We start from the raw sequence: 57,671 nt of genomic DNA, 5'->3' as shown, positions 1-57,671 counted from the left end.
TAATCCGTGACTATAAAATGATTTGTCATTATGAGCAGGGATTATCACATTATTATGAGCAGCTCTTTAAGCAGTATGGCTTGAAGGCCAAGCATGTATTGCAGGTTCTAAAGTCCGATGAAATTATTTTGCACTGGAATATAAGTGGTAAACGCCAGCGACATAATTTATTGGTTGAAGAACTGAGTCAGGACCCGCGGATTAAACGTTTAAGTTTCTAGATAAAATTCTAGCCTTTCAAAATATTCTGAATTCCAACTTGTCTTCAAAAAGCATGAACTCGGAAAAAGACTGACCAAGTTTCAGTTATAATAAATGCAATATGACGATTTAGAGTGTATTAAATGTCCAATGAACTGGAAATTATAGATTTGAAAGTGGGCTCTGGTAAGGAAGCAGTAAAAGGCGCACTGATTACCACCCATTATACTGGCTGGCTGGAAGACGGAACAAAATTTGACTCATCGATTGATCGTGGTAATTACTTTGAATGTGTGATTGGTACGGGCCGAGTCATTAAAGGCTGGGATCAAGGTATTATGGGTATGAAGGTAGGTGGAAAACGTAAATTGCTGGTTCCCGCACATTTAGCCTATGGAGAGCGAAAAATGGGCAAAATTATTCCGGCTAATTCGAACCTGATATTCGAAATTGAATTATTTGATGTGAAAACCCGTGATGAATAACTGCGGTCTTTAAGAGCTTTTAAAAAGCCCGGTAGCGGGCTTTTTATTTGGTTGTGCTTAAACAGATGATTTGCGGATTTTACCGTGTTAAATAAAAATAGTCCTTTTCCTATAGGAAAAATACCATGACCCCCTTAGAAATCTTTGCTGTTCTGATGAGTGTGATAGGAGTAGCTCTTACCATTCAGCGAAATATACTCTGTTGGGGCTTTAATATTGTGGCATGTGCCTTATATGCTTACTTGTTTTTTGAATTTAAGCTGTACGGAGAAACCCTTTTACAGGGAATATTTATAATTATGAATTTTTATGGTTTGTACCATTGGTGGACAGATCATCAGCAGAGTCATGAAATCAAGATCATTTCTATTGCCAGGCAGCTGGTAATATTACAGCTTTTACTCTCAGCAGTTTTAGGGCTGCTACTCGGACTGATTTTAAAATACTGGACAGATGCTGCTGTTCCATTGCTAGATGCGCAGCTGGCTGCTTTTAGTTTGCTTGCTACATACTGGACCAGTCGTAGATATATTGCTACCTGGATGCTCTGGGTATGGATTGATATTATTTATGTTGGAATGTTTATCTATAAAGATTTGCTGCTGACAGCAGGTTTATATGCAGGATTTGTCGGGCTGGCTTTATTTGGCTGGTGGCAATGGAAACAGATTGAACAAAAACAGCTACAAGCCAGCTAAGTACTGTTTGACTGTTAAACTCTTGTCTAGCTGCTAATCTTTTCCAGCTGAAAATCTGGATAAGCTGCATAGGGCTGGCCGGATTTAGTATCTATAATTTCGGTATAATCTGCCCCCAATACCAGAATATTACGGTCTTTTACTTCATTTAGCTGAATTTTAAGTTTATCACCATCTAAAAATTCAAAATATCCGGTGTAGACCTCGGCAGCACTTTGAGTGCTATAGCTGGTGCGCACCAGTTTAAAACTCATATCAGGATGCAGTTCAAGGTCTACGCCCATACTGTCACAGCCTTCACAACGTGAAATACAAGTAGCGCAGGGGATTATTCCTTCATATTTCCCCACCCAGGCTTGCAGTTTGGGATCGCTTGTCTGGCCTTGGTCGGTTTTAACCGCAGAGGTCTTCTGTTCAGGTTCAGTCGTCTGGTTGGAACAGCCAAAAGAAATACTTGCTGCAACAAAAGAGGTCAGAAGTGCTTTTTTCATGACTTACCGGAAAGAAGTATTAAATTGTTATAATGTTACATAACTTCTTTTTAAACTTCACCTGTTAAATCATTTTAACAGCACAATTATGCAGTCTAGCTTAAAGAAGGTTTATATAATGAGTACCAGACTCATTTAATGTCGTAAGTAGAAGTAATATGCTAATTGATTTTATTCAAACTCAGGAACAGCAATTTTTTCGGGTTGCAGAGAAAATCATGAATGAGCCTGAGCGTTATCTGCAATTTGATTCAATTTCTGATTTTTACAAGGCAGTATGGCTAGCAGAGTTTCCTAAAGGTACGGTCTGGTTTGCAAGCGGGCTTGACGATGGAGCCGAAGAATTTTATGCCATAATTGAATATCGGCAATATACTTTAAATATGACCTGTACCGGGCAAAATACGGTATGTTCTGGCATCAGTCGGAAAGATCAGTATTATTAAAGTCAATGACAGATCTGAAGAATCAGGATTTAATCGAACTATTATAATGTTTTAACCCTGTTTAATAATCAAAAGGGTTTAACAGCGCAATTTGAATGGATCACTTTGCGACAGAGTCTACAATAAAAAAGAAAGGATTAAATTATGGCACATCGTTTTACTGTTTATGCCACTATTCCAGGTGTTTCTCTGAGTGATTTTAAACGGCTGAGTGCCGATACTTCACTGCATGAAAAAGTCTGTAGACGTATTCCGGGGGATAAGCTGGAAATTCTGGAATCCAGGATTGATCAGGGGATTTATACACTCAAACGTGCTTATAATCTGGATGTCAATATTCCAGACATTGCCAAAAAATTATTAAAAGATGCTTTTCGTCTGAGACGTACAGATATTACCAATCTTGAAGCACTAACCTCGACAGTGGCACTTGGCGCCAACCTGCCACTGGAGGCAAGTTGTGACCGTAGTGTAACTGGTGATGACCAGCAGATTCGTATAAAACTGGACTGGCAGGTCAAAGTAAAAGTGCCATTAATCGGTGGAATGCTGGAGAAACATGCTGAAGGTGAAATCCGCAAGTTTAGCGATATCGAAATAGAAATTGTAGAAGATGAGCTCAGAAAGAACTTGCAGGCCTAGGGGTGCTTGTCCCTCATTCATTTAACTTAAAAAGAATGAGGGACAACAGACTTATTCAAATTTTGATTTGTAAATTATGGCAGTAAAAAATGCCACCAGACATACCACCCAAATATAGTACATTGCACCAATTTTACTGTAGAGGCTCAGCCACTGTACCAGTGGCAGGGTCAGGCCACCTGCAATTGCATAAGCGACATTATAAGAAAATGAAATTCCCGAAAAACGAATCTGGGCAGGGAACATTCTGACCATGCTGTAAGACACCATACCGACCGTACCTGAGAACAGCCCGAGCAGCATATACAATATAAAAATGGTTGACTGTGACACATGACCCAGACTGGTATAAAAAATTCCTGCAATCGCAGCGACGCAGAATGAACCGATCAGAATAACTTTCCCGGCACCAAAACGGTCAGCCAAAAGTCCCGCCAGAATACAGCCTGCCATCTGCATAACAATAGCAGCACTTTGCATGGTAAAGGCATCTGAGCGTTCAATACCGAAAGCGCCGGTAAGCAAGTTAGGCATTGCTAAAATCAGTACCACTACACAACCAGTTAAAAACCAGGTAAACATCATGCCAATAACAACTGCTGTCTTGTGGCGAGCGAGTACCTGCTTGACCGGTAACTCTTTAGACAGTTCTTTACGTGCCTGCATGGCTTTAAAAATGGGTGTCTCTTTCAAGTAAGATCGCAGATATAAAGCAACCAGTCCAAATACACCACCAATAATAAATGGAATGCGCCATGCCCAGTCATGAATCTGCGTTTCACTAAATTTAAGGGAAATAAATAGTGACATCAGGGCACCAAGTAGAATTCCCAGTGAAAGTCCGGCGGTTAACAGGCCATTAGCAAAGCCAATCTTTTTCTCGGGCACATGTTCTGATACAAAAGTCCAGGCAGCCGGTATTTCTCCACCAATTGCAATACCTTGTACTACCCGCATTAGAAGTAATAATAAAGGGGCAGCATAGCCAATACTTTCAAAAGTAGGCATCAGGCCAATGACTAAAGTTGGCAATGCCATCAGTAAGATAGATAAACTAAAGAGACGTTTGCGTCCTATCAGATCGCCAAAATGAGCCATAACCACGCCCCCCAAGGGCCTGAAAAAATAACCGGCTGCAAAAATTCCATAAGTATTCAGCATAGCCCAAAAAGGACTCAGGCCACTTGGAAAGAATAGCTCTGAAATAATTTTGGCGTAAAAAACATAAATGACAAAATCATAAAATTCGAGTGCGCCCCCCAAGGATGATAATCCAAGGGTACGTTTATCCTGCGCACTTAAACCTGAATGTGCTTCCATGCATTGAATTCCATAAAAATATATTAAATTTAACTGATTGTAATAAAATGTTAATTAGATGATTAATCAATCTTTTTTAAAGCATTGTTAACAATATTTTATATGCCAGCTCCATGGGCCAAGAGTAATTTTAGTTTACTTTTCTATTAAGTCGAACACTGTGAGCATAGCATCTTTATTTTTAACTTTAGCCTGCTAACAAAGATTATTAAAATATTCTTTAAGCCAGCTTCTGGGTAAAATAAATAAAGATAATACTGTGCCTGAACAGGAGGGGCTTAGTTTAAAGCCCGTACCGCATCATTTAAGGCCTCTAAAACGGCTTCTTTATTAATTTCCCCAATACTGACAATTCCAATCGCCATATGCCGCTCTGGAATTGGCATGAACAGGCCTACGGCTCCAGATTGCAGCCGACCTTCAGAATAACCATAACCAAGCTGGCGGGCTAGCTTGATTTCTTCTTTCTCCTCCGGTTGAGGCGGATAGGTTGTAGCAATTGCAATACCAGCTGCAGCTGTACCAATCGGATGCCGTGAACCCAGCTGATAATTGATACGTAAATAAGAAGAACCAGTCGATGCGGTTTTAACTACTACACAGTCTGATCCTTCTGCAATTACTAGCGATGCACTGGCTTGAGTCCGATTAGACAGACTATTCAGAATCTGCTGGCTATTAGATGGAATCGTCATTTCATAGCAGTGATATAAATCCTGAATCTTGCTGCTGAGCTCCAGCCCCAGATTTTCATTGGTTTTAATATAACCTAAATGAGTTAAGGTCCGGGTAATACGGTAGGCAATAGTCCGGTTAATCTCTAATAGTTCAGCCAGCTGTGCTACGGTCAACTGGCCTTGATGTCTGGCAATCAGTTCTAATGCATGAATGCCCCGTTCCAGCGTCTGTAAGGTCTCCAATTCTTTTTCTACTCCGCTTGGTCAACCCGGATTTGGGTCTGTCTTAAATAGTAAACAATTGCAAAAAGACATTTTAGCCAATTGACAACATGTCTGCTCATTATTTATTCTTTTACTATATTAGAACATAATGTACGATAATAGAACAGGAAGTTCAAGATGAACGTAAAAGTACCTATGCATGGGCAATGCCCTTTTCATGCCGAGTTACAACAGAAGGGTAAAAACTTTGATATGTTTGCAGCGCCATATCAGCAAGATCCTGCATTGGCTCTGAAGGAGTTTTGTGCACAGCTCCCGATTTTTTTCTCTGAAGCGATGGGTTACTGGATTGTGACCCGTTATGAAGATGTCAAAGCAATTTTTCGTGATTCTATTACCTTTTCTGCCTGTAATGCACTCGAGAAACTGACACCCTCTTGCCCTGAAGCATTAAAAATTCTCGAAAAATATAATTATGGTATGAATCGTACACTGGTAAATGAAGATGAACCGGTACACATGGAACGGCGTCGTGCGTTAATGGATGCTTTTACACCACAGAATCTTGAAGAGCACCAACATTTCGTTAGAGAACTGGTCAGGAAAAAAGTCGACGGATTTATTTATAAGGGGCGGGCAGATCTGGTACAGGAAATGCTCTGGGAAATACCTTTAATGGTAGCGTTACACTTTTTGGGCGTACCTGAAGATGACATGCAGGAACTACGTAAATTTGCAGTTGCTCATACCGTTAATACCTGGGGAAGACCAACATTAGAACAGCAGTTGGAGGTTGCCGAAGGAGTAGGACAATTCTGGGAGTACTCTGGCCGTGTGCTGGAGAAAATGAAAAATAATCCAGAAGGTAAAGGCTGGATGTATGACATGATTGCTAAAAATCGTGTAATGCCAGAGGTAGTGACAGACAATTATCTGCATTCAATGATGATGGCTATTATGGTTGCCGCCCATGAAACTACCGCACTAGCCTCTGCCAATGCATTAAAACTACTTTTAGCTGACCGGAAAGTGTGGAAAAAAATCTGTGATAACCCGCAGCTGATTCCGGGTGCAGTCGAGGAGTGTTTACGGCATTCAGGTTCTGTAGTGGCCTGGCGCAGACAGGTCACTACCGAGAGTGAAGTCAGTGGAGTCAAGTTTAAGAAAGGCGATAAATTGTTTTTGGTGTCGGCTTCTGCTAACCATGATGAACTGCATTTTGAAAATGCCGATGAGCTGGATATTTATCGTGATAATGCTATTGAGCATCTGACATTCGGTTATGGTGCACACCAGTGTATGGGTAAGAATATCGGCCGTATGGAAATGTGTATTTTCATTGAAGAACTGTCACGCCGTATACCAGACCTGAAACTCTGCGAGCAGGAATTTACCTATCTGGCCAATACCTCGTTCAGAGGACCAGAGGCCTTGTGGACTGAGTGGCAAGCCCAGCCAGAACAAACTGCCAGACAAATTACCAGTTTTCCTATTGGAGCGCCTGATCTTAAAGCGATGACCCGTCCGGTACGTGTTCAGGCAGTTTATCCTGAAGCAGAAGATATTATACGTATTGAACTGGCTGCTATACACGGTGAAGAATTACCACGCTGGAGTGCCGGTTCACATATTGAACTGGTATTGCCTAATGGCCTGAGCCGTAAGTACTCTCTATGCGGTTTAGCGACTGATCAATTTTATACGATTGCTGTAAAGAGAGAGCCGGTAAGCCGGGGTGGTTCACAATGGATTCATCAGTATTTAAAAGCAGGGGAACAGATCTACATTAAGGGACCCAAAAACTTTTTTAAATTAAATTTACAGGCGAGCCAGTATGTGCTGATCGCAGGGGGGATAGGTATTACTCCTATTCTGAGCATGGCTAATAGCTTACGTGAACAGGGGCGCCCTTACTGGCTAATTTATCTTTCACGCCAGCGGGCTAGTATGGCATTACTTAAGGAAGTTGCTGCGCATGGTAGTGCTGCCGAACTCTATATTTCTTCTGAAGGTAAACGGATAGACCTGCAACAGCTCTTGTCAGCGCTGCCTGCCGGTACACAGGTTTGTGCCTGTGGTCCGGAAGCATTACTTGATACCTTGACCAACTATATCGAAGACTTGTCACAGGTTCAGCTCACGGTCGAGCATTTTGGTTCAGGGAAGAACCTCTTTTTATATGAAAATGATACCGACTTTGAAGTTGAACTACTGGATAGCGGTTTAACACTGACAGTAGCCCGGGACCAGACCTTATTGGACTGTTTGCTGGACAAAGGAATTGATGTCAGCTTTGACTGTACCGAGGGTTTGTGTGGAAGCTGCCAGCTTCCGGTTGAAGAAGGTGAAATTGATCATCGCGATAAGGTGTTGACCCGAGCCGAGCGTGACGGAATGAAATCGGTAATCAGTTGCTGTTCACGAGGAAAAGGAAAACTCAAACTCAAGCTTTAAATGGTAATAACAACAAATTCAGGGAAAATGATAAAAGGAAAACTAAAATGGATCAGATTAAATCTGTAGCGCTGACGGATGTCAATGCTATACCTCAACAGGTTCATACACAGGCTGACAAAAAAGTTGCCTATGCCACTATTATTGGAACCACAATCGAGTGGTATGACTATTTTATTTATGCAGCAGTGGCAGGCCTGGTCTTTAACCAGCTATTCTTTGCACCTGCCGGACCAGTGGTTGCCAATTTGCTGGTATTTGCCTCTATTGGAATCAGCTTTTTATTTCGTCCTTTAGGTGCATTTATTGCCGGCCACTATGGGGATAAACTCGGGCGTCGTGCCATGCTGGTAATTACCCTTATATTGATGGGTGGTGCTACGGCATTAATTGGTCTGCTTCCTACCTATGCCTCAATCGGTATTGCAGCTCCTATTATCCTGATCATCTTGCGGATTCTACAAGGAATTTCAGCTGGTGGAGAATGGGGCGGAGCGGTATTGATGGCTGTTGAGCATGCACCAGAAAATAAGCGCGGGCGTTTTGGTTCATTTCCGCAGCTAGGTATTCCATTCGGGCTATTGCTGGCTTCTCTGGTATTAGTGATTATGACAGCTTGGTTCTCACCAGGGGATGCCTTTGTTGAGTGGGGCTGGCGCATTCCATTTCTGCTTAGCTTGTTGCTACTGCTGATTGGCCACTGGATACGTCGTTCTATTGGCGAAAGTCCAGTATTTGAAGAAATCAAGCAACGTAAGTCTGCCAATCCACATCCGATTAAAACCCTGTTTAAGCATCATAAGCTTTCAGTACTGCTTGCGGCACTACTATGTGCTGGAACAACCGCACTGGGTTACATGACGACTGGGGGCTTCATCCAGAATTATACAACGAACCCGGCCGGACCGATTGCACTGGAACGCTCGACTATTTTAACGCTCGTAACGTTATCTGCGATTGTGTGGGCTGCATTTACTTGGATTTCTGCCAGCCTGTCTGACCGATTTGGGCGTAAGAAAATGTATATTCTAGGGGCATTACTACAGCTGGGTGCGGCTTTTGTAGTATTCCCTCTGGTCGATACAGCAACCTACTCTGGTATTGCTATTGCCCTGTTTTTGCTGTCAATGGGTGTTGGCTTTACCCATGGTATCAATGCAATTGTTTATACCGAATTATTCCCTGCCTCGATTCGTTTTTCGGGAATCTCAATTACTTATGCACTTGGTTCTATCATCGGCGGCGCATTCGCACCCCTGATTGCAGCCTGGCTCATCAGTGTTTCAAATTCGACCACATTGGTAACTGTTTACTTAATGATGATGGCGAGTTTTGCCCTTATAGCCATCTGTTTACTCAAGGACCGTACCGGCATGCCACTAGGTGCAGATCATGAGACAGAACAGAATCAGTCGCCATTTATCTGGCATAAATAATAGCAAGCTATCTAGCCTCCTATGGGAGGCTTTTTATATTTTATTGATCTAAATCATAAATTTTTGTACTAGATGTCTACTCTATGCCTGGTCAATTTTACTGTCTGATAAACCGGATTGTTCAGTTCTAAAAATGCCATATTATTTTTGGAAATTAAAATGAGGGGGTCAGTTCAATATAAAATTAACGGGAGAATGAGCAAGGAATCTGAATCTTAGCTATGTTTTATGGGAAATCATGTGACCTGAAAGACTTATTTATTTATATCGGTCATCGAATGATACTTATAATATTTGCTCCTTTATATAAATGAAAAATCAACCAATAAAAACAGATTGTGATTATTTAAATTTAAAAAAATATTATATTAATTTTTTGATAAATATATATTTTTATAGATTTTAGTAGTAGGCCTGATTGACTTTTAAAATGCTTGATTTTTACTCTAAAACTTAGCATACTAAAAATTATATTTTACGGTAAAAGTAATTTAATTATGTTTATCGTAATTTATTGGGCTCTTGAAGATGCTATAAATCTCATAAAAATGCTATAGAAAGAAAAAGCAGAAACTATTAGAAGAAATAGAAGAAAGCACGCAGTTTGAGCAATGCTGCGTTAAAAAACATGACAAGGAGTTCAAATATGCATTTTCCCGAAACGCAGCCAAGAAATTCACTCTATTATCCTTATCAGGTTTATCCCTACTTTCATAGTCCGCAAAAGACTGTTGCCCAAACAGGTACAGTAACTATTGTAGGAGCAGGACCAATTGGTATGGCAACAGCATTACTGCTAGCCAGATAAGGTATACAGGTCGTTCTACTGTCTGCTGAACAGCAGTTATCTGAAGGTAGCCGGGCACTGGTATACACCAGGCGCTCTATGGAAATCTTACAGTCTGCTGGCGCTGCCCAACGTATCATGCAAAAAGCCCTACCGTGGACACATGGCAACTCTATTTATAAAGGACAGGTGGTTTTTCGAATGGCTTCACCATCTGGCTCACATGATCAGTTCGCACCATTAAATAATCTGCAGCAGAACTGGTTGGAAAGTTACTTGCTTGAGACCATACATGAGCAGGATAATATTGAGATTCGCTGGGGTAATAAGGTCATTGCACATGAACAGAATGATGAAACAGTCACTTTAACCATCCATACTCCAGAAGGTGAATATCAGCATGAAAGTAGCTGGGTGGTTGCAGCAGATGGAGGACGCTCTGCATTACGCGAACAGATGAAGCTGCGGATGCAAGGCGCCAGCTATGAAGGCCGCTTTGTTATTGCGGATATTCGTATCAAGCTGGACTATCCGACCGAACGTTTGGCCTTTTTCTCACCGGACTGGAACCCGGGCAATACCATTCTCATGCACCGCGAACCAGATCATATCTGGCGTTTTGACTATCAGCTTGATCCAAGTATCAGTCCGGAAGAAGCACTCAAACCGGAAAATCTGAGCAAGGCTGTCAATGACCAGCTTAAAATGATTGGACAGGAACATTTACAGTGGGAAATGGACTGGAGTACCGTCTATTCGGCACGTGCGTTAACACTCGATAATTATGTACATAACCGCATTATATTTGTTGGTGATGCTGCACATCTGTTACCAATTTTTGGCGTGCGTGGTGCCAATACCGGCTTTCAGGATGCCAAAGATCTGTCATGGAAACTGGCCGGTGTAATTCAAGGCTGGGCATCCCGCGAGCTTTTAGAAAGTTATACCTTCGACCGGGTTGGAGCAGTGCGGGAGATTATTGCTGAGGCCGGGAAATCTACCCGCTTTATGGCACCACCCACCCAAGGCTACCGCTTGCTACGTAACGCAGTACTGTCTTTATCGCTAGAACACGAATTTGTACGTCCACTCTATCATTGGCGTACATCACGGCCACATGCCTATAGCTATTCACCTTTGAACAGTCAAAATGATGACAATGCCAGCATGAAGGAAATGACTGAAAATGGTGCCTTGATTCCTAATGTTAAAACTGTAGATGGTTCATTTTTGTATGACCGGATCGATGGTAAGTTCAACGTTCTGGTTTTCACAGAGCAGGGCGAACTTCCTGCCGGTCTTTATACTGAAATTAAAGCATTACAAGCCTGTGCTATTCCTGTGCAGATTATTGCACTTGCGCTGGATGGCCAGACAGTACATAACGCAGAGATGACTTTAAAGATCACTGCAGAACTTGCAGCAGAACATTTTTTTGCACAAAGTGGTTCAATTTACCTGATACGTCCTGATCATCATATTCATGGCCGCTGGCTGCATTATAGGAACTCTGCCATTACCCAAACTTTTGAGCAGTTTTGTCAGCTAACAAAAGGAGTAGCAGCATGAGTAATATTCGGATTGAAGATCTGGAACAGGTATATGACCATCTGGCAGAAAGTATTGATCATCTGGATGCAGAAAAACGTGAGCTGTTTCTGGTCAAGCTGGCTTTACTCAGTGCAAACCAGATTCAAGACAGCACTATATTTTTAAGACTGATTAACCAGGCGAAAGTATTTGAAGATTAATATCTGACTCTATAAGTATTTTAAAATACGGAAAGAAAAAATGAAAAGTACTTGTATTTCGTATTGAAAATATCTTTAATTTTTAATGATATAACTCGGCTGGTAAAGTTTAAAGCAAGCTAGTACAAGAAAAGAGTTTAAAATAAGAATCCCCTCAATAGAGGGGATTTTTTAAACCGGATATTTATTTAGACAATTGAATCATCCAGATTTGGTGCTAGCCAGCGTTTGGCCTCATCCAGCGTCCAGCCTTTACGTTTTGCATAATCTTCTAACTGATCCAGAGAAATCTTGCCAACATTGAAATACTGAGATTCGGGATGAGTATAATAGAAGCCGCTCACCGATGAAGGGGGCCACATTGCAAAGCTGGAAGTGAGCTGTGTACCAATCTTGTCAGTAGAACCCAGCCAGTCGAATAGAACCGCTTTTTCAGAATGCTCAGGACAGGCCGGGTAACCCGGTGCCGGACGAATACCGATATATTTCTCTTTAATCAGTTCCTCATTGCTTAGCTGTTCACTGGCCTGATAGCCCCAGAACTCTTTACGGATACGTTCATGCAGGTGCTCGGCAAAAGCTTCGGCAAAACGGTCACCCAAAGACTGAACCAGAATAGCACTATAGTCATCACCTTTAGCTTTGTATTCATTGGCAAGTTCTTCAGCACCAAAAATTGAAACTGTAAAACCCCCCAGATAGTCCTGAGTCTGGTTCTCTTCGGTGACAATAAAATCTGCCAGAGATAAATTTGGCTTACCGGTAACTTTGTCTGACTGCTGGCGTAAATGCTCAAAATGATGTGTCGCAGTACCTTGTTCATCGTATACCGTGACAGTATCGGCAGCCGTACGTTTAGCAGGGTATAAACCAAATACGGCCCGGGCATCAAAACGTTTATTCTCAATAATATCTTTGAGCATAATCTGTGCCTGCTGATACAAATCAGTTGCTGCTTCACCGACTACTTCATCTTCCAGAATTTTCGGGAATTTGCCTGCCAGGCTCCATGAAATAAAGAATGGAGTCCAGTCGAAATACTCAACCAGTGTTTCTAGCGGATACTGGGTAATGGTTTGAACACCGATAAAATTTGGCTGTGGTGGTACGTAGTCTGGAGCGATCTTGAAACCGTGCTTAACCGACTCGGCATAAGACAGTTTAGCTGCTTTTGGCTGCTTGTTCGCCAGGCGCTCGCGTACCTTAACATATTCATCACGGTGACCCTGTACAAAAGCAGGCTTCATTTCCGGCGAGAGCAGGGAGGTGGCGACCCCTACCGCACGTGATGCATCGGCAACATAAATGACGGCATCATTTGAATATTGCGGATCAATTTTTACAGCAGTATGGGCTTTTGATGTAGTTGCCCCGCCAATCATTAAAGGAATTTTAAAGCCTTTACGCTGCATCTCTTTAGCTACAAAGACCATTTCATCCAGACTTGGCGTAATCAGGCCGGACAGCCCGATAATATCAACTTTTTCATCAATTGCAGTTTGCAGAATTTTCTCTGCCGGCACCATTACGCCTAAATCTACAATGTCATAACCGTTACAGCCAAGTACTACACCGACAATATTCTTGCCAATATCATGTACGTCACCTTTGACTGTTGCCATCAGGATTTTCCCTTTGGCTTCACCAGCAGTTTTTTCAGCTTCAATATACGGGTTAAGCCAGGCTACAGCCTGTTTCATAACCCGAGCCGATTTTACAACCTGTGGCAAGAACATCTTGCCTGAACCAAACAGGTCGCCTACGACATTCATTCCGGCCATAAGCGGGCCTTCAATAACATCCAGCGGACGGGCAGATTTTAGCCGTGCTTCTTCGGTATCTTCATTAATAAAGGCAGTAATACCTTTAACTAGTGCATACTCAAGACGCTTTTCTACCGGTTCATTGCGCCATTCCAGATTTTCAGCTTCACGTTGGGTTCCGCCCTGACCACGATATTTCTCAGCAATACTCAGTAACTTTTCAGTGGCTTCCTGTCCGCTTTCTCCCTGATTGCGGTTCATCACTACGTCTTCAACCGCGTCTTTTAGCTCAGCCGGAATGTCATCATAAATTGCCAGCTGTCCGGCATTTACAATTCCCATGGTCAAGCCCTGCTTGATGGCGTAATAAAGAAAAACTGCATGGATTGCTTCACGTACCGGCTCATTACCGCGGAACGAGAAAGAAACGTTAGAAATACCGCCCGAGATCATGGCATTTGGCAGGTTCTGCTTGATCCACCCTGTTGCTTCAATAAAGTCCACACCATAGTTGTTGTGTTCTTCAATACCTGTCGCTACCGCAAAGACATTCGGGTCAAAAATAATATCTTCAGAAGGAAAGCCAACTTCATTGACCAGCACATCATAAGATCGTTTACAGATTTCTTTCTTGCGCTCAACCGTATCGGCCTGACCTTTTTCATCAAAAGCCATAACAATGACAGCCGCGCCATACTGACGGCATAAACGTGCTTTCTCTACAAACTCATCATAACCTTCTTTCAGCGAGATTGAGTTTACTACGGCTTTGCCTTGTACACATTTCAGTCCTGCCTCGATAATTTCCCATTTTGATGAGTCAATCATGATCGGTACACGGGAAATATCAGGCTCAGAAGCAATCAGGTTCAGGAATGTCACCATCGCATTTTGCGAATCAAGCATCCCTTCGTCCATATTGATATCGATAATCTGGGCACCGCCTTCGACCTGTTGACGGGCAACATCCAATGCTTCTGCATAATTCTCTTCACGGATCAGACGTGCAAATTTCTTTGAACCGGTTACGTTGGTTCGTTCACCTACGTTTACAAATAGTGATTCATCGTAAATATTAAATGGCTCCAGACCACTCAGTCGGCAGGCTGGTTTAATCTGGGGTATCTGGCGGGGAGCAATATCTTTTACAGCATTATAAATGGCTCGTATATGGTCCGGAGTCGTACCACAGCAGCCACCGGTAATATTGATTAAGCCACTTTCTGCAAACTCTTTCAGAAATGCAGCAGTTTCTTCCGGTGTTTCATCATAACCGCCAAAAGCATTGGGCAAACCGGCATTCGGATGGGCAGAAACAAATACATCAGCAACATCAGCCACTGTTTTAACATGTGGGCGCATGGCATCTGCACCCAAGGCACAGTTAAATCCGATTGAAAGCAGATCGCCGTGGCGCACCGAATTCCAGAAGGCTTCAGCAGTTTGTCCGGTCAGCGTACGTCCAGAAGCATCGGTGATCGTGCCGGAAATCATTAATGGTAATTCATAACCTAATTCTTTAAAGACTTCCTTTACCGCAAAAATAGCTGCCTTACAGTTCAGGGTATCGAACACGGTTTCAATCAGAATAATATCTGCACCGCCTTCAATGAGGGCATGAGTCGCCTCTATATAATTTTCTTTTAGGGCATCAAAAGTAATATTACGAAACGCCGGGTTATTAACATCCGGTGATATAGAACAAGTACGTGAAGTAGGGCCAAGTACACCGGCCACAAAGCGCGGTTTATCAGGGGTTGAATATTTTTCACAAGCTGCTTTGGCCAGCCGTGCAGCTTCACGATTAATTTCTGGTACCAGATCTTCCATATGGTAGTCTGACATGGAAACGCGGGTACCATTAAAACTGTTGGTCTCGATAATATCTGCACCAGCATCCAGGTAAGCTTCATGTATGCCCTGAATAATTTGTGGCTGAGTCAATACCAGCAGGTCGTTATTACCCTTCAGGTCATGGGCCCAGTCTGCAAAACGTTCACCACGATAATCTGCTTCCTCAAGCCTATGACGCTGGATCATGGTTCCCATCGCACCGTCAATAATCAGGATGCGTTTGGCAAGAAGCTCTTTTAGGGTGGCAAGCGTAGACATGAAGAGACCCCCAATGCGGATAACTGTAAAATGGGCGCTATTGTAACAGATTCAACTTATATAGTTATGCCTTTGCATGTTAAGCATTTCCTATAAGGATTGTGGCTATTCCTGATATAGCCGGCTACTTTTACCTGATTGGTCCTATATTTTTTTCATGAAATTGCAATATCTTTGCAGCATAGTTATTAACTGAACATGAAACAGACAATTGGTGACTTATAGCTGTAATAATTCAATGAAAGTAATTTATTAGCCCGTAGCTTGTTCTTTTTTATTATTTTAAATATAAGTTATTGAATTTATAAATATAAAAAATAGTAGGAATAGAATAAGAACAAAGATATGGGTTCTAAGGATGACCTGAATAAGCTCAATTAGATGAAAATTGGCTTTATATGACACCCTTTTGTCATATAATTGTCACAATTTAAATAAAGAATAAGGGGATTTTATTATCCTCTTAAACCATCTAGATGAATTCGAATATTCCTCCCGATTCAGATCCAGTACTTCCTGTGGCATCCAGTAATGTACACGTGCCAACACCGAAGTTTTTTATGCCGGTGTTCCTGACGGTAATTGTTGCCACGCTAATCTACATTGGCTTTCAGGTAAATGCTGATCTGGCTCATGTTCCGCCGCTTGGTTTATATTCTATTATTCTGCTAGCCACTGCTTTATTGATTGCTTTAGGCTTTGAATTTGTTAATGGTTTTCATGATACAGCTAATGCTGTAGCGACGGTCATCTATACCAATGCCTTACCAGCACCTGTGGCTGTGATGTGGGCAGGCTTTTGTAATTTTCTTGGGGTAATGGTAGCAAGTGGCGCAGTCGCGTACGGTATTATTGCGCTGCTTCCGGTTGAGCTGATTATGAATGTCAGTAGCGGTGCCGGTTTTGCGATGGTATTTGCTTTACTGATTGCCGCAATCATCTGGAACCTCGGTACCTGGTTTCTTGGTATACCTGCCTCAAGTTCGCATACCCTGATCGGTTCAATTTTGGGGGTGGGTATCATGAACCATCTTCTAAATGCCGCGACCGGTGCCAGTGGTATCGATATGGATCAGGTCATCAAGGTAGGTAAGGCCTTACTGTTTTCACCACTAATTGGTTTTGCATTTGCTGCGGTATTGTTCCTGCTGGTTAAAAAGATCTTTAAGAAACAAATGGAACTGTTTCAGCCGCCAGAAGGAAACAAACCGCCTCCGCCACTGATCCGTGCCATCCTGATTTTTACCTGTACCGGTGTTAGCTTTGCTCATGGATCAAATGATGGTCAAAAGGGCATGGGCCTAATTATGCTGATTCTGATTGGTTTGGTACCTTTAGCGTACTCTCTGAATAAAAATCTGGATCAAGCACATTTACAGTCATTTGAACAGTTATCTACTCAAACTGCTTCTGCTATTTATGCTAATTATCAGGATATCCCGGATGAGCAGGCACGGACTGTACTGACCCGTTATATCCAGACCAAGGAAATTAGCCCTGAAGTAGTGCCAGCATTGGCAAGCCTGACTGACCATCTGGGTGAGCGTGTCGCAGCCTATGATAATTTAAGAGACATGCCTGAAGCAGTAGTCAGCGAAATTCGTAATGACATGTACCTGAGTACCACTACATTTAAGCGTCTAGATAAGGCAGAGGCCTTACCTGCGTTACCTGAAGCTCAGAATAAACTGGTAGATGAATATCGCGATAATCTGGATTCATTCCTGCAATATATTCCGACTTGGGTCAAAGTGGCGGTAGCCCTGGCACTGGGCCTTGGAACTATGGTGGGCTGGAAGCGAATTGTCGTGACAGTAGGTGAGCGTATTGGTAAGCATCATATGACTTATGGTCAGGGGATGTCTGCCGAGCTGGTAGCTATGTCTACAATTGCTGCAGCAGATGGCCTGGGTATGCCTGTATCGACTACACATGTTTTAAACAGTGCAGTTGCAGGTACCATGGTGGCCAATAAATCTGGCCTGAACTTTAATACTGTCAAAACCATTCTGTCCGCATGGGTATTTACACTGCCAGCAACCATTTGCTTATCTGGCGGTTTATATTGGCTGTTTCTCAAGTTATTTGTTTAATTAAAATAGACATTAAAAAAGCTTTGCCTCGGCAAAGCTTTTTTTGTATCTGCTGTTATTTGTTCAGAAAAAGCTTCAGCTTTTCTTTTTGAATTTTGAAAGAAGTTTTTCTACTGGCAGTTTATCTGAAGCCAAGCCATATAAGGCAGCAAAAGGTAGTGCAGTTCGTGCCAGATAAGCGACACGCCACAGACCGCCATGGTTAGCACCTTCCATCATCAGCTCTAAAGGATGTTCTAGTGCAGTGTCTGGATGTGCAGCTGAATCAGGATTGCGCAGATCGTGGATCCATAGGGCTGCCATGATGGCATTGGTAGTTTCAGGTGCAAATGCCTCTACATCAAATAAGCTGGCGCCAGTAAAGGCAGCCTTTAGTAATGGATTCTTGGTGACAGAATGCGTCGTGGTTGATGGGGCAATATTAATACTGACCTGTTGACCCTGATGGCGTGCGAGTACAGCGCGCCATTGTTGTAGGCGCTTGGCTAGTGCATAATTCGGGCCTTGTTCCAAGACCAGACAGTCAGTAATGCCGTAATGTTTGCCATTATCTGACTTTACAAGTATTTGCTGGTTCTTCTGGAAAAAATGTTTCAAAGAAGCGGTTGAAATACCCTTAGTTAGAAGCTTTTGTAACTGCGAGCGGTGTTTGAACTTGTCAGATGCAGCTTGAGCAACTTCTTCCGGCACCGCATATACATCGGTCGGAGTACACATAAACATTAGGCTGGTATCCGGTTTATGCTGACTGACATATTGCATGATGGCATCCATTGCCATAGAAACCCGTACATGTTTTTCACCATCCAGATAGGCGATAGCTGCCAAATCCAGTTGCTGCTTAAAGGTCACCAGCCACTGGCCAATCTCTGGTAACTGGGTCAACAGATTGGCCCCCAGATGCTCTTTTAGCTCGGAAATACTGGCCTGTTCGGGAAAAGGCTGATCGCTGGGTGCGATAAGCGTAGCATTTCCTGCTTCAATAATATTTAAAATTCTTTCCCATACCTGAGCCCGCGGCAAGTCAATAGCAACAATATTGGCTTTCCATTTAGCCAGCCAGGTTAATGGGCCGGCTTCAGAACCTGCACCAAGCAAAACCAGTGTCCGGTCAGACAGGTCAAACCATTCCGGATGTGCCACAGCCTGCTGCAAAGCTTCAGCATGACTTGCCTCAATGATGCCAGCTGCCAGCCATTTTTCTATCTGGCTGAGCAAACTCTGGCCCTGAAGTTTCTGGCCGTGATAAGGCACATACCATTCAGGAGTGTTATCGTTCTTGCCTTGGAACTTGGCTGTATAAAGCTGTTTTTCTACAGGAAGCTGCATCACATCCTTGAGTAAACAGGATTCACCTGCACGGTAGAACACAAAGCTATGATGTGCCTTATGTAAACCCTGCTTGGCAATAGTAATCGGATGATTAACGTGCCGGATACCCTGATATACCAGCGCTTTAAAATATTTTGGATATGTCTTGCGCCAATTTTTTTCTTTAGATGCCTGCTGTGAGCTGTCGGAATCGACCAGTGATAATGCTTCAGCAATAATTTCTTTACCGGTACGGGTCGTACTTGGCTTGTTAGAGCCTTCCTGTACAGGAAATTGTAAACCTTCAAGTGGGTTAGACATGCAAAATATCTCTTCGGATCATTGATTTAATATACATTTGTATACATTATCTATGCCAGATTGGATTAAGGGGTGGCATTATGTGACAAAATTGCAAGAAAATAAGAAAACTGATCTGGTGAGTAAAGAGATTAAAACCGTCTAACAGTAGAATGCTTTTCTCTTCTCTATAAATAGATCAACCGTGAATTTGCCTGATCTGTTTTGATGAGTAGAAATCGTTTCGATAATAATAAAAGCCACGCTAGTTCAAACATAATACTTGCTTGTTCAATATGGGCTTTACAGCCATTTAAACCTATTCAGCAGTTTACCGAAAAATAATAAAACTTCTTTTATAACTCAATCTTGGATTTTGTTTTTATAGTATTTATTTTTAACTATTTACTATGATGATTGCTTTATGATCTTGTGGCTCAAGCCATGAATTAAAGCTTATAAACCAATATATGGTCTTTACTCTATTCAGTTTTTTCTTTGTAAAATGAGCTAGTAAAGGTAATTATTTACCACGGTCAATAGTACGGAACCCGGTATGAGTCGTAGCCAGGTTAAATTCTTGTGGATGACGGCTACTTTTTCTATAACGGGCACAGTATTGACTGGCACAAAGAAAGGAGCCTCCCTTAATCACAAAGGATTGTGGGATATGCTGCGAAGTTCTTAACGCTGAATAATTTCCCATATGCTCATCATGAGCACCGGTATATATGGAACTGGTCCATTCCCAGACGTTACCAATCATATCGTAAAGTCCAAAGGCATTCGGGCTGAAACAGCCCACAGGGGCTATACCTTTAAAATGGTCTTCTTGGCTATTATGAAAGGGAAAATCACCTTGCCAGTAATTTGCATCAGGCCGGTGCTGATGATTACGCGGTTCATGTTTTAAGGGCACATCTGTCTCGTCATTACCTTTGGCTGCGTATTCCCATTCAACTTCAGAAGGTAAATCATGGCCGAGCCAGAGCGCGTAATGTTCAGCATCGTTTTTGGTAATATACCGTACTGCTTCGTTAGCGCGGGCAGGTGGACCCTCTGGCCCTTCAGGCAAGCGCCAGTTATAACCTGATTTAAGTTTCCACCACTGTTGTGGTGACTGCTCATCTGCTTCAAATACGGCAGCTTCGTTCTGTTTTTCGGCATCGGTAATATAGTGTGTAGCTGCTATAAAACTTGCAAACTGAGCCACAGTCACTTCAGTCTGATCAATCCAGAATCCTTTCACTTTCCTTTTTTGAGCCCCAAAATTGATCTCATCTGGATAAGCCAGTTCTGATCCTAATTTCACCTCGCCTTCAGGAATATATAACATCCCGGCATGTGCCTGTTCTAACCAGCCTGAAGGCAGTCCAGAATATGACTGACAGTATGTTATATTTCCCAGATTTAAATTTTTTTTATTTGTGGGGAGGCTACTTTGTTCGGTGTTATGGCAGCCTGCAAAAAGTAGACTGCACAGCCCTAATCTTAACGCTAATTTCATTTGCGGTATTCCAGTACACCATGCTGCTGTACATACTGCTGATAAAGTTGACTCAGCTTTTGAACCTGATCGGGATACTGCTCGGCAAGATTCTGATTTTCGCCGCGGTCATTTTTCAGATTATAAAGTTCCCACTGGCCTGTACCAAGTTCAGGTTTCGCCTGCAAGGCTATTTTCCATTCACCTGAACGTAGATATTTGTTGCCATGTAATTCATCCCCGAATATGAAATCGGCAGGGCGAACCGAGGCAGCTTTATTTTGTAGGAGTGCTTTCCATGAATAGCCATTTGGTGTGTTAATTTTTCTTCCCTTATATTCACTTTGCGGTACAGGAATGCTGGCGAAATCCAGTACAGTAGGCAGTACATCAAGTACTGAAGTAAACCCATGATATTTTTGTGAATCTGATAATACATTAGGGACTTTTATTATTGCAGGTGCAATAGTTGCGCCTTCACCAGCGGTTTCTTTCCATAGATGAAAAGGAGCAGCACTGACCTCTGCCCAACGTGGACCAATATAATGATAGGACTGTGCTGTACCAACAGCATTCAGAGAAGCATCGAAACTCGGATCGCTTACTCCGCGAATAGTACCTTCTGCACCATTATCAGAAACAAAAAAGATAAGGGTGTTATCATAAAGACGGTTAGCTTTTAAGTACTGGATAATTTTGCCAATATTAGCATCCAGGTTTTCTACCATACCCGCATAAACTTCCATTTTACGGGCTTCTATAGCTCTTTGTTCTGGACTCAGTTCAGTCCATTGGCCATAACCTAATTTATCAGTTGCCAACGGTGTGGCTGACTGAAAGTCAGGAGGAATAATACCGAGCTGTTTCTGGCGTTTAATCCGGTTTTCGCGGATGACCCCATATCCTGCATCATAAACGCCTTTATATTTATTGCTATAAGCTTCAGGCGCCTGTATGGGCCAGTGGGGTGCGGTGTAAGCTGCATAAGCAAAGAAAGGTTTGCCACTATTTTTGCCACTTTCCAGATATTCCAGTAATTTATCAGTAAAATAATTTGTTGAAAAAAAGTCATCAGGTAAATCTGCGATAGAAATAATTTTCCCGTCTTCTGTATAAGTCGCTGTGCGTTTAAATGCAGCAGGTGCGTCTTTAAAATGTAAATCCAAGCCCTGAAGCAAGGTGAAAGAGCGGTCAAATCCTTTGACATGAGCATTACTCTCAGGCGTCAAGCCTAAATGCCATTTTCCACTGATATAAGTACGGTAACCATGATCACGCAAGACTTCTGCAATTGATAAAGATCGCTCGTTCAGATAGCCCTCATAACCTGGTTGACCTTTTAAATGGGCAGGAGTGAGTTCTGCCATTGCACCAATTCCGGCCAGATGATGATCTGTACCTGAAATCAATTGGGAACGGGTAGGAGAGCAGGTTGCGGCTGTATGATAATCGGTAAGAATTTTACCCGCTTGCGCCAATGCATCCAGATTAGGCGTGTGTATTTCACTGCCAAATGCTCCCAGATCTGAATAGCCTAAGTCATCTGCCATAATAAACAATATATTAGGCTGCTGTATTTTATTCTGTTTATTGTCTTCGTTTTTATCATCATTACAGCCAGACAGAGAAAAACTGAGTGCCAAACTGGTAAGGGTAAAAAATAGTTTAATTTTTTTCATAATCTAATCAAATGGCAATAAGCTTGCTGCCAAGCCTAAGACAAAGCCACTCGTTGAAAAATGAATAAATTTTGCTTTGGTAAGTAAGAAAATTGCTTAGAACAATTGTCACTATACTAAGCAATTTTTTTAAGAAGAAATTTAATCAATTACTACATTCAGATTATTAAAAAGAAGGCAGTTGTGATAGTTTGTTCAAAAAGTGTGGAATCAGGCGTGGCTCAAGAATAACAGTCATTATTACCCCGTAAGCAGCACCCCATAAGTGAGCACTATGGTTAATATTACTGTTGCCTCGCTTACCGGACCAGATACTGTACGCTATATATAAAACTGCAAAAATAATAGCGGGGACCGGAATAAAAAATACAAAAATCAGTTTCCAGGGCTCAAACAGGATGTATGCAAACAAAACAGCAGAAACTGCGCCGGATGCGCCTAAGCTGGCCCAACGGCTATCATTTTTATGTTTAAGGTAACTTGGCAGAATTGCAATGATTAATCCACCCAGATAAAACAGAACAAAGCCCAGATCATAAAAGTACTGTCGATAAAAGCTTTCAATAATACTGCCAAAGAAAAACAGGGTAATCATATTGAACAGCAGATGAGCGCCATCTGCATGCACAAAACCATGAGTAATAAAACGGTCATACTGACCTTTCTGCATGGCTGGTGGCCAGAAAATCAGGCGATTCATCAGGGCCTGATTGGAAAATGCCAGCAGTGAAACGATCACTGTGATAATAATCAGGGTAACGGTATGATTAAAAGGTAGACCTAGCATAAAATCTCGTATTCATTTGGATCTGTTTAAAGTCATCATGCCATTAAAACAGATCGTGGATGGGAGTTTCATAATAATTCCGACAATTTTAGTTGATTTTTTCGAAATCCCCCGCATCTTCAGTTAAAATACTTGCAATAGCTTGAGGAATAATTGTTATGTCGACTGAGACCAACAGCACTGCAGTAGCAGAAGAGATCCCGAACCTGTTAATTACTCCAAATGCACAAGAGTATTTGCATGATTTGCTAGAAAAGCAGAATACTCCGGGAATTGGTGTTCGTATTTTTGTAGAAAATCCGGGAACACCACGTGCTGAATGCTGTATGGCGTATAGTGCTCCGGAAGAGATTATTCCTACTGACTACAAACAGGATTATCCAGATTTTCCTGCATTTATCGATGCCCCGTCTATTCCATATCTACGTGATGCGGTTATTGACTACAATAAAGACCGTTTCGGCGGACAGCTGACATTCCGTGCTCCAAACTCTAAAGTACCACGTGTCGGTCCAGATGCGTCAATCGAAGAGCGTATTACCTATGTACTCCAGTCAGAGATTAATCCGGGACTGGCAGGACATGGGGGTAACTGTGCCTTGGTGGAAGTGGTAGAAGATGAAGAACATGGTCTAACAGCTGTACTTAAATTTGGTGGAGGCTGCCAGGGCTGTTCAGCAATTGATGTAACCCTAAAACAGGGTGTAGAAACTACGTTGAAACAGCATATTCCCGAGTTGTCACGCGTAGTCGACCAGACTGACCATAGTCAGGCGGAAGGTGCTTACTTTAAGTAAGTTTTACTTTAGGTCAGATATGTATCTAGAAACCTCCTTCGGGAGGTTTTTTATAACCACAAGAAAATATAAATAATGAGAATTGTTATCAATATCATTCCTAATTTAAAAGTTTTTTGTTACACTGCGCAACATTAAATTTCATTTTTCTCCATAAATCCGTAATTTGGGGGCAGTAATGTCTAACCGTATGATGAAGTCTGTACTTACCGTTTCGATTCTCTCAGCTATGTTATCTGTAGCCAATGCAGCTGAAACAGACAAAGCTCAGCAGCAGGAAAATGAGAGCCAGCCACAGGATGCTGTCAAATTAGAAACTATGGTTCTTACCGCAGAAGAGCAGGTAAAACAGTCTTTGGGCGTTTCTATCATTACAGAAGAAGATTTAGATAAATTACCCGTGACCAATGATATTTCGGAATATGTACGTCGTATGCCAGGTGTAAACTTAACCGGTAACAGTGCTACCGGCCAACGTGGCAATAACCGTCAGATCGATATTCGTGGAATGGGGCCTGAAAATACCTTAATTCTGATCGATGGCAAGCCGGTAAATTCACGTAATTCTGTACGTTATGGCTGGCGAGGTGAACGTGATACGCGAGGTGATTCTAACTGGGTACCAGTCAATGCAATCGAGTCAATTGAAGTGTTGCGAGGTCCTGCTGCTGCCCGTTACGGTTCTGGCGCTATGGGAGGCGTGGTCAATATTAAAACTAAAAAAGTGTACAATGAATTACATGGTTCTATTGAAACTTATACCAACCAGCCAGAAAATAGTAAAGAAGGTGATACTAATCGTGTAAGTGTTAATTTGAGTGGACCGATTATTCAGGATGTTCTGTCTTATCGGATCTATGGAAACTATAATAAAACCGATAATGATGCGCCAGATATCAATCCTGTGGTGGGGTCAAACGGTTATCGTGCCGCAGGCCGTGAAGGGGTAGAAAATAAAGATATTAATGCCCGCTTGGCCTGGAAAATGACTGATCATCAACATTTGCTTTTTGATATAGGTTCGGGCCGGCAGGGTAACCTGTATGCAGGTGATTCACAGAACAGTAATCTTGACCCGACTACTAATGATATCTTGTCTCAATTATTTGGTAAAGAAACTAATACCTTGTATCGCGATAACTATGCTCTGACTCATGAAGGGGAATGGAGTTGGGGTGATAGCAAGCTTATTGCTCAATTTGACCGTACCAAAAACAAGCGACTACCCGAAGGAACAGCAGGAGCAAGTGAAGGCCGTATTAACAGTCTGGAAGACCGGGTGACTTCTACCCTCGATACATTGCGTTTTAATGGAGAAGTCACCGTCCCTTTTGAACTGTATGTCCCGCAAAACCTGACGATAGGTGCTGAATGGGTTGAAGATGATTTTAGCGATCAGGAAAATACCAAGCAGGGTGATGGCTCTTATAGTGAAAATTTAACTACGGGAGACCGTAGCAAGATGAAGTCGCGCATAGCTTCTGGATATCTTGAAAACAATATGAAAATTACTGATGCTACAGATATGGTGGTCGGTATACGTTTCGATGACCATAACCGGTCAGGTTCCAATTGGAGCCCAAGTTTAAACCTCAGCCACAAACTGGGTGATTACTTCACTTTAAAAGGTGGTATTGCCAAAGCCTATAAGGCACCAAACCTTTATCAAAATGCGGAAGGATATTTGCTGGGTACAAGAGGAAATGGCTGTCCGATTGGTCTGAGTCAGTGTGTACTACAAGGAAATGCCAATCTAAAACCTGAAACTTCAATCAATAAAGAGATTGGTTTCGAATTTCAGAAAGATATTGTAAATGCCAGCCTGGCATGGTTCCGTAATGATTATGAAGACAAAATTACTTCTGGAGATGAAGTAACGCAGCAGGTAGTTATTGGGGATACAACCTATAATGTATTGCAATGGACTAATATTCCTAAAGCACTTATTCAAGGTCTTGAAGGAAGTATCAGTCTGGATTGGGGGGATGTAACCTGGACTAACAACTTTACTTACATGACTGACTCGGTAAACAAAAAGACAGGAAATCCTCTCTCGGTGGTGCCAAATTATACAATTAACTCTATTTTCAATTACGACATTACTGATGCATGGGATGTAAATTTTGTTTATACCCAGTATGGCCGTCAAAAACCGCGCCAATATAAAGAAACTTCGCTTGAAGATAAGCAGGGTATAATTACTGAGAGTGTTAAAAGTTATGGTCTGGCCGGTATCAATACAGGCTATAAATTTAATGACAATTTCAGTGGCCGGATTGGTATTAGCAACCTGTTTGATGAGCAAAAACTGCGTGACAATACAGTAAATCAGACTTATAACGAACCTGGCCGTGCATATTATGCAAGCTTGAAGTACGAATTCTAAAATCTCTAAAAAAGCCGCTTTCAAAGCGGCTCTTTCAATTTATCCATTTAAAATATTTTGAGCAGATTCGGAAGTATAAAACCGTTCCAGATATACTCTAGCCCGCTTACGCAGATATTCGGAACTGCACATCGTCTGAATTACTGGCTGTAACAGTTGTTGTAACTCATGCTGGATCAGTGACTCATCAATATTCAGGTCACGGAGTAAAAGATCAAAATTACGTTCCTGATTGCGGACGTACCAGGCATGTACACCATCATGGATCTGCTGTTTCAAATACTCGCTCTGGCGCATAAAGTCCCAGATTTCATGCCCCAGCTTCACAGTATTGGGTAAGTCCTCAACTTCAATATATTGCCGTAAAACACTTAAAGGCTGTTTTTTAATTTTATGCCAGAGATTGGCCTGAAAATGATAGAGCTTGTCATTATCGAAATGCTGGTTCAGCACATGTTCACTCATCTGGCTGAGTTTCAATATATTTTTTTGCAAATAATGATGGATTGTATCATCCAGACTGCTATCAGTAACAGTTTCCAGGACTGATTTTCCCATTTTCATAAAACGGCTTACACCCGGCACCTTTTTTGAGACTATAGAGTTATCCAGATAATCCTGAATGGCATGCTGAATGAGCTGAGTAATCATGGCAGAAAAAGCCGGACTATTTACGACGCTTTTAATGAGGCGTTCACGATGCTTACTTTTGCTGGCTACATATTGGGCAATACGATCAACTGTCAGTACTGGAATAACATCTTCTATTCTAGTCGAATCGTTACACGGATGAATCAGTGCAAAACGAATATGTTCAGCAATCTGTTCAATCAAAAAACTGCTGGCGGGTGTGGCCAAAATCTGCTTTTGTAATAAATGATTAATCTCTTCAAAAGACCAGAGATCCTGTAAACGCTGCTTTCTGAACCATTGATAAAAACTGCTAAATTCCAGCGCAATAGTTTCAGGCAAACTAAATTCATGTTGTAAAAAATCAAGATGAGCTTCGATCAGCTGTTCGGTTTTTGTGGCTATTGTCATAATCGTTTTTCTATGGCCTAAGGTTGAGTGGGCTGAATATTTAACGGTTTTTTCAGATTCCGGGTCTTCGCCAGAAAAGGCAGGTAGTGCTGGATGACTAGCTGTTCTGCCTCCATGATGGGCATATGGCCGACCTGGTCCAGAATTACGGGCGGTTCCGCGTGTTTTAATAGTGTTTTTAACTCTTCGGCAACCTCAACATTAATGATTCTGTCCTGCTTACCCCAAATAATCAAACTCGGTGCATCAATAGTTCGGGCTAAGAGTGCAAAAGACTGCGGTGTATAGGTACGATTTAAAGCCACCAGCTGGTCTACCATTTTTGCTGTTTGTGGTGCCTGAGCAATCATGATCTGTTCTTGCGCCTGCTTGTAACGGCGTGGCAAGAAGGGAGGGTTCTGCATTACAGTTTTGAGCAGATAGTTAAAATCTCCAGGTTTAGAAACCACCAGCTGTTTAAGGTAAGCCGGATTATGCAGATAAGGCGTTTTGGCATTTCGAAATACGCCACCACTACTGACCAAAAATAGGCTCTGGGTTTCAAAAGGATATTGGGCTGCATATAGCATGGCAATTGCACCACCCAATGAATGCCCAGCAAGATGCACCTGGTTTGGAATATTAGCTGCCTCGACAAAACGGCGTAACTGCTCGGTAATGTGCGGAACAGACATATCAAAATCTGCTGGGGTCCGGGTTTCACCTCCTGTAGGCAAATCTGGAATGACCACATGATAATGCGGCGTTAAATAATGAGCCAGCCGGTTCCAGTTGTCACGGCTTCCGGAAAGACCGTGCAGGAGGAGTAGCGTGGGCTTGTCAACCGGTCCGCCTTCACTGTAGGACCAGGTCACTTCACCGACTTTCAGGGTTTTACTGCGTAGCCCGGCCCAGCTCCGTTCTTCCTGTAAGGCCTGCTGAAATTCTTTCTGTAATTCTTCATTTTGGGCAATTGCAGTTGGACTTAATATACTTAAACAGCTTCCGAGCAAAATCATGGCAACTGTAGAGGAAAATTTAAAAGTACGCTGCATGCTTGAGCCTGTCATTTATCGGACTTCCCTGAAAAGTTACTCATTATATAAAAAAATCGCTATTGTTATCGACTCTGGCACAGATAGCATACCTGACTGACAACTAATCAGATAAAATGCAGTCAATTCCGTCAGCAGGAAAATAGCGGGTCTGATCATACAGTGTCTTTTATTTTGACAAAGTATTGATACGTAACTATATGAATCAATCATTATAAAAACGTTTCATTCATGAAGTTCGTTAAAAAAGTACGTGATACTCTATTTTTTGTCAGTGACATTCAAAAATTGCAGGATTAAAATATTTTTTAACATTTAAAACAGATGGGAAATAGAATGCTAACTGCCCAAGAAGCTTTAGAACGCCTCAAACAGGGAAATCAACGTTTTGTGAAGGGAGAGACGACTCACCCCAAGCTTCTGTCACATCAGGAACGTGCAGAGATGGCAGAAGACCAGAATCCGTTCGCCATTATTCTGGGCTGTTCTGACTCACGTGTTCCGGCAGAAATGGTATTCGATCAGGGCCTCGGTGACCTGTTTGTTATTCGTGTAGCTGGTAATATTGTTGCACCTTCGCAGGTAGGAAGTGTCGAATTTGCTGCAGAGCGTTATGACTGTGCTGTAGTTGTGGTACTAGGCCACAGTCATTGTGGTGCAATTCAGGCCACTATTAATGCTCTGAATAATCCGGATCAGGAACCTTCCATGAACCTGATGTCAATTGTGAACCGTGTACGGCCTTCAGTTGAAATCCTGATGCAGACCGAACTTAAAAATGATGTTAAGAAACTGTCCAAGCATGCAGTACGTTCTAACGTGTTCGCATCAGTTAACCAGTTGCGTCATGGTTCAGCCGTACTGGAAAGCCTGATTGCTAAAGGTAAGATGATTGTTGTAGGGGCAGAATATTCACTCGAGACAGGTGAAGTAGAGTTTTTGGATTTCTAACACAGAAAAATATTTAATCAGGCCTGGTATGTAATGACATACCAGGCCTTTAATTTATAGTGCGCCCTTAATATAAGGGTAAGCATTGTTGAGTAGTCTCATTTGGGCCTTGCTATTGGGGTGTACCAGATCTGCCTGCATCAAGGTTTTATTGCCAGCAATTCCTTCCATAAAAAATGGCATCAATTTTACCTGATACTGCTGGCTGACTCTTTTATAAGTATTTTCAAAACTCTGACTATAAGCCGCGCCATAGTTTGGGGGTATCTTCATGCCAAATAGCAGCACTTTGGCTTTTGAAGCTTTTGCCTGCTGTACAAGTTGTCCAAGATTTTTCTCAATCATCTGTGGTGGCTGTCCACGCAGACCATCGTTCCCGCCCAGCTCAATCACGACCACATGGGGTTTATAGGTTTGTAAAAGCTTTGGAAAACGGGCCAGAGCACCACTAGTGGTTTCACCGCTGACGCTTGCATTGACCACTTTGTGCTGTTTCGGGTACTGTTGGTCAAGGCGCTTTTGCAATAACTGAACCCATCCCTGTTCCGGTTTCATACCATAACCGGCACTGATACTATCGCCTAAAACCATAATAGTTTTAGCTGACGCCATTAGCGGAACTGCAGCCAAGCCTGCAATAGCCAGACGTTTAAGAATTAAAGACCACAATTTTCGATTTTGCATATCAGGAATTTTATGAATCAGGCCAATTTGCGATCTTCCATCATGCCACAACCGATTATTTCTGCCCAGCAGATCACACAAAGCATCCAACTGCCGCATCAAAATTTAACAATTCTAAAAGAGGTTAATTTACAGATTATGCCGGGAGAGCAGGTGGCTATTACAGGTCGCTCTGGTTCGGGTAAATCGACATTGCTGGGTATTCTGGCAACACTGGATCAGGCCAGTTCTGGTGAACTGATTATCTGCGAAGAAGAAGTTCATCGGTTAAATGAAGAGCAGCGTGCTCAGGTGCGCCTGAAATACATTGGCTTTATTTTTCAGTCTTTTCAGTTATTGCCAGCCTTAACTGCTGTCGAGAATGTGATGTTACCACTCAGGTTACAGCCAGACTTCCATTACCAGACAGCTGAACAAAGGGCTTTAAAACTTCTGAAAAGGGTAGGGCTTGAGCGACAGGCCGGTCAGACTCCAAAAGTACTTTCGGGCGGCGAGCAGCAACGTGTTGCCATTGCACGGGCACTCATCAGTGAGCCTGCGATCATTTTTGCCGATGAGCCAACAGGCAACCTCGACGGACAGACAGCTGAAGAAATTGAGCAGTTACTGTTTGAACTGAACCATGAACTGGGCACTACACTGGTACTGGTTACTCACGACCCTGAACTTGCCCGACAGTGCCAGCGTCACTTCGAACTGGTGAATGGCCATCTGATTGAAAAGACTTCAGGAGATACCCATGTTAAGTCCGGTGCTTAAACCGCTATTAACACAGAGCTTTCGTAGCAGTGGTATCTATCTGTTGATCATTGCACTGGTTCTGGCCATCAGTGCCACAACCGCAGTTAAATTCAGTAATCAGCAGGTACAGCAGGCGGTTGCCTTACAGGCAGCGGAAATGCTTGCCGCTGATCTGGTGCTAAGTGATACCGCGCCGCTCGAGCAAAAATGGTTCCAGCAGGCCCGGCAGCTGGGTTTGGCACAGTCAAAGGTTACTGTATTTAGCTCAATGGTCCATACGGATGACCAGTTTGTTATGGTTAATGTTAAGGCCATAGATCAGGCCTTTCCTTTGAGAGGAGAACTGCAGAGTACCTCTGCTGCTCAAATTCCCAATCCGGGAGAAGTCTGGCTTAGCCCACGTGCCTTGGAACTATTAAAGGTAAAAGTAGGTGACCAGATCCAGATTGCAGATGGCAGTTTTAACGTTGCAGCAAAAATTGTTAAAGACAGCAATCAGGAATTAGGATTTTCGGGATTTTCACCCACTGTCATTATTCACCAGCAAGATATCGCACGTACAGAAGCTATTCAGGTGGGTAGCCGGGTACAGTACCGTTTATTGATGGCCGGATCACCGCAACAGGTACAAGCTTTTGAAAAAGGTTTTGAACAGCTCACCGGACAAAAGCAGAAAAATAAAATTGATACAGAACAGGCAGGGGAAACTACCAGCCTGCAGTTGCGTAATGCGGGTGAAGCCAATACACGTCTGATGAAACCGCTTGAGAATCTGGATACCTTTTTGCAACTGGCAAATATTCTTACCATTTTACTCTGCGGTATTGCTATCGCGCTCACTAGCCAACGCTATGTCATGCAAAACCAGGACCATCTGGCGCTGCTGCGCTGTCTGGGTGCTTCCAAACATAGTATTTTATGGGCTTATCTTATACTGCTGGTGATTATCATGCTGATTGCCATCAGTTTTGGCGCAATACTGGGAATTGGACTTGGTTATGGCTTGCTTCAGTTGATGCTGCAGCTCATCCCTAATTTGAACATCCAGTTTTCGGCACTGGCCATGCTACAGGGCCCGTTGCCTGTAGCCATGTTTACCAGTGCCATTGTGTTGTTGGGTTTTATCGGACCAAGCTTATGGCAACTCTTGAATACGCCCCCTATTCGGGTGATTCGTCAGCAGGAAAAATCGGTTATCTCTATTCTGGTCATGCTTTCCACCGGGCTATTAAGTCTGGTGATCTTTAGTGTGGTACTCACAGAAAATCTGCGACTGACGGCATGGGTAATGCTGGCGATTATCCTGTTATGTACAGTACTTTACGGCTTAGTCTGGCTTATTTTGAAAATATTAAAAGCAGCAAAAGGCCGGATTTCAGCTTATGTACGTACACCCTATCAGACTGCTTTGCAAATAACAGCGCTGGCCTTGGGTTTAAGCCTGATCACGGTGCTGGCCGTATTGCGTACCGATATGCTGGAGCGCTGGCAGCAGCAACTCCCTGTAGATACACCGAACCAGTTCGTTTATGGCTTGCCTCCTTTTGACCTTGAACCATTTCAGCAACAGGTTCGACAAAATGGTTGGGCTGGAACAGCACTTTATCCAAATATCCGGGGACGTTTGACTGAGAAAAATGGTCAGCCTTTCTCAAGTGAACTTATTCAGAAAAGTAACTCCTTGCAACGTGAACTTAATCTTACCCAGACAAAGCAATATCCGGCAGATAACCGGATTATTGAGGGAGCTGCTTCATTTAGCCGGATTGGACAGGTTTCAGTTGAAGCAAAAACAGCAGAAGAGTTAGGAATCAGGGTCGGGGACGAGCTGGGTTTTAGTTTGCCAGAAGGCCTGTTAAAAGCCCGGGTCATTAATCTGAGAACCGTTGAGTGGGAAAGTTTCAGTCCTAATTTCTTCTTTATTTTTTCACCAGACACAATAGATGAAAATGCAGGCAGTTATCTGGGCAGTTTTTATGTACCTGAAGAAGACAGGCCTAAACTGGTTAATCTGATTCAACAATTTCCGAATACGGTTTTTATTGATGTCAGTATGATTCTGGAACAGGTTAAACAGCTGGTAAATGTTCTGGTACAGATTATTACTGTACTGGCAGTACTGGTGAGTATCTCCGGTTTTCTGGTACTGCTGGCATGTCTAAACCTACTGATGGACGAACGTAAGCAGGAAGTTGCGCTATTACGTTCTTTTGGCAGTTCAAAACATAAATTAAAACAGATGCTGAGTCTGGAAATTGGATTAATCGGTTTTATTTCCGGAGCGGTCGCTTGTCTGTTTGCAGAGGTGATCAGTGCAATTGCCAGTTACCGTATGGAGTTGCCGATACAGTTACATGCTGAAATCTGGCTATTTCTACCACTTGTCATGACAGTCGTATGTGCCATCATTGGCCGATATCGCTTGAGCTATCTCTGTGATATTCCACCATTAGAGAGTCTGCGCTCGATTAATCAGTAAAAGTTTTTAGATAAATGCCAGCCTGGTTTAAAAGCCAAGCTGGTTTTTCATCTGGCTTAAAATTTCCTGCCAGAGGGGCTGAATCTGCTGTATCTGCTCCAGATTATACTGATACAAGGCCAGACAGCATGCTGCACCTATCAATAGGCCAGCCATTCCCCCTATAACGCTGACACGTAAACGCTGGCTGAGATACCAGAGCAGTGCTAACAGTATACCCATCAACATGCCGCCGATATGGGCTGCGTTATTAATGCCACTAATCATAAAACCCATGCCCAGATTAAGCCCCATAACCAGTAATAAGGATTTTCGGTCCAGAATAAACTGCTGTCGGGGCAGTACTGGTAATAAAGATAGTATAGCCAAGGCTGCCCCCAGACCCATGACTGCGCCCGATGCGCCTGCACCTACACGTGGCAATAGCTCGGGTTCAAACTGATTCAGCAGGCTATATGTATTTTGAACATCAATATAGCCGCTGAGCAGACTTCCCATAAGACCGGCCAGTACATATAAACCTATAAAATAGGACCGTCCAAACAGCTGTTCAGCCACACTGCCAAAGATATAGAGGGCCCACATGTTTAACATAAGATGGATCAGACCAAAATGAAAAAACATGCTGGTGAATAGCCGTTGAGGTTCCTCTAAATAGGTTAAAGGTGCATAATCAGCACCCCAGCGGATTGCATCAATGATCTCAGGCTGGGTAATATCAACACCAGCGAAAATCTGCCAGGCGAACAACCCGACATTGATTGCAATCAGAAGCGCTGTACACCACCAAAGCTGCGTATTGGATTGAACCGGAAAAGGTGAATAGTTCGACATGCTTTTTTAAAAACAGATACGATATGGTCGAAGACAGCTTAACACGAAAAAAAATGAATACAGGAGTAACTCTCTGACATGAAAGCTATTATTGTTCGCACTTTGTTAATTCTTGTCAGTCTGTTTCTTTTAGTACAACTCTGGATTTTTAGCAGTCTGGTGTGGTGGCGTACCCATCCGGTTGAAACCACCATGTTTATGCGACTAGATTACTGGGCAGATCGAAGTCAGCCTATCCAGCATGAGTGGCGTGACTATGACCAGATCAGCGATTACTTTAAACATGCAATTGTCGCTGCAGAAGATGGCAAATTTCTTCAGCATCATGGATTTGACTGGGATGGCATCCAACACGCTATTGAACGTAACGGAGAAAAGGGGCAAGTGGTGGCCGGTGGTTCGACTATCTCCCAGCAGCTTGCTAAAAATCTGTTTTTATACAATAAACGCTCTTTTTTACGTAAAGGTCAGGAGGCTATCGCGACCTGGATGATGGAGCGTATGTGGACCAAACAGCGTATTTTAGAAGTTTATATGAATTCGGTTGAGTTCGGGGAAAATATCTATGGGGTAGAAGCTGCGACCCAGCATTACTTTGGTAAAAGCTCGCATAGTCTAAGCCGTGAACAGGCCGCTTTTCTGGCTGCACTTTTACCAAATCCGAAATACTATGATGAAAACCGGAATGACCGGAAATTACAGTACCGCAAGCGTATGATCAGTAAATATATGCGTTATAGCCATATTCCTTAATAATTTTTTAAAGATAAGCCCATTTTTTGGGCTTTTTTTTATGAAATTGTCAAAATTTTAACGCATACTTGAATGAAATATATCAGTTCTCATTCGTATAGGTTGCAGCATGAATAGTATAGTTCCAGCCAGTCCTTCAGAATATACATATAATGACCGCTACATTAACCGTGAACTGTCCATTCTGGACTTTCACCTGCGGGTACTGGAACAGGCTGTTGACCCGATACATCCCTTGCTGGAGCGTATGAATTTTCTGCTGATTTTTTCCCGTAATATGGATGAGTTTTTTGAAATCCGTGTTGCTGGAGTTATGGAGCAGCTGTACTTGGGAAATGAAAGCCGCAGTCCTGACGGTTTAACTCCCAAACAGGTCCTGGAAAGCATTTCCAAAACTGCACATGAGGCCATTGCCCGCCAATACCGGATATTAAATCAGGAAATTTTACCCAAGCTGCGTGAAGAAGATATCTGTTTTCTGCGCCGTGGTGATTTAACACCTGCCCAATCCGCCTGGGTCAAAAAGTATTTTCAGGAGCAGGTTGCTCCAGTACTTACACCTATCAGTTTAGATCCAGCGCATCCATTCCCAAGACTGGTAAATAAAAGCTTAAATTTTATTGTCACCTTGGAAGGTAAAGATGCGTTTGGCCGGCAGATTGATCTGGCTGTTGTTCCTGCCCCCCGTTCATTACCGCGTGTAGTTCGCTTACCCGATGAACTGACTGGTGGTAAAGAGCATCATGTCATGCTGTCTGCGATTATTCACGAACACGTTTCAGACCTGTTCCCCGGTATGACAGCTACCGGCTGTTACCAGTTCCGTGTGACCCGAAATGCCGATCTGGCACTCAATGAGGATGTGGAAGATCTGGCTAAAGCTCTTAAAGGCGAATTAAGCTCGCGACGGTTTGGCCGTGCAGTACGTCTGGAGGTAACTGAAAACTGTCCACAACATATTTATGAGTACCTGCTAAATGAGTTTGATCTGGATGAGGAGCAGTTATATAAAGTGGATGGTCCGGTCAATCTGGCCCGGCTGCTGTCAAACTTTAAACGTCCTCATCTACGCTATAACTCGCATACCCCGATAATTCCTAAAGTCCTAAAAAAATCAGAAAATATTTTCTCTGCCATGCAGAAACAGGACATTTTACTGCACCATCCATTTGAATCTTTTGCACCGGTAATTAATCTGCTGCGTGAAGCAGCGCGAGATCCGCAGGTATTGGCCATCAAGCAGACTCTATACCGTTCTGGACCGGATTCTGAAATTGTACAGGTTCTGGCAGAAGCTGCACGTAATGGCAAAGAAGTAACCGCAGTGATCGAGCTGCGTGCCCGTTTTGATGAAGAGTCCAATATTGAGGTAGCCAATGTCCTGCAGGAGGCAGGTGCGGTAGTGGTATACGGCATTGTAGGCTATAAAACTCATGCCAAAATGATTCTGGTTATCCGCCGTGAAAACAACAAACTGGTGCGTTATGTACATCTGGGTACAGGTAACTACCATGCAGCCAATGCACGGATTTATACTGACTATGGCCTGATGACCACTGACAAAGAGCTTTGTGAAGATGTACACCGTATTTTCCAAGAATTAACTGGAATGGGTAAAATGGCCAAGCTGAAAAAGCTGCTGCATGCCCCATTTACACTTCATCAGCAGTTGATTCACTATATTGAAGAAGAAATTGCTAATGCCAAAGCCGGGAAAAAAGCCCGTATTATCGTAAAGGTCAATGCCTTAACTGAAATGCAGCTGATTAACAAACTGTATGAGGCTTCACAGGCTGGGGTCAAGATCGATCTGATTATTCGCTCTATCTGCTGCCTGCGTCCGGGACTGCCAGGCCTTTCGGAGAATATTCAGGTCCGTTCTATTGTAGGTCGTTTTCTGGAGCATACACGGGTTTATTATTTCTCAAACAATGGCAATCCGCGTATTTACTGTTCCAGTGCCGACTGGATGGACCGCAATTTATTTAATCGGGTAGAAGCCTGTTTCCCTATCGAAGATCCAGCATTGAAAAAACGTATCTATGAACAGGGGCTGGCAACCTATCTTAAAGATAACCAGCAGGCATGGATATTACAGGGCAACGGGCAGTGGCATCGTGCCCAGCTGGCTGAAGGTGAGGTACCTTACAATGCCCAGCAGACGCTACTGGAGATTTTTCAATCATGATAAAAAAGGAGCCTTAAGGCTCCTTTTTACACTAAATAAAATGATCAGACATGAGCCTAAGCTTGTAACTCACTGCTGATTTTCTGAAAAATCTGTAACAGGACGTCGAACTCGCTCTGTAATGGCGTACTTTTACGGGTAACCAGTGCAAGCGTACGGTTTGGCGCCGCCTCAATCGATTTCACCATCAACTCTTCATTGCACTTAATCATATTATTATGAATGGCAATTTCAGGAAGCAGAGTAAAGCCCAAGTTAGAAGATACCATTTCTACCAATGTAGGTAATGAGCTGGCTTTCAGGCGACTATCATTTTTACGCTCACCAATCGGGCAGGCGCTCAAAGCATGGTCACGTAAGCAGTGGCCTTCTTCAAGCAGCATCAGTCGCGACAGATCCAGATCTTGCAGACTGTTTGCATTGGCTGCTTTCTGGTCAGCCTTATGATAAACCAGATACAAATCTTCTTTTGCGATTTCAGCCACTTTCAAATTACGGGTATCAAACGGTAGAGCCAGAGCAACCATATCCAGATTACCATGTTCAAGCTTTTCTACAATTTTCTCGCTTTGAGCTTCATGCAGATGTAGCTGAATCTTGGGTAACTGTTTATGCACTTCTTCAAGTAGCTGTGACAATAGAAAAGGTGCCATGGTTGGGATAATGCCCAGATGCAGGTCACCAGTCAACGGCTCGCTCATTTCACGGCTTAAACGCATTAAATCCTGAGCATCGGCCAGCAATACACGCGCTCGTGCGACCACCTGTTCACCCAGGGGAGTTAAACGTACATTCTGGCGGTCACGTTCTACCAGAACCCCACCAAGCAAACGTTCCAGCTCCATAATTCCGCCCGATAAAGTGGACTGGGTTACGAATGAACGGCGCGCTGCTTCAGTGAAATGCAACGTTTCAGACAGTGTTACAAGATATGACAGCTGTCTTAAAGAGGGTAATGCAGCCATAGTGTCCTAATGTGTATGATTAAAATGATGAGCAAATAAACTGCTAAGTTTAGGAATAAAATGCGGCGGAATATCATGCCCCATTCCATGAATCAATTCAAACTTAGCGCCTGGGATTGCTTTCGCAACAGCTTTGCCGTGGCTCGGTGGAAGTAAACGATCACGTGATCCATGGATCACTAATGTGGGCTGATGGATCTGTTTATCCAGCTTTAGCAATGAACCTGTACATAATATTGCTAAAAACTGTTGAAGTACACCCGCTGGATAATAACTCCGTTGATATAGTTTACGTGCACTCTGTATGGCTTCAACCTGATTAATATAGCCGGGAGATCCTATAATCTCAAATAACTTCAAACTATGACTAATAATTCCTTCTTCATCATTGCTTTCAGGCTTGCCAATCAGGCTAAACAGCTGTTTTGGAAAAGGAGGGGGAAGCAAAGGCTGATTATTGCTGGTAAACATCAAGCCTAACTTTTCGACCTTATCCGGATAGCGTGCTGCAAGAATCTGCGCAATCATACCACCCATTGAAGCACCGATAACATAGGTTTTTTCCAGCCCCATTCTTTCAAGCAGTAAAGCTACATCATCAGCCATGTCATAGAGGGTATAAGGTGCTCCCTGATTCTGTAGACCAAGCGCAAAACGTCCCATCAGCTTAAAAGTATTTAAACGTGGTCCTTTATGACGTATCTTTGATGAAAGTCCAATATCACGATTGTCAAAACGAATTACCCGATAACCCTGGTCAATTAATGATTTACAAAAGAAATCCGGCCAATATAAAAGCTGCGCACCTAGTCCCATAATTAACAAAATAGTTGGATGTTCAGGTTTACCGCCAATCTCTACATGAAGTTCGATTCCGTTGCCTAAATCGACCCGAGTTTCATGCATAAAAGAAGAATAAGGTGAAGCTTTAAGTTGAAAATTACTATTCATAAAACCACTTATCTCCCGAAACAGCGGTATTGACTGAAAATCACTCTGCTTATTTATGCGCTAAACTTGAGGCGGAATCAAGTCAGGGACCTGTTTTGCCAGGTTCAGGCGCTGCTTGCCTGCTGTTGGACCAAGTAAAACAAAACCGCGTAATGTTCCTGAAGCATCTACAGCTTTGGCAATCAGACCATCTTCAAGCTCTTCATTTTCCCAGGAGACTTCAATATCTAAAGGGGCAGGAAGAACAGTAAGAGGGGCAGCCGGAGTTTTTACTGCAACGGGCATAGCCGGATAATGGACGTGAGTATGCTCACCATTTAAGGTTTTAGCCAGAGCCCGTGCCTGTTGCATAATCGGCATGACATAAGGGAGCAGGGTTCCATTTACCTCGGCACAGTCACCTACGGCATAAATATCAGGCTGACTGGTTTCCAGCAGGCCATTTGTAACTATACCGCGACTGGTCTGAATCTGGGCTGCTTTCGCCAGTTCAAGGTTTGGCTGCAAGCCAATTGCAGAAAGCACGATATCAGCCTCCAATACTTTTCCATTTGCAAGACTCACAACATAGTCATCATTTTCAATTTTATTAACCTGCTCTACAGTAGTATTAAACACAAACTTGATACCGGCCTGTTCCAGTTTATGCTGGAATGAACTGGCCACATGCTGAGGTAATAAACGGCCAAGCGGTTGTGAGGACAGATCAATCACAGTAACGCCGTGTCCGGTATGCTGCAAGTCATTGGCAAATTCACAGCCAATTAGACCCGCACCTAAAATCACAACACGCTTATCTTTACGCGATGACAGATTTTCACGGAATGTACGGTAGTCGATTAATGAATTTACGACATGAATATCTTCACTGGCGTTCCCGGCAATATTCAGGCGAACCGGATTAGCCCCAACGGCCAGAATCAGCTTGGAATATTTCTGCTTTCGGGACTGCTGATCTTTTTCAATGAGCAGTTCATGCTGCTCAGGATGAATTTCTTTTACCCAAGTAAAGGTCTCAATCTGCATATTGAGCTGGGCCGCCATTTTCTGTGCATCACCCAATGGAATCTGTTCAGGTGATTTATTACCTGCCAAGGCGTTTGAAAGAGTCGGTTTAGCATAATTTACTGCATCATCGGCACAAATCATCACAAGTTCCTGTTCAGTATTTAATTTACGGAACTCCCGTGCAAGGGTATAGCCTGCCATCCCTGAGCCGATAATGACGATAGGGTCCATATTTTTCTCCATGTTCAATAAATTATGCTCGATGTAAAAAAGACCATGTCGGGCATGGTCTTAGTATTATTTAAACTTCGATCATCTCGAAATCTGCTTTAGATACCCCACAATCCGGGCAGGTCCAGTCATCCGGAATATCTTCCCATTTTGTTCCCGGTGCGATGCCATCTTGTGGCCAACCTTGAGCTTCGTCATAAATCCAACCACAAACGATGCATTGGTACTTCTTCATCTGTATCTCCAAAACTGCTGGGCCAAAAGACCTGGCAGGAAAAACAAGCAGCTATTGTTAAATCTTTAAAATTATAAACATTCAGGAATGTTCATCTTGCCATAAATTTTTACGCTGTTCAGCAGTCAAAGTAAAGCAAATACCGGAGTTTAACCAGTTTGAAAACTGAGGTAATGGCAGAGTAGGTCAAAAGGAGGGGCAAACAGGCAATATTTTGTACTATTTATTCCTAAATGACTGAATCTGTAAGGATATAAAAATATTAATTGTTTTAAAATTATCAAATATCAAATATCAAATATCAAATATCAAATATCAAATATAGGATCAGTCATTATTTTTAATAAAATATCTGATAACAGACATGAGACTAAAAAAGGAGAAGCCTAGATAATAAGACCATAGTCTACTAGCTGGGCAGCGATGATTCATTTATTTTAAAGATAGGTAAAATTTTATTTAGAAATACCTTTAATTAAAATTAATTAAATTCAGACACTTATATTTTTTATTTTTTTGATTACTGAATACTCTGCATTAGATAACTGGCTATAACCTGAATAAAAGCATAAAATTCATGCATTCTTTTTCGTTTTTTCAGATCCTCTCCCATGACCAGTTTGCATACAACATTGTGGACTCATATCCGCACGGTACAAGATTTCCCTAAGCCCGGTATATGTTTTTACGACCTGACACCTTTATTCATGCAGAATATTGCCGCTTTAACAGATGCTTTAATTGCTAGCATTCCGGCTGAAGCGCTAAATGAAGTCGACAGTTTCCTGGCGGTAGAAGCACGTGGTTTTGTTTTGGCCAGTCTTTTAGCCCAGCGTTTAAATAAAGGTTTATTACTGGTGCGTAAAGCTGGCAAATTGCCGCCTCCAGTAGTGGGTGTTGGTTATAGTCTTGAGTATGGCGTAGACCGTCTGGAAATGGCTGATGGTATTGCACCACAGAAAGTTATTATTGTTGATGACGTGCTGGCTACAGGCGGTACTTTAAAAGCTGTAAAACAGCTTGCTGAAAAATGTCAGCATCATATTCTTGGAGCAAGTATTTTACTTGACCTGCCAGATTTACATAGTGATTTAGGGGTTAATATCTGGTCTGTTCTGGATGAACGTACCCAGCCTGAAGCACAAGTCGCCTAAAATTTATTCTTATAAAGCCGGATAATTCAGATAGGTTGCAAAAAATGGTTCTCCAGATGATGCAACAGCTGATTTAAATTATCCGGATTAGACAGGCGGTGACAACCGCCTTCTACTGCTTCAACTAGCATAAACTGTTCCAGATATTCTTGTGCTTCCAGCATATTCAGCTCTTCATCACCCAGTTCAAGATATGCAATTTTGGGTGCATCAGAATCCAGATCTGTCTCATTAATAGATGGATAATCTGTCCGGAATTGTGGTTTCAAACTGGGATTGGCAACCAGTGCCGGTAGCTTGAATAAGGCCGACATCTTTAATGCCCAGTACGCACCCAGGCTATGTCCTACCAGCACATCAGGCTGAATTTTCTGGATTATTTCCTGATAAAAGTGAGCAACTGTCTGATAATTCAGATTACGATAGTCCACTGTAATACAGCATTTATTTTCTGACTGAAGTGCATGGAACTTGGTAGATTCCCGTGAGGAATCCAGCCCATGCATAAATAATATCTTTAATGTGCACTTATTCATTTAATTTACTTCAAATCGCTATCCAGAAATATCCAAGATATCCGTTATCTTTTCTTGTCCCTTCCGGTAGGTAGTTTAATTTTGCGCCTGTCGCTTGGCTGTTAGCTATTGGTCTAGATTAGATCAAAGTCTAAGTAAAATGCATTGATGAAATTATTTTGCTTTAGCGTGATGCAAGGCATACGAAAAATGTAACCAATCTGCTATGCTATGTGACTTCTTTTTATACTTGAATCGAGGCAGAGATGACGCAACATAACGCTCAATCGACTTCTGAACACACTATTTCCGAAAACGATTTAATTGCACAGCGTCATGCCAAACTAAAACAGATCAAAGAGCAGGCCGAAGAGACTGGTAAGAGTCCTTGGCCAAATACATTTAAACGTGAACATTATGCGCAGGATCTACAGAATCTTTTTGCTGGCAAAACCAAAGAAGAAATTGAAGCTGGTGAAAAAGTTTATGTGTCTGTAGCAGGGCGCGTGATGCTGAATCGTGGCTCCTTCATTGTCATTCAGGATATGACTGGCCGTATTCAGCTTTATGTTGCACGTAAAGAATTAGATGAACAGACTCTTGCAAGCATTAAGGGCTTGGACCTTGGTGATATTATTGCTGTACAAGGTTACATTGGGCGTTCAGGTAAAGGAGATCTTTATGTTCATATCGAACATTTTGAATTACTCACCAAATCGCTCCGTCCATTGCCTGATAAGTTTCATGGTTTAAACGATACTGAAGTTAAGTATCGTAAACGTTATCTGGATTTAATTGTTAACGAAGAAACCCGTAAAACATTTGAAATTCGTGCCAAAGTTGTTGCAGGCATCCGTAGTTACCTGAACAGTGAACGTTTCATGGAAGTTGAGACGCCGATGATGCATGTCATTCCTGGTGGTGCTTCAGCACGTCCGTTTGAAACTCACCATAATGCGCTGGATATGCCACTCTTTCTGCGTATTGCGCCTGAGCTTTACCTAAAACGTTTGGTTGTGGGCGGCTTTGAACGAGTATTTGAGATTAACCGTAACTTTCGTAATGAAGGGGTATCGACCCGACATAATCCGGAATTTACTATGATCGAGTTTTATCAGGCTTATGCAGATTATAAAGACCTGATGCAACTGACCGAGAATATGCTAGAAAAACTGGCGCTCGATATTCTGGGAACAACCGATGTGCCTTATCAGGGAGAAGTTTTTAACTTCAAAGGGCCATACAAGAAAATCTCGATGTTTGATGCCATTCTTGAGCATAATCCGGAATTTACACCAGAAAATGTTAATGACCGGGAATTCTTGGCAAAATTTGTTCGGGAAGAACTTAAAGAACAGGTGAAAGCTGGTTTTGGTTTAGGTAAGCTGCAAACAATCGTTTTTGAAGAAACAGTAGAAACCAAACTGCGCCAGCCGACTTTTATTACTGAGTACCCGGCAGAAACCTCTCCATTGGCACGCCGTAATAATGATAACCCCCATATTACAGACCGTTTCGAATTTTTTATCGGTGGTCGTGAACTTGCCAATGGCTTTTCAGAGCTGAATGACCCGATTGATCAGGCAGAGCGTTTTCAGGCTCAGGTTGAAGAGAAAGATGCAGGTGATGATGAAGCAATGCACTATGATGCAGAGTTCATTGAAGCTTTAGAATATGGCCTGCCACCAACCGCCGGAGAGGGAATTGGTATTGACCGTCTGGTAATGATTTTTGCAGATGCGCCAAGTATTCGTGATGTAATTTTATTCCCACACATGCGTCGTAAAGATGTCTGATTACTAAAATAAAGAGAAGCCTGCTGAATGCAGGCTTTTTTATATTCCAAGATTTAGTTATAGATATGTAAATAGCCGAATTTACAATGTTGAAAAACCTAAACGAAATCTTTAAGGTTGGTAACAATAATTACACCTGAGCATGACACTACAATGTTTTTAAAAAAAGTTTTGGGCCTTTCCCTTTTATCGGTCCTGTCTTCTCCTGTCTGGGCACAAGGTCTGGTCCTCAATAACCAAGATTTGCGTACTGATCTGAACTGGTTAAACCAACAAGGTGTAATTCAGATCAGTACTTCAACTTGGCCGCTGAGTGGAGATGAAATTCAACGCGCTCTTGCACAAGCTAATATCAAAAATACTACTCAGCAAAAAGTAATTGATTCTGTACTCAATACTCTAAAAGCTGACAATAATATGCTAAAAGCCGGGCTATTTGCTGAAACTGACCAGAAGGTTCTACCACAAGCTTTCGGCGACAAACAGAAAGCCCAGTATCAGGCCGCGCTTGAATTCAATGCAGGAGGAGAAAACTGGGATGCGAAAGTCCGGGTGAATGCAGAGAAAGATCCGCAAATTGACAATGGACAGGATATTAATGTCGAAGGTTCCTATATTGCTGGTAAACTCTGGAATCAGTGGGTAATTGCCGGTCAGATCCCAAGCTGGTGGGGACCAGGACATGATGGCAGTCTGATTCGTGGTGATGCTAGTCGTCCTGTTATTGGTGTTACTGCTCAGCGTGCAGTACAAGATTCTTTTGAAACACCATTACTTTCATGGATTGGGCCTTGGCAGTATCAGGCGTTCGCAGGTCAACTTGATGATTACTCTGCAGTACCAGATGCGAAACTGATTGGACTGCGTCTGACAGCTCAGCCTTTACCTTATCTCGAATTGGGGGCATCCCGAATGATCCAGTGGGGAGGAGAGGGCCGTCCAGAAAGTTTAAGTTCGCTTTGGGATGCTTTCGTTGGTAATAAAGATAATGGGGGAACAGGTGAGCCTGATCCTTCTAACCAGCTTGCAGGATTTGATGCACGTCTGAATCTTATACCACTTTTAAATACACCGGTAGGTATTTACGGTCAGTATGTGGGTGAGGATGAAGCTGGAGGCTTGCCATCAAAGAAAATGTATTTAGCTGGTGTAGACTACTCATCTGTCTATAAAAACCTGCCATTTCAACTTTATGCCGAGTGGGCAGATACTCGAACCAACGGCGAGGTTCGAGGTGTTTCTTATACTCATAGTACTTATACTGACGGTTACTATCAGCATGGCTATCCTTTAGGACACGCATTGGGAGGCGATGCTCAAATGGTCTCTATTGGTGGAGATATTCGCTTTGATATTATGAACCGTTTAAGTGGACGCGCCCTGGTTGCAAAAGTTAATCAATCTGAACGAAGTGCGAAAAATAATTTAGCTTTTGCACAGGATGATGAAATTAAGGCAGTCGATTTAACCTGGACCCATTATATGCAGCCTGATATTCCTTTAAAACTGAATGGCTGGCTAAGTGATTCAGATGCGAATGGTAATGATGCCGGTGTATCAGTCGGAATCGAGTTTCCGTTGGATCGTGCTTGGGCAGCATTTCGCTAGTTGTGTCTAAAAGAAAAGCCTGCTAAATGCAGGCTTTTTTATTGTTCGCTATTCTAAATAACTGATGAACCCAGTTAGTTCATTGTATAGGTTTTATTTAATGCACAATTTATAACTTCTTATATGAAAACCAAGAATATACATATCACAAAAGAAGCAATAGCCCAGACTGGCAAATCACTATAATGAATATAGTTCGTCAGATGCGTAATAAGCATCGATCCAAGTTTTAATCAAGATAGACATCCGGAGTTGTTATGGCAATCGTTCCTCCAACTGAGGAAAGACTTACACATCTAAAACAGCTTGAAGCTGAAAGCATTCACATTATTCGTGAAGTTGCTGCCGAATTTGAAAATCCGGTGATGTTGTATTCTATTGGTAAAGATTCTGCGGTAATGCTTCATCTGGCTATGAAAGCATTTTATCCAGCTAAGCTTCCTTTTCCGTTACTGCATGTAGATACCGGCTGGAAATTCCGTGCCATGATCAAGTTCCGTGATGAGATGGCGAAGAAACTGGGTCTGGATCTGATTGTTCATCAGAATAAAGAAGGCCACGATGCCGGAATCAATCCGTTTGATCAAGGCAGCTCAAAATATACTGATATCATGAAGACCCAAGGTTTAAAGCAAGCTTTGGACAAATACCAGTTTGATGCAGCTTTTGGCGGTGCACGTCGTGATGAAGAAAAATCACGTGCTAAAGAACGCGTCTATTCATTCCGTGATTCTAAACACCGCTGGGACCCAAAAAACCAGCGACCAGAACTCTGGAATATTTATAACGGTAAAGTAAATAAAGGTGAAAGTATTCGTGTCTTTCCTTTATCAAACTGGACCGAGCTTGATATCTGGCAATATATTTTCCTTGAAAATATAGAACTTGTACCTTTGTATTTCTCTGCTGTACGTCCAGTGGTAGAACGTGATGGTACACTGATTATGGTAGATGATGAGCGTATGCGTCTGAAAGAAGGCGAAGTTCCACAAATGAAATCTGTACGTTTCCGTACATTAGGCTGTTATCCGCTTACAGGGGCTGTGGAATCTACAGCAGCAACCTTGCCGGATATCATTCAGGAAATGCTTTTAACCACCAGCTCCGAACGTCAGGGTCGCATGATTGACCATGATGAAGCAGGGTCGATGGAAAAGAAAAAGCAAGAAGGTTATTTCTAAAAATTTGTGGAGCGTGATGTATGTCTCATCAGTCTGAACTGATTAGCCAGGATATTCTGGCTTACCTTAAACAGCACGAGCAAAAAGACCTTCTACGTTTTTTGACGTGTGGTAATGTTGACGATGGTAAAAGTACCTTAATTGGCCGCTTATTATTTGATTCAAAGCTGATCTATGAAGATCAGTTACAGGCAGTAACCCGCGACAGTAAAAAAGTCGGCACTACAGGGGATGCACCGGATCTGGCTCTTCTGGTTGACGGTTTACAAGCAGAACGCGAGCAGGGCATTACGATTGATGTCGCTTACCGTTATTTCTCAACAGAAAAGCGCAAATTCATTATTGCCGATACACCGGGACATGAGCAGTATACTCGGAATATGGCAACCGGAGCCTCAACCTGTGACCTTGCCATTATTCTGATTGATGCACGTTATGGGGTACAGACCCAAACCCGCCGTCACAGCTATATCGCCAGCCTGTTAGGTATTAAAAATATTATTGTTGCCATTAACAAAATGGACTTGGTAGACTTTTCTGAAGCCCGTTTTAACGAGATCCAGGCTGAGTACAATGATTTTGTTAATCAGCTGGGCGACCGTAAACCGGCTAATATTATCTTTACGCCGATTTCAGCATTAAATGGTGACAATGTAGTCAATCCATCAGCCAATACCCCATGGTATAAGGGCCAGACCCTGATGGCGACGCTGGAAAATGTAGAGATCAACCGTAATTCTGCTAAGCAGGAATTCCGTTTTCCAGTGCAGTACGTAAACCGTCCAAATCTGGATTTTCGTGGATTTGCTGGTACGATTGCATTAGGCACGGTAAATGTGGGTGATGAAATCATTGCCTTACCATCAGGTAAACGATCAACAGTCAAAGAAATCGTGACCTATGATGGTAATCTTGAGCAGGCAGTTGCAGGGCAGGCAGTCACTTTAACCTTGAATGATGAGATTGATATTTCTCGCGGTAACCTGATTGTTAAAGCAGGTGACCAGCCAGAAATCTCACGTTCTGTACGTGCTACCGTCGTATGGATGACTGATCAGCCTCTTGTAAAAGGCAAGCTTTATAATATTAAGCTAGGCACACAAACTGTTCCAGCCAAAGTCACCGAGATTAATTACCGCGTCAATGTGAATACGCTTGAGCAAACTCAGGTAGAACAGCTTGAACTTAATGCAATTGCCAATGTAACAGTGGAATTTGATGCACCTGTAGTCTTTGACCGTTACCAGGACAGCCGCTATACCGGTGCATTTATTTTTATTGACCGTCTGAGCAATGTGACAGTTGGCGCAGGTATGGTTGAATCTGCCGTTGAGTGGAATGCCAATGGCAAGCCAGTTACTGCAGAAGACCGTGCTGCACGTTTAGGTCAAAAACCTGCGGTTGTGAGTGTAAATACACAAGTACTTGAACATGCTCAAGGGCTGGAAAGTCTACTCATGCAGCAGGGCATAGTTGCACTTGCTAAGGTTGGCTTAACGGCAGAGCAGGCAATCCTGTTACGTGAAACAGGTATTGTAGTGATTACAGATATTACAGAAGGTGCTGATGTTAAGCTCAATTTAGATACGGTTGAAGATCTGGCTGATAAAATTGTCGAATTAGTTCGTCTATAAGACTCAACTATTTTAAAAAAACCCGTCTTAATGGCGGGTTTTTTTATTAAAAGCATACTTATAAAAATATTAAATTTCCGTGTTGAAAACTTTTATTTTAATCGATGGATTTCTAATTTGATTACTTTTACTTATACATCAGAAAAACCAAACCGGCGAACCAGTCTGGTTTTTAATTTAAAAAAAAGATTACTGAACATTTACCTGTACAGGTGGCGCATAAATTGTATATTGACTGGTTGTGTCAATATTATAGGTATAGCTCGGCATAACGTAAGCTGTACCTTTCTCAGAGAAACTTAGTTGCCCTTGCGCATTCTGGCTGTATTTTCCGGAAGTAGGTAATAGCAGCATCTGACTAAAAGTAATATTGCTAACTTGGCCTTTCTGCGTAATCTTTTCACCCTGAATACTGACAGGCTTACCAATACTGGCATTAACCTGAGCAGGGACTTTGAGTTTTACCACAAAGTCTGATGCATCATGAGCGTAGTCAGTGGTTAAACCATGGGTTCCTGCAATATACATCCGGTTGAAATCGGCCTTATTTGTACGGAAAGTCCATGGCCAGAATGTTACACCCCGGTCTTTGGCCATATTCATTAAATTGGTAGACAACCCATTATAGGATGGATTAAAGGTAGAGGAATACTGCTGCGTTGCATCTAGGATACGACGTGTATTGACTATATCGCTTTCTGCGGTAGGAGTGTTAGTTAGAAAACCGGTAGATACACCTGGTAAAATATTTTTCATCTTTAAAAGTTGAGGCCCATTAAAACTGATCACCACGACTTGATCATAAACATCATGTTTATCTAACAAAGCTTTTAATGCAGGTACAATTTCTGGTTTAGAACTCTTGATTTCAATAAAATGCATTACATTCTTATGAGGTTTTACAGCGTCCAGAAATTCCTCTAAAGTAGGTACAGTACGGTTATAGCCTAGTGTACGAAGCTGACGTACTTCAGCTAATGTCATATCTTCAATATTACGGTCTACCCCAGTTGTCCGTTTCGCTGACCCATCATGCATAATGACAATATGACCGTCAGTAGTCAGATAGATATCGTTTTCAACTGCATCTGCTCCTACTTCAACGGCCTTTAATGCACCTTCTAGAGTATTTTCATCATCAAGTGCCGGTATACCACGGTGACCGGTAATAAGCGGTTTGCGAAGCAGAGTATTTGGTTTCATACTTTTCATGATGTTCTGAAATACATCAGGAGAGGTAGCAATAATTCCATTAACCCCACTTGTAAGAATCCTGGCAGCCTTTACCGGATCAGTAGTGGTGCTATAAGCCCACGGTGTAAGCAATAACCGTTGTAAATGGCTAACAGTGATATCATTCACAAGCTGCTCAGGTAAAATTATAATTTTTGCCAAAGCCGTATTGGTGTTATGAGTAATAGTGACAATATCTTTTACGCTATTGGTCAGGTTTAGCTGTTTTGAATAATCCAGTGCAGTCCGTACTGTGGGCAGGCTGATACGGGCTTTACGTAGTAGCTCAACGTTGTCTGAACTTAACGTAATGTCTGCAATATCAACTGAATCTGAAAATACCTTTAAATGTTCAATTGTTGACTCGTTTTTAATGCTGAACAGGGGCATGGTGTTACGTTTAGGATCACTTAAATAATCTTTTAGAGAAGTGATTTTTTTATTGGATGTATCAAGAATATTTAACTGATCGTCCAGCTGATAATAAACTTGGCTTACAGCATTTGAAATCACTCCTTGAGTTGAGGCGGGCTGAATCAAAGTGGGTGCCATAGAAACCGGCAGGCTCTGCTCGGCTATAGGCGTAACTTTATTTGATTCAGGCAAGGCATCCAACTGTTGGGTAACCTTGATACTATCTACCCGCATCAAGAGACCCGCAGTCGAGAGTCCTATTCCGCCCTGATTCAGGTTGTAAGGTAAAGTGGTATCGTGGATCAGATTATTATCCAGATAATGGCGTACCCGGTTGCCGGATACGACTACCGTGGCTTTATAGGTTCTATCACCTTCGATATTTTCTTTATAGGCCCCTTTTTGTAACACATTCCAGGCATTGGTAGGCTGTCGTAATGCCAGTTCTACACCACTTGCTCCAGTTGCCTCGGCACGGATTGCAAACTGGTAATAAGGTGTAAATGCCGGTTCACTTAAAGCATCAGCTGCACGATACATAATACTGCCCCAGCGGGTAGCATTATTTTTTTCAGGATAGCTAAACTCAATATCGATCCGATAGTCGCGTAATTTATGAAATTCTTCAGGCAAGATAACCGAAGTCATCTGGGTATCATTAGCCCGGCCATCAATAAATAGACTGCTATTTTCTATATAAACTTTTCCTGCATTTGCTTTAGGGGCAATCCAGCCTGCCGGAAGAGCGGTCAGCTGGTCAAAAGTTTCATCAATGTAAATTTTGGGTTGTGGTACTTCTTCACTTGGGTTAGTGGGGGTTGGAGCTGGAGGAGTCACTACTGGCGTATCATTCGAGCCGTTATTTCCACTTGAGTCGTGATCATCATTACAGGCGACAAGGCCCAGAACCAGCAAGATAGTAAAGCTCAACTTGGCAAATTTCATGAGTAACCTCAGTTTTAGTTATAGTTCGGGCCAGAAGGCTAGAGCACTAAAATGACAAGTAGATGGATTCAGCAGTTATTTAAAAAATTCTTACATATTAAAGTTTTATTAATTTCATATGGATGAGACACAAGTATGCTGATAGCTAATGTTTTATGCGGGGAATGTAAATAAGTGGAGTGAAAACCGGTAATCTGCCGGTTGCTGTTTAAATGTATACATAAATCCGGCTAAGCTTCATTGTGGCAAATTTATATGTTCAAATAGCAGCTAGAAACTTGAACAGTAACAGATAGGGAAAGATCATGTCACAGCAAACCACCATGCAACAGGTCATTATTACTGAACCGGGCGGCCCAGAAAAGCTGGCCTATGAAAGTGTTGCTATTCCAGTACCAAAAGCTGATGAAGTTTTAGTCAAGGTTCATGCTTTCGGAATTAACCGGCCAGATATCCTGCAACGTCAGGGACTTTATCCGATGCCTGCAGGGGTCACTCCGGTTCCTGGTCTGGAAGTGGCTGGTGTGGTCGAAGCAGTAGGTAAAGACGTAACTCAGTTTAAAGTAGGTGATCCGGTCTGTGGACTCACCAATGGTGGTGGCTATGCCGAATATTGTGTAGTACCTGAAACCCAGACTCTAATAGTTCCAGAAGGAGTCAGCCTAGTTCAGGCTGCTGCTATTCCAGAAACATTTTTTACGGTTTGGGCTAACCTGTTTCAGATGGGTAAAGCCAAAGCCGGGGAAACTGTACTGATTCATGGTGGCACCAGTGGTATTGGTACTACAGCCTTAATGTTATGTAAGGCACTAGGCATTAAAACTTTCGCCACAGTCGGCAGTGATGAAAAAGTTGCAGCAATTGCGCATCTGACAGATGCGATTAATTATAAAACCCAAGACTTTGAAAGCTACATTACTGAGAAGACTGACAAGAGCGGTATAGATGTGATACTGGATATTGTTGGGGCACCCTATCTTGAACGTAACTTGAACCTGCTGCGTAAAGATGGTCGTTTGGTTTATCTGGCCTTTTTAGGTGGACGTAAAGCCAAAGAAATAAACCTTGGCCATATTATGATGAAACGTCTGACTATTACTGGTTCGACCATGCGTGCACGCAATACTGCAGAAAAACACACCATTGCTGAAGGTCTAAAACAGCATGTCTGGCCTTTATTGGCAAAAGGTGAGTGTTTGCCAATGATTTATCAGACCTTTAAGTTCGATCAGATACAAGATGCTCATGCAGCAATGGATACGGGCGAACATGTAGGCAAAGTTGTAGTAGAAATACTCTAATCTGTATTTCTGTTATTAAAAAGCCGCCCGTTAGGCGGTTTTTTCTCACCATGAAATTTAAAATAGAGAGAAACATGAATTTAAATACGGTCCCATATCTAAAATCACATTTTCAGAAGTCATTTTATGTCAAAATAAGCGTTTAGTATATTGTCCAAGGACTTTCCATGACTGAACACTCTTCCGAACAGCTTAGCGATATTGAAAAACTGGATATTCTAAATGCCATGAAAAATGATGCCTTAGATATACAGGCAAAAGAAATCATTCGTTCCGGTGGCAAGGCTGGACGTCAGGAAAGTCATCGGAATGCTCTGATTGCACTGAATCAGGCTTTTGAAAATAATTTTGTTGAAGCGGTAACCCTTGCACTAAACCTAAATGAGGCCCAGGCCAAAAAAATTCGCTATAAGAAAGACCGTATTCGTATTCTTAAAGCACACGGAATCGATTATATGGCAATTGATGGGGCACAAACTGCTCAGGTATTGGCACAAGTAGCTCAGGCAATTACCCGTGAAGAAGCAGTGGTGACTCATGACCTGCATAATATCTTTCCATTCTGGAAAGAAGGCTGGCCAATGGTACAGTTTGACAATGCCTATAAAATCTTATCAGAAGATATCCAGATTCATTATGAGGCAGTACTCGATACTTTGCTGAATCTGCAATAAATCATTTCATGTAAAAAGAGCCAGCTGGCTCTTTTTTAATGTCCTTATGAATATGATTTTATAATTATTTATAATTTATAAAAACTGCATAATTAAATCGGCCAGTTAACTGAAAATCATATACTTCCAGTTAATTGCTTTAAGGCGGTTAAGCCAATTTGCCAACTGCTTAAGTTTATAGCTATATGATGTCAACTAAGCTCAAGAAAAATGAGCTAGCAAGCCGTAAAGCTTAAATAATTTCTCTTTATCTAATCATTTGTGCCACACGTTAGATGGCAGAAAAAATTAGAGAAATACAGGTAGGTAAATCGCCTATTATTTTTATTCCTATAAAATTCTCTTATTCCTGCTCTGTAGAAGGCGTAGCGTTGGGTTCCAGCATACGGGTCACTAGAAGCTGATCTATTTTGAAATGGTCAACATCCACGACTTCGAACTTGTAGTTGGTATAAATTACTACATCGGCAGGGCGTGGAATCTTGCGGAGCTGGTACATCATAAAACCAGCTAAGGTTTCATAATTGTCTTCATCCGGCATTTCATCAATTTCGAGGGCATGTTTCAAATCTTCGATGGGGGTACTGCCATCAATTAACCAGGAATTATTATCCCGTTTAATGATTTGCTGTTCTTCTTCAAGTGGCGTCACCCAATCCCCCATAACAGTAATCATAATATCACTTAAAGTAATTACCCCGACCACCAAAGCATATTCATTAATAACAACTGCAAACTTTTCTTTGGTTGAACGAAAACGGTCAAGCAGTTCAGAAAGCGTTAGCGAATCTGGTATGGTCAATACAGTACGTATGGTATTTTCATTGAGTTGAAGCAGGGACTGGTTATTTAAAATTCGTACCAATATATCTTTGGCGTCTACATAGCCAATTACTTCATCGATATGTTCATTACAAACCAGAAATTTTGAATAGGGATACTCTCCCAATTTCTGACGAATGCTGGCCTCGGACTCTTTTAAAGTAAAGTACACTACATTTTCGCGGGTGGTCATACTTGAGGGTACGTTACGTTCTTCTAGCTCAAAAACATTTTCAATAAAATGATGTTCCTGTTTTTGCAGGACACCCGCCTGTGCACCTGCATCCATTACGGCAGAAATATCATCAAAAGTAATATTATCTTCCCTGGTGGTATTTACCTTAAATAGCCGAAACAAAGTATTGGCAATTGCATTAATGAACCAAGCCAAAGGTTTACAGACCTTGATAAAAATCTGTATAGGATTAATCACCGAAACAGCAATTTTCTCAGGCGCAATCATGGCCAGACGTTTTGGCATAAGATCTGCGAACAGAATAAAAAGTGAAGTTACCAGCGTAAAGGAAAGAGCAAAACCTATCGTTTCTGTCCAGGGCCCTTCATAAAAACGGTCAATCAGATTTACAAAATAAGGGCGGAAAGCAGCCTCACCTAAAATACCACCTAAAATTGCTACCGCATTTAGACCAATTTGAGAAGCTGCGAAGAAGTCTGCCGACTGCTCTTGTAACATTAAAACTTTAGTTGCCCGCTCGTCTCCGGATTCTGCCAGAATCTTGAGCTTGACCCGACGAGCGCCAGCCAGTGCAATTTCAGTTAATGAGAGAAAACCTGCACCAATGATCAGGAGAATAATGATGACAATATTTTGAAAAAGGCTCACAAGACACCTGTGTGATTCATCGTTATTATGAAATTGTTTTAACACAAAAAAGGCTTAAGGAATAAGAATTCTCCTTAAGCCTTAGAGTATAAACCGAAAAATAGAAAATAAAGAAATTTACTCTCTAGTAATGAGGTGATAATTGTGAATTATTCATCAGAAATTCTCGGTTTTCATCTTCAATCATCTGACGGGCTACATATAAAATTAACTGACGTAACCAGCGATGGGCAGGGTGATGATGCAAAAGCGGGCACCATGCCATCTTCAGCTCAAACTCAGGAATATAAAATGGCGGATCTTTAATAATCAGATTTTGGCTTTTCGCCTGTAGACGTGCGATACGTGTTGGTAATGTCGCAATCAGATCAACATTTGCAGCCAAGAGCGCCGGCATCTGGTAATGCCGGGTAAAAACTGAAATCTTGCGTTTCTGGCCAATACGTTCTAAAGCTTGATCAATCCAGCCCAGTCCGGCCTGTTTCTCAGGATTCACCCCAAAACCAACGCCCATACCTGTTTTAGACACCCAGATATGCTGGGCATCCAGATAACTTTTCAGGTTCAGATTGTTCATGGCGGGATGCTTGTTATTCAGCAGACAAGAATAACTGTCACGCCACACCAGTACCTGATGAAAACTCTGTGGAATCTCATTAAAACGGTTAATGGCCAGGTCAACTTTACCTTGCTCCATATCACGGTAAGACACATCGCTTGGTGTTAAGAAGTCCAGTACAACATTGGGTGCTTCTGAACGCAAGGCCTTAACCAGACGTGGCACCAAGGTTGCTTCAGCATAATCTGAAGTCATAATACGAAATACGCGATTAGACGTATAAGGACGAAATTCGGTACGTGGCTCCAGAATCATGGAAAGATCAGCCAGCGCATCACGAATACGCGGCTGTAACTCTAGAGCACGTTCAGTCGGGGTCATACCCTCAGATGAACGGATCAGCAGTGGATCATTGAACAGGTTACGTAAACGACGTAAAATATTACTCATGGCGGGCTGGGTTACCCCGAGTTGTTCTGCTGCACGAGTTACATTTTTTTCGCGAAGAAGGACATCAAGATAAATTAGTAGATTCAGGTCTACCCGCTCAAGATTCATAAAATAAATACCGAAAATAAAAATGTTAAATCATATTGAATTATGCCACAGTTAAATATATTTGTGCTAAAAGCACTGAAAAATTCAGATAAATAATCTGAATAAGTTTAAAAGGTATTAATCAGTAAAAATCCAATTTTATTGATTAGAATAATTATTTAACTTTAAATGGAGTAAAAATTTAAAAGTTTAATCTATATACAAATGTATTTTTATAAAAAACCTTAAATGATAATTTTTTCTCTTAATTTGTAAGCCCTGCTTGGAACTACAAAAGCACTCCACTTAAGTCTAATAAACAAAAAATGGCTAAGTATTAAACATTAAAATTCAAATTTTATTTAAAATAATTTAATAAAAACAATGATATAATATATTGAAACATAATTATAATACGACTTTGATCTAGGTATTTTCTAAAAAAATATTGAAAATCAATGGAGAATATTGGATTAATTTTTTTATCACCACTAAGCTGTGTTCATCGTAACGAAGTGTTCTAAATCTAAACAAATTATACCGAGTATGATTTAGTGCCTCGATTGATGAACTCCTAAAATGAATACAGGAAAATATCATGACTACATATCAAACAGCGATAGATGCAGTACGTGAATTAAAAGCTAAATTTGGCGACACTTGGCGTGATATCAGCCCAGAAGATGCTGCTCGTATGCAACTACAAAACCGTTTCAAAACCGGTTTAGATATTGCTAAATATACAGCTGCTATTATGCGTCGTGATATGGCTGCTTATGATGCTGACTCTAGCAAATATACTCAATCTTTGGGTTGCTGGCACGGTTTCATCGCACAACAAAAAATGATTGCGAACAAAAAATACTTCGGTACAACTGAACGTCGCTATATCTACCTTTCTGGTTGGATGGTTGCTGCACTTCGTTCAGAGTTCGGTCCACTTCCTGACCAGTCTATGCATGAAAAAACTTCTGTTCCTGCATTGATCGAAGAAATCTATACGTTCTTGCGTCAAGCCGATGCGAAAGAACTGAATGATCTGTTCCGTGCTTTAAATAAAGCTAAAGAAGCGGGTGATTCTGCAAAAGTTGCTGAAATTACTAGCCAGATTGATAACTTCGAAACTCATGTTGTACCAATTATTGCTGACATCGATGCTGGTTTTGGTAATGAAGAAGCAACTTACCTGCTTGCCAAGAAAATGATCGAAGCGGGTGCTTGCGCACTTCAAATCGAAAACCAGGTTTCTGACGCGAAACAATGTGGTCACCAGGCTGGTAAAGTAACAGTTCCACATGAAGACTTTATTGCGAAAATTCACGCGCTTCGTTATGCATTCCTGGAAATGGGTCTTGAAGACGGTATCATCGTTGCACGTACTGACTCTGAAGGCGCTGACCTGACTCAAAAAATCCCAGTGGTTAAAGAGCCAGGCGACATCGCTTCTCAATACATCAGCTACCTGGATACAACTGAAATTGATATCTCTGAAGCTCAAGAAGATGAAATCCTGATTAAACGTGATGGTAAATTACACCGTCCTAAACGTTTGGCATCTGGTCTGTACCAGTTCCGTGAAGGTACTCAAATCGACCGCGTTGTACTTGACTGTGTAACCAGCCTGCAAAACGGTGCTGACTTGCTGTGGATCGAGACTGCAACACCAAACGTTGAAGAAATTGCACACATGGTTAACCGTGTGAAAGAAGTTGTTCCAAATGCGAAGCTTGTTTATAACAACTCTCCATCGTTCAACTGGACTTTAAACTTCCGTCAACAAGCTTACGACCGTTGGGTTGCTGAAGGTAAGGACGTTTCTGCATATGATCGCGCTAAATTGATGAGCGCTGAGTATGACGATTCTGAACTGGCTGCCGAAGCTGATGCGAAAATCCGTACCTTCCAGGCAGATGCTTCTCGTGAAGCAGGTGTATTCCATCACTTGATCACATTGCCGACTTATCATACAGCTGCGCTCTCTACTCATGAGCTGGCTCAAGGTTACTTCGGTTCTGAAGGCATGTTGGCTTAT

46 protein-coding genes (2 of these 46 cut by a window edge) are annotated in these 57,671 nt (G+C 42.2%); 26 read left to right on the top strand and 20 right to left on the bottom strand.

The features are described from left to right. The 3 genes from N518_RS0103390 to pnuC all read left to right on the top strand — a co-directional run. Nucleotides 1-221: the 3' end of an MgtC/SapB family protein gene (locus N518_RS0103390; RefSeq protein WP_005019007.1), read on the top strand. The gene continues 403 nt to the left of window position 1, outside the view; 221 of the gene's 624 nt are visible here — the last part of the coding sequence; its start codon lies off the left edge, out of view; its stop codon occupies nucleotides 219-221. Between the two features lie 123 nt (nucleotides 222-344). Next, nucleotides 345-686 carry an FKBP-type peptidyl-prolyl cis-trans isomerase gene (locus N518_RS0103385; protein ID WP_005019015.1) on the top strand — a complete coding sequence of 114 codons (342 nt, stop codon included), beginning with the start codon at nucleotides 345-347 and terminating at the stop codon, nucleotides 684-686. Nucleotides 687-811: 125 nt separating this feature from the next. Then, nucleotides 812-1,384, top strand: coding sequence for a nicotinamide riboside transporter PnuC (gene pnuC, locus N518_RS0103380; RefSeq protein ID WP_026443981.1), 573 nt, complete (start codon nucleotides 812-814; stop codon nucleotides 1,382-1,384). 26 nt (nucleotides 1,385-1,410) lie between these two features. Here the strand turns inward: pnuC and N518_RS0103375 are convergent, their stop codons facing one another. Further along, nucleotides 1,411-1,875 (bottom strand): copper resistance protein NlpE N-terminal domain-containing protein, encoded by a 465-nt coding sequence (locus tag N518_RS0103375; protein ID WP_026443980.1) that lies wholly within the window; start codon nucleotides 1,873-1,875, stop codon nucleotides 1,411-1,413. Nucleotides 1,876-2,033: 158 nt separating this feature from the next. Between N518_RS0103375 and N518_RS0103370 the strand changes: the two genes are divergently transcribed. Continuing rightward, nucleotides 2,034-2,321, top strand: coding sequence for a hypothetical protein (locus tag N518_RS0103370; RefSeq protein ID WP_005027344.1), 288 nt, complete (start codon nucleotides 2,034-2,036; stop codon nucleotides 2,319-2,321). Between the two features lie 144 nt (nucleotides 2,322-2,465). After that, nucleotides 2,466-2,963 (top strand): DUF2505 family protein, encoded by a 498-nt coding sequence (locus N518_RS0103365; protein WP_026443979.1) that lies wholly within the window; start codon nucleotides 2,466-2,468, stop codon nucleotides 2,961-2,963. Between the two features lie 51 nt (nucleotides 2,964-3,014). Here N518_RS0103365 and N518_RS0103360 read toward each other — a convergent pair whose 3' ends face one another. Together N518_RS0103360 and N518_RS0103355 are read right to left on the bottom strand one after the other, a co-directional pair. Next, on the bottom strand, nucleotides 3,015-4,283 hold the full coding sequence (locus tag N518_RS0103360) for an MFS transporter (RefSeq protein WP_026443978.1): 1,269 nt from the start codon (nucleotides 4,281-4,283) through the stop codon (nucleotides 3,015-3,017). A gap of 278 nt (nucleotides 4,284-4,561) precedes the next feature. After that, the gene (locus tag N518_RS0103355) at nucleotides 4,562-5,203 is read right to left on the bottom strand and encodes a helix-turn-helix domain-containing protein (RefSeq protein ID WP_026443977.1); all 642 of its coding nucleotides are present in this window, start codon (nucleotides 5,201-5,203) and stop codon (nucleotides 4,562-4,564) included. A 159-nt stretch (nucleotides 5,204-5,362) separates the two neighbouring features. On the opposite strand from N518_RS0103355, the gene N518_RS0103350 reads away from it, so the two are divergent. From N518_RS0103350 to N518_RS0103335, 5 genes are all read left to right on the top strand, one after another. Then, the gene (locus N518_RS0103350; RefSeq protein ID WP_026443976.1) at nucleotides 5,363-7,639 is read left to right on the top strand and encodes a cytochrome P450/oxidoreductase; all 2,277 of its coding nucleotides are present in this window, start codon (nucleotides 5,363-5,365) and stop codon (nucleotides 7,637-7,639) included. Between the two features lie 47 nt (nucleotides 7,640-7,686). Then, entirely contained in the window at nucleotides 7,687-9,075 is a 1,389-nt protein-coding gene (locus N518_RS0103345; protein ID WP_026443975.1) for an MFS transporter, read from the top strand. A 646-nt stretch (nucleotides 9,076-9,721) separates the two neighbouring features. Next, the gene (locus tag N518_RS17355; protein ID WP_228133327.1) at nucleotides 9,722-9,883 is read left to right on the top strand and encodes a hypothetical protein; all 162 of its coding nucleotides are present in this window, start codon (nucleotides 9,722-9,724) and stop codon (nucleotides 9,881-9,883) included. 3 nt (nucleotides 9,884-9,886) lie between these two features. Further along, complete coding sequence (locus N518_RS16080) at nucleotides 9,887-11,431, top strand: FAD-dependent monooxygenase (RefSeq protein ID WP_228133328.1); 1,545 nt, start codon at nucleotides 9,887-9,889, stop codon at nucleotides 11,429-11,431. Further along, on the top strand, nucleotides 11,428-11,613 hold the full coding sequence (locus N518_RS0103335; protein WP_005019038.1) for a hypothetical protein: 186 nt from the start codon (nucleotides 11,428-11,430) through the stop codon (nucleotides 11,611-11,613). Before N518_RS16080 ends, N518_RS0103335 begins: the two co-directional genes overlap by 4 nt. 188 nt (nucleotides 11,614-11,801) lie before the next feature. Here the strand turns inward: N518_RS0103335 and metH are convergent, their stop codons facing one another. Next, a complete protein-coding gene (gene metH, locus N518_RS0103330; RefSeq protein ID WP_026443974.1) occupies nucleotides 11,802-15,488 on the bottom strand; it encodes a methionine synthase in 3,687 nt (1,228 codons plus the stop codon). Nucleotides 15,489-15,964: 476 nt separating this feature from the next. On the opposite strand from metH, the gene N518_RS0103325 reads away from it, so the two are divergent. Then, nucleotides 15,965-17,581 (top strand): inorganic phosphate transporter, encoded by a 1,617-nt coding sequence (locus N518_RS0103325; RefSeq protein ID WP_005019044.1) that lies wholly within the window; start codon nucleotides 15,965-15,967, stop codon nucleotides 17,579-17,581. A gap of 75 nt (nucleotides 17,582-17,656) precedes the next feature. On the opposite strand, the gene N518_RS0103320 is transcribed toward N518_RS0103325, so the two are convergent. From N518_RS0103320 to N518_RS0103305, 4 genes are all read right to left on the bottom strand, one after another. Beyond that, nucleotides 17,657-19,213: a hypothetical protein gene (locus N518_RS0103320; protein WP_026443973.1), complete on the bottom strand. Its 1,557-nt coding sequence runs from the start codon at nucleotides 19,211-19,213 to the stop codon at nucleotides 17,657-17,659. Between the two features lie 502 nt (nucleotides 19,214-19,715). Beyond that, nucleotides 19,716-20,699, bottom strand: a complete 984-nt coding sequence (locus tag N518_RS0103315) for an SUMF1/EgtB/PvdO family nonheme iron enzyme (RefSeq protein WP_026443972.1) — start codon at nucleotides 20,697-20,699, stop codon at nucleotides 19,716-19,718. Beyond that, a complete protein-coding gene (locus N518_RS0103310) occupies nucleotides 20,696-22,357 on the bottom strand; it encodes an arylsulfatase (protein WP_005027322.1) in 1,662 nt (553 codons plus the stop codon). Before N518_RS0103310 ends, N518_RS0103315 begins: the two co-directional genes overlap by 4 nt. Before the next feature lie 166 nt (nucleotides 22,358-22,523). Then, nucleotides 22,524-23,144, bottom strand: a complete 621-nt coding sequence (locus N518_RS0103305; RefSeq protein WP_005019051.1) for a rhomboid family intramembrane serine protease — start codon at nucleotides 23,142-23,144, stop codon at nucleotides 22,524-22,526. A gap of 158 nt (nucleotides 23,145-23,302) precedes the next feature. Here N518_RS0103305 and nfuA point away from each other — a divergent pair, with 158 nt between their 5' ends. Together nfuA and N518_RS0103295 are read left to right on the top strand one after the other, a co-directional pair. Beyond that, nucleotides 23,303-23,941: a Fe-S biogenesis protein NfuA gene (nfuA, locus tag N518_RS0103300; RefSeq protein ID WP_005019052.1), complete on the top strand. Its 639-nt coding sequence runs from the start codon at nucleotides 23,303-23,305 to the stop codon at nucleotides 23,939-23,941. Between the two features lie 178 nt (nucleotides 23,942-24,119). Beyond that, on the top strand, nucleotides 24,120-26,327 hold the full coding sequence (locus N518_RS0103295) for a TonB-dependent siderophore receptor (RefSeq protein ID WP_026443971.1): 2,208 nt from the start codon (nucleotides 24,120-24,122) through the stop codon (nucleotides 26,325-26,327). 39 nt (nucleotides 26,328-26,366) lie between these two features. On the opposite strand, the gene N518_RS0103290 is transcribed toward N518_RS0103295, so the two are convergent. Further along, the gene (locus tag N518_RS0103290) at nucleotides 26,367-27,368 is read right to left on the bottom strand and encodes a hypothetical protein (RefSeq protein ID WP_026443970.1); all 1,002 of its coding nucleotides are present in this window, start codon (nucleotides 27,366-27,368) and stop codon (nucleotides 26,367-26,369) included. A 17-nt stretch (nucleotides 27,369-27,385) separates the two neighbouring features. Then, nucleotides 27,386-28,417, bottom strand: coding sequence for an alpha/beta fold hydrolase (locus N518_RS0103285; RefSeq protein ID WP_026443969.1), 1,032 nt, complete (start codon nucleotides 28,415-28,417; stop codon nucleotides 27,386-27,388). Between the two features lie 321 nt (nucleotides 28,418-28,738). On the opposite strand from N518_RS0103285, the gene N518_RS0103280 reads away from it, so the two are divergent. Next, nucleotides 28,739-29,353, top strand: coding sequence for a carbonic anhydrase (locus tag N518_RS0103280; protein WP_005019060.1), 615 nt, complete (start codon nucleotides 28,739-28,741; stop codon nucleotides 29,351-29,353). A gap of 54 nt (nucleotides 29,354-29,407) precedes the next feature. Here N518_RS0103280 and N518_RS0103275 read toward each other — a convergent pair whose 3' ends face one another. Next, on the bottom strand, nucleotides 29,408-29,965 hold the full coding sequence (locus tag N518_RS0103275; protein WP_372410819.1) for an arylesterase: 558 nt from the start codon (nucleotides 29,963-29,965) through the stop codon (nucleotides 29,408-29,410). Between the two features lie 84 nt (nucleotides 29,966-30,049). On the opposite strand from N518_RS0103275, the gene N518_RS0103270 reads away from it, so the two are divergent. Further along, nucleotides 30,050-30,796, top strand: coding sequence for an ABC transporter ATP-binding protein (locus N518_RS0103270; protein WP_005027311.1), 747 nt, complete (start codon nucleotides 30,050-30,052; stop codon nucleotides 30,794-30,796). Continuing rightward, nucleotides 30,777-33,257, top strand: coding sequence for an ABC transporter permease (locus tag N518_RS0103265; protein ID WP_026443968.1), 2,481 nt, complete (start codon nucleotides 30,777-30,779; stop codon nucleotides 33,255-33,257). The genes N518_RS0103270 and N518_RS0103265 overlap by 20 nt, the downstream gene beginning before the upstream one ends. A 27-nt stretch (nucleotides 33,258-33,284) precedes the next feature. Here N518_RS0103265 and N518_RS0103260 read toward each other — a convergent pair whose 3' ends face one another. Next, complete coding sequence (locus tag N518_RS0103260) at nucleotides 33,285-34,091, bottom strand: rhomboid family intramembrane serine protease (protein WP_005027306.1); 807 nt, start codon at nucleotides 34,089-34,091, stop codon at nucleotides 33,285-33,287. Between the two features lie 78 nt (nucleotides 34,092-34,169). Between N518_RS0103260 and mtgA the strand changes: the two genes are divergently transcribed. Together mtgA and ppk1 are read left to right on the top strand one after the other, a co-directional pair. Continuing rightward, entirely contained in the window at nucleotides 34,170-34,844 is a 675-nt protein-coding gene (mtgA, locus tag N518_RS0103255; protein ID WP_005019068.1) for a monofunctional biosynthetic peptidoglycan transglycosylase, read from the top strand. Nucleotides 34,845-34,953: 109 nt separating this feature from the next. Beyond that, nucleotides 34,954-37,032 carry a polyphosphate kinase 1 gene (gene ppk1, locus N518_RS0103250; protein WP_005019069.1) on the top strand — a complete coding sequence of 693 codons (2,079 nt, stop codon included), beginning with the start codon at nucleotides 34,954-34,956 and terminating at the stop codon, nucleotides 37,030-37,032. A gap of 56 nt (nucleotides 37,033-37,088) precedes the next feature. On the opposite strand, the gene oxyR is transcribed toward ppk1, so the two are convergent. The 4 genes from oxyR to rubA all read right to left on the bottom strand — a co-directional run bounded on the left by oxyR (nucleotide 37,089) and on the right by rubA (nucleotide 40,422). After that, on the bottom strand, nucleotides 37,089-37,997 hold the full coding sequence (gene oxyR / locus N518_RS0103245) for a LysR family transcriptional regulator OxyR (RefSeq protein WP_005019070.1): 909 nt from the start codon (nucleotides 37,995-37,997) through the stop codon (nucleotides 37,089-37,091). A 6-nt stretch (nucleotides 37,998-38,003) separates the two neighbouring features. Further along, nucleotides 38,004-38,948 (bottom strand): esterase EstB, encoded by a 945-nt coding sequence (gene estB / locus N518_RS0103240; protein ID WP_005019072.1) that lies wholly within the window; start codon nucleotides 38,946-38,948, stop codon nucleotides 38,004-38,006. Nucleotides 38,949-39,008: 60 nt separating this feature from the next. After that, nucleotides 39,009-40,187: an NAD(P)/FAD-dependent oxidoreductase gene (locus tag N518_RS0103235; RefSeq protein WP_005027302.1), complete on the bottom strand. Its 1,179-nt coding sequence runs from the start codon at nucleotides 40,185-40,187 to the stop codon at nucleotides 39,009-39,011. Between the two features lie 70 nt (nucleotides 40,188-40,257). After that, complete coding sequence (gene rubA / locus N518_RS0103230) at nucleotides 40,258-40,422, bottom strand: rubredoxin RubA (protein ID WP_005019074.1); 165 nt, start codon at nucleotides 40,420-40,422, stop codon at nucleotides 40,258-40,260. 611 nt (nucleotides 40,423-41,033) lie between these two features. Between rubA and N518_RS0103220 the strand changes: the two genes are divergently transcribed. After that, the gene (locus N518_RS0103220) at nucleotides 41,034-41,576 is read left to right on the top strand and encodes an adenine phosphoribosyltransferase (protein ID WP_005027299.1); all 543 of its coding nucleotides are present in this window, start codon (nucleotides 41,034-41,036) and stop codon (nucleotides 41,574-41,576) included. 26 nt (nucleotides 41,577-41,602) lie between these two features. On the opposite strand, the gene N518_RS0103215 is transcribed toward N518_RS0103220, so the two are convergent. After that, on the bottom strand, nucleotides 41,603-42,112 hold the full coding sequence (locus N518_RS0103215) for a YqiA/YcfP family alpha/beta fold hydrolase (protein ID WP_005404380.1): 510 nt from the start codon (nucleotides 42,110-42,112) through the stop codon (nucleotides 41,603-41,605). A gap of 245 nt (nucleotides 42,113-42,357) precedes the next feature. Between N518_RS0103215 and lysS the strand changes: the two genes are divergently transcribed. From lysS to cysN, 4 genes are all read left to right on the top strand, one after another. Continuing rightward, nucleotides 42,358-43,887 carry a lysine--tRNA ligase gene (gene lysS, locus N518_RS0103210; protein ID WP_005027297.1) on the top strand — a complete coding sequence of 510 codons (1,530 nt, stop codon included), beginning with the start codon at nucleotides 42,358-42,360 and terminating at the stop codon, nucleotides 43,885-43,887. Between the two features lie 153 nt (nucleotides 43,888-44,040). Beyond that, complete coding sequence (locus N518_RS0103205) at nucleotides 44,041-45,495, top strand: capsule assembly Wzi family protein (RefSeq protein ID WP_026443967.1); 1,455 nt, start codon at nucleotides 44,041-44,043, stop codon at nucleotides 45,493-45,495. Between the two features lie 257 nt (nucleotides 45,496-45,752). Then, entirely contained in the window at nucleotides 45,753-46,676 is a 924-nt protein-coding gene (gene cysD, locus N518_RS0103200) for a sulfate adenylyltransferase subunit CysD (protein ID WP_026443966.1), read from the top strand. Nucleotides 46,677-46,696: 20 nt separating this feature from the next. Then, entirely contained in the window at nucleotides 46,697-48,310 is a 1,614-nt protein-coding gene (gene cysN, locus N518_RS0103195) for a sulfate adenylyltransferase subunit CysN (protein WP_005405014.1), read from the top strand. Between the two features lie 189 nt (nucleotides 48,311-48,499). Here the strand turns inward: cysN and N518_RS0103190 are convergent, their stop codons facing one another. Beyond that, nucleotides 48,500-50,902 (bottom strand): glycerophosphodiester phosphodiesterase family protein, encoded by a 2,403-nt coding sequence (locus N518_RS0103190; protein WP_026443965.1) that lies wholly within the window; start codon nucleotides 50,900-50,902, stop codon nucleotides 48,500-48,502. A gap of 305 nt (nucleotides 50,903-51,207) precedes the next feature. Between N518_RS0103190 and N518_RS0103185 the strand changes: the two genes are divergently transcribed. Then, entirely contained in the window at nucleotides 51,208-52,203 is a 996-nt protein-coding gene (locus N518_RS0103185; RefSeq protein ID WP_005405016.1) for an NAD(P)H-quinone oxidoreductase, read from the top strand. A gap of 167 nt (nucleotides 52,204-52,370) precedes the next feature. Continuing rightward, nucleotides 52,371-52,877: a hypothetical protein gene (locus tag N518_RS0103180; RefSeq protein ID WP_005027286.1), complete on the top strand. Its 507-nt coding sequence runs from the start codon at nucleotides 52,371-52,373 to the stop codon at nucleotides 52,875-52,877. 343 nt (nucleotides 52,878-53,220) lie between these two features. Here the strand turns inward: N518_RS0103180 and N518_RS0103175 are convergent, their stop codons facing one another. After that, nucleotides 53,221-54,543 (bottom strand): hemolysin family protein, encoded by a 1,323-nt coding sequence (locus tag N518_RS0103175; protein ID WP_005027283.1) that lies wholly within the window; start codon nucleotides 54,541-54,543, stop codon nucleotides 53,221-53,223. Between the two features lie 124 nt (nucleotides 54,544-54,667). Then, complete coding sequence (locus N518_RS0103170; RefSeq protein WP_005019090.1) at nucleotides 54,668-55,660, bottom strand: LysR family transcriptional regulator; 993 nt, start codon at nucleotides 55,658-55,660, stop codon at nucleotides 54,668-54,670. A 577-nt stretch (nucleotides 55,661-56,237) separates the two neighbouring features. Between N518_RS0103170 and N518_RS0103165 the strand changes: the two genes are divergently transcribed. Next, nucleotides 56,238-57,671, top strand: partial view of an isocitrate lyase gene (locus tag N518_RS0103165; protein ID WP_005027281.1) — the 5' portion only. 171 nt of this gene lie beyond the right edge of the window; the window shows 1,434 of its 1,605 coding nt (coding positions 1-1,434); it begins with the start codon at nucleotides 56,238-56,240; its stop codon lies off the right edge, out of view.

The sequence above is a fragment of the Acinetobacter sp. UNC436CL71CviS28 genome (genome assembly GCF_000620525.1).
Lineage (GTDB): Bacteria > Pseudomonadota > Gammaproteobacteria > Pseudomonadales > Moraxellaceae > Acinetobacter > Acinetobacter radioresistens.
This window is presented reverse-complemented; position numbering and strand designations above follow the sequence as displayed.

What these genes read in the sequence shown, in the direction of transcription:
- N518_RS0103385 (WP_005019015.1), top strand. Translation starts at nt 345, where the DNA reads ATGTCCAATGAACTGGAAATTATAGATTTGAAAGTGGGCTCTGGTAAG.
- pnuC (WP_026443981.1), top strand. Translation starts at nt 812, where the DNA reads ATGACCCCCTTAGAAATCTTTGCTGTTCTGATGAGTGTGATAGGAGTA.
- N518_RS0103375 (WP_026443980.1), bottom strand. Translation starts at nt 1,875, where the DNA reads ATGAAAAAAGCACTTCTGACCTCTTTTGTTGCAGCAAGTATTTCTTTT.
- N518_RS0103370 (WP_005027344.1), top strand. Translation starts at nt 2,034, where the DNA reads ATGCTAATTGATTTTATTCAAACTCAGGAACAGCAATTTTTTCGGGTT.
- N518_RS0103365 (WP_026443979.1), top strand. Translation starts at nt 2,466, where the DNA reads ATGGCACATCGTTTTACTGTTTATGCCACTATTCCAGGTGTTTCTCTG.
- N518_RS0103360 (WP_026443978.1), bottom strand. Translation starts at nt 4,283, where the DNA reads ATGGAAGCACATTCAGGTTTAAGTGCGCAGGATAAACGTACCCTTGGA.
- N518_RS0103350 (WP_026443976.1), top strand. Translation starts at nt 5,363, where the DNA reads ATGAACGTAAAAGTACCTATGCATGGGCAATGCCCTTTTCATGCCGAG.
- N518_RS0103345 (WP_026443975.1), top strand. Translation starts at nt 7,687, where the DNA reads ATGGATCAGATTAAATCTGTAGCGCTGACGGATGTCAATGCTATACCT.
- N518_RS17355 (WP_228133327.1), top strand. Translation starts at nt 9,722, where the DNA reads ATGCATTTTCCCGAAACGCAGCCAAGAAATTCACTCTATTATCCTTAT.
- N518_RS0103335 (WP_005019038.1), top strand. Translation starts at nt 11,428, where the DNA reads ATGAGTAATATTCGGATTGAAGATCTGGAACAGGTATATGACCATCTG.
- metH (WP_026443974.1), bottom strand. Translation starts at nt 15,488, where the DNA reads ATGTCTACGCTTGCCACCCTAAAAGAGCTTCTTGCCAAACGCATCCTG.
- N518_RS0103325 (WP_005019044.1), top strand. Translation starts at nt 15,965, where the DNA reads ATGAATTCGAATATTCCTCCCGATTCAGATCCAGTACTTCCTGTGGCA.
- N518_RS0103320 (WP_026443973.1), bottom strand. Translation starts at nt 19,213, where the DNA reads ATGTCTAACCCACTTGAAGGTTTACAATTTCCTGTACAGGAAGGCTCT.
- N518_RS0103315 (WP_026443972.1), bottom strand. Translation starts at nt 20,699, where the DNA reads ATGAAATTAGCGTTAAGATTAGGGCTGTGCAGTCTACTTTTTGCAGGC.
- N518_RS0103310 (WP_005027322.1), bottom strand. Translation starts at nt 22,357, where the DNA reads ATGAAAAAAATTAAACTATTTTTTACCCTTACCAGTTTGGCACTCAGT.
- N518_RS0103305 (WP_005019051.1), bottom strand. Translation starts at nt 23,144, where the DNA reads ATGCTAGGTCTACCTTTTAATCATACCGTTACCCTGATTATTATCACA.
- nfuA (WP_005019052.1), top strand. Translation starts at nt 23,303, where the DNA reads ATGTCGACTGAGACCAACAGCACTGCAGTAGCAGAAGAGATCCCGAAC.
- N518_RS0103295 (WP_026443971.1), top strand. Translation starts at nt 24,120, where the DNA reads ATGTCTAACCGTATGATGAAGTCTGTACTTACCGTTTCGATTCTCTCA.
- N518_RS0103290 (WP_026443970.1), bottom strand. Translation starts at nt 27,368, where the DNA reads ATGACAATAGCCACAAAAACCGAACAGCTGATCGAAGCTCATCTTGAT.
- N518_RS0103285 (WP_026443969.1), bottom strand. Translation starts at nt 28,417, where the DNA reads ATGACAGGCTCAAGCATGCAGCGTACTTTTAAATTTTCCTCTACAGTT.
- N518_RS0103280 (WP_005019060.1), top strand. Translation starts at nt 28,739, where the DNA reads ATGCTAACTGCCCAAGAAGCTTTAGAACGCCTCAAACAGGGAAATCAA.
- N518_RS0103275 (WP_372410819.1), bottom strand. Translation starts at nt 29,965, where the DNA reads ATGGCGTCAGCTAAAACTATTATGGTTTTAGGCGATAGTATCAGTGCC.
- N518_RS0103270 (WP_005027311.1), top strand. Translation starts at nt 30,050, where the DNA reads ATGAATCAGGCCAATTTGCGATCTTCCATCATGCCACAACCGATTATT.
- N518_RS0103265 (WP_026443968.1), top strand. Translation starts at nt 30,777, where the DNA reads ATGTTAAGTCCGGTGCTTAAACCGCTATTAACACAGAGCTTTCGTAGC.
- N518_RS0103260 (WP_005027306.1), bottom strand. Translation starts at nt 34,091, where the DNA reads ATGTCGAACTATTCACCTTTTCCGGTTCAATCCAATACGCAGCTTTGG.
- mtgA (WP_005019068.1), top strand. Translation starts at nt 34,170, where the DNA reads ATGAAAGCTATTATTGTTCGCACTTTGTTAATTCTTGTCAGTCTGTTT.
- ppk1 (WP_005019069.1), top strand. Translation starts at nt 34,954, where the DNA reads ATGAATAGTATAGTTCCAGCCAGTCCTTCAGAATATACATATAATGAC.
- oxyR (WP_005019070.1), bottom strand. Translation starts at nt 37,997, where the DNA reads ATGGCTGCATTACCCTCTTTAAGACAGCTGTCATATCTTGTAACACTG.
- estB (WP_005019072.1), bottom strand. Translation starts at nt 38,948, where the DNA reads ATGAATAGTAATTTTCAACTTAAAGCTTCACCTTATTCTTCTTTTATG.
- N518_RS0103235 (WP_005027302.1), bottom strand. Translation starts at nt 40,187, where the DNA reads ATGGACCCTATCGTCATTATCGGCTCAGGGATGGCAGGCTATACCCTT.
- rubA (WP_005019074.1), bottom strand. Translation starts at nt 40,422, where the DNA reads ATGAAGAAGTACCAATGCATCGTTTGTGGTTGGATTTATGACGAAGCT.
- N518_RS0103220 (WP_005027299.1), top strand. Translation starts at nt 41,034, where the DNA reads ATGACCAGTTTGCATACAACATTGTGGACTCATATCCGCACGGTACAA.
- N518_RS0103215 (WP_005404380.1), bottom strand. Translation starts at nt 42,112, where the DNA reads ATGAATAAGTGCACATTAAAGATATTATTTATGCATGGGCTGGATTCC.
- lysS (WP_005027297.1), top strand. Translation starts at nt 42,358, where the DNA reads ATGACGCAACATAACGCTCAATCGACTTCTGAACACACTATTTCCGAA.
- N518_RS0103205 (WP_026443967.1), top strand. Translation starts at nt 44,041, where the DNA reads ATGTTTTTAAAAAAAGTTTTGGGCCTTTCCCTTTTATCGGTCCTGTCT.
- cysD (WP_026443966.1), top strand. Translation starts at nt 45,753, where the DNA reads ATGGCAATCGTTCCTCCAACTGAGGAAAGACTTACACATCTAAAACAG.
- cysN (WP_005405014.1), top strand. Translation starts at nt 46,697, where the DNA reads ATGTCTCATCAGTCTGAACTGATTAGCCAGGATATTCTGGCTTACCTT.
- N518_RS0103190 (WP_026443965.1), bottom strand. Translation starts at nt 50,902, where the DNA reads ATGAAATTTGCCAAGTTGAGCTTTACTATCTTGCTGGTTCTGGGCCTT.
- N518_RS0103185 (WP_005405016.1), top strand. Translation starts at nt 51,208, where the DNA reads ATGTCACAGCAAACCACCATGCAACAGGTCATTATTACTGAACCGGGC.
- N518_RS0103180 (WP_005027286.1), top strand. Translation starts at nt 52,371, where the DNA reads ATGACTGAACACTCTTCCGAACAGCTTAGCGATATTGAAAAACTGGAT.
- N518_RS0103170 (WP_005019090.1), bottom strand. Translation starts at nt 55,660, where the DNA reads ATGAATCTTGAGCGGGTAGACCTGAATCTACTAATTTATCTTGATGTC.